Origin of the sequence: Peribacillus sp. ACCC06369 (assembly GCF_030348945.1) — a bacterium.
Classification (GTDB): domain Bacteria; phylum Bacillota; class Bacilli; order Bacillales; family DSM-1321; genus Peribacillus.
Genome location: NZ_JAUCEN010000002.1, coordinates 5,129,896 through 5,187,566, shown reverse-complemented (window position 1 = coordinate 5,187,566; position 57,671 = coordinate 5,129,896). Strand labels below are relative to the sequence as shown.

The window sequence follows — 57,671 nt, the reverse complement described above, 5'->3', positions numbered from 1 at the left end:
TTCATCAAGGCGGGTGAAGATCTGACTTTGAAAGTGGAGTCAGCAAAAATTGCCGTTTACAAAGGTTCTAAGAAAGCGGGAGCTTATGCTTCCTTCAAGATAATTCCTGTTAAACCAGATGCTTCATTGTCCATAAACGGCCGGCCGTATCCAGGCTCATTTTCATTTACAGTGGAGGGCGGTTACATTCGGCCAATCAATCATGTTTACATTGAAGATTATCTAAAGGGCGTTGTGCCGCGGGAGATGCCTGCACTATGGCATGCCGAAGCCTTAAAAGCACAGGCGATTGCAGCCCGGACTTATGCTCTTCGCCATCAATCCACATTAATTGATGATACGGTTTCTTACCAAGTATATGGCGGGGCGGACGGTCACTACCAAACTAATTCTGCCATTGATCAGACAACGGGTATGGTAATCAAACAAGATGATGAAATAATCGAAGCGTTCTTTTCCTCAAGTAATGGAGGCATGACCGAATCGAATTCAAATGTTTGGTCAAGTGGTAATCCTCTTTCATATTTAACTATAAAAGAAGATTCCTATGATTCAAAAACCAATTGGGAGATAACGCTGGACAAGCAGCAAATCGACCTGTCAAAAAAAGATTTATCGAATCCGGATGAATGGTGGACAAGTGTACAGGAAAAAGATAAAGCGGTGGTACCTAGGCTCAAGGTTTGGCTGAATAATAATGGATATGCGAATAAAGATATTAAAATAACGGAGATTCCCGTTTTAACATTTACCGATAAAAAAACGGGAGGCCGGGTTACGAAGGGCTCCATCCAACTGAAATTCTATGTAAGGGATCTTGTTGATGACAGGGGGAGCCTTTTGGAGCAAAAGATTAACCTTACCAATGTAGCGGCTTCCAAAATCAGGGGCATGGTGGGACAAGGTGTGATGAAAAGCTATCTGGTTGACCATTCATCTTCCGATCCTTCCAGAATTGCTATTGAAGGGTCAGGATACGGACATGGGGTCGGGCTAAGTCAGTTTGGAGCGAAAAACAGGGCGGAAGCAGGTCAATCGTATCAAGTGATTTTGGCATTTTATTATCCTAACACTAATATAGAAAAGGAATATGGAAAAGTAGGGGCTGGAGCTAAAACGGATCTTGACGTGAAGGCGGCACCGAATTCAATAAACATGAAAGCGAAGACGGATCATGAAAAGGATGAAGTTGGAATCACTTATTCCCTTAAAGAAGATGCTGTAGTTTCACTCACGATTAAAGATAGTAAAGGGAAAGCCCTAACTACCCCAGTTCGTGACCAAACAATGAAAAAAGGTACCCATTCAGTAATCTGGAACACGAAAGAGGTAAGTAACGGTACATATGGAGCGGAAATATCAACAATGGACCGAAGCGGTAATGAAGGTTCGGCAAGAATGGTGATTAAGATTAGTAAGGATACGTCGGCACCGAAAATCACCGATGTCAATACATCGGGTAATTACAGTACCGAGAAAGCGAACATAACGTATACAATAAATGAAAACTCTAAAGTGAAAGTGGAAATCAAGAACAGTAAGGGCAAAGCGGTTGGCACCCTTTCCGAAAGGCAGGTCATTAAAGGCAGGCAATCGGCAAGCTGGGATTTCAAAAATATGACCAACGGGATTTTCACGGTGACAATCACCGCTAAGGATGGGAGTGACAATAAGAAAAGCGTTTCAACGAAAATCCCCATTAGGAAGACGACGGGAATCGTGACAGCAAACGCATTATCTATTAAAGAAGATAGAAATGATTCTTCTGAAACGGTTGGGAAACTATACAGGGATCAAACCGTAACGATCCTAGCTCAACAAGATGAGTGGTATAAAGTGAAAAAGGGAAGCCAGATTGGGTATCTTGTAAAGAAACATGTGAAAAAATGAATAATTAAGACGTCATTTATTGGCGTCTTTTTTTGTTCTTTTATAAATGGTTAAGGTTCTTCATCAAACTCACGAGTAAAAGGCGCAAACTCGCGAGTAAACGCCCCAAACTCACGAGTAAAAAGCGCAAATTCACGAGTAAAAAGCGCAAACTCACGAGTAAACAGCACGAATTCACGAGTAAACGCCCTAAACTCACGAGTAAACGCACAAAACTTCAGGAATATCGCACAATTTCGTGAGTAATTGCCCCAAACTTCGGAGAAATCCCCCAAACTTGAGTTAACGCACCTCATAAGAGTAAATTCATCACACTTATAAGGAAACAGCACGAATTCACGAGTAAAAAGCGCAAACTCACGAGTAAGCGCCCCAAACTCACGAGTAAACGCCCCAAACTCACGAGTAAAAAGCCCAAACTCACGAGTAAACGCCTCAAATTCACGAGTAAAAAGCGCAAATTCACGAGTAAACGCCCCAAACTTCAGGAATATCGCACAATTTCGTGAGTAATTGCCCCAAACTTCGGAGAAATCCCCCGAAAATTGAGTTAACGCACCTCCAAAGAGTAAATTCATCACACTTATAAGGAAACAGCACGAATTCACGAGTAAAAAGCGCAAACTCACGAGTAAACAGCACGAATTCACGAGTAAAAAGCGCAAACTCACGAGTAAACGCCCCAAACTCACGAGTAAACGCACAAAACTTCAGGAATATCGCACAATTTCGTGAGTAATTGCCCCAAACTTCGGCTAAATCCCCCAAACTTGAGTTAACGCACCTCCTAAGAGTAAATTCATCACACTTATAAGGAAACAGCACGAATTCACGAGTAAAAAGCGCAAACTCACGAGTAAGCGCCCCAAACTCACGAGTAAACTCCCCAAACTCACGAGTAAAAAGCGCAAACTCACGAGTAAACGCACAAAACTTCAGGAATATCGCACAATTTCGTGAGTAATTGCCCCAAACTTCGGCTAAATCCCCCGAAAATTGAGTTAACGCACCTCCTAAGAGTAAATTCATCACACTTATAAGGAAACAGCACGAATTCACGAGTAAAAAGCGCAAACTCGCGAGTAAACAGCACGAATTCACGAGTAAACGCCCTAAACTCACGAGTAAACGCACAAAACTTCAGGAATATCGCACAATTTCGCGAGTAATTGCCCCAAACTCACGAGTAAACGCCCTAAACTCACGAGTAAACGCACAAAACTTCAGGAATATCGCACAATTTCGTGAGTAATTGCCCCAAACTTCGGCTAAATCCCCCAAACTTGAGTTAACGCACCTCATAAGAGTAAATTCATCACACTTATAAGGAAACAGCACGAATTCACGAGTAAAAGGCGCAAACTCGCGAGTAAACGTCCCAAACTCACGAGTAAACAGCCCAAATTCACGAGTAAACGCCGCAAATTCACGAGTAAACGCACAAAACTTCAGGAATATCGCACAATTTCGCGAGTAATTGCCCCAAACTTCGGCTAAATCCACCGAAACTTGAGTTAACGCACCTCATAAGAGTAAATTCATCACACTTATAAGGAAACAGCACGAATTCGCGAGTAAAAAGCGCAAACTCACTAGTAAACGCCCCAAATTCACGAGTAAACGCCCTAAACTCACGAGTAAATCCAAAAAACTTCAGGAATATCGCACAATTTCGTGAGTAATTGCCCCAAACTTCGGAGAAATCCCCCAAACTTGAGTTAACGCACCTCAATAGAAATGAATACAGAAAAAATCCAGTTTAATGAGACAGGAGAATCATCTTAAAAGAAGAATGAATCAATTCATTCTTCTTTTGTTTTATGCTGACCGGGTGTGAACGGAACACCGGCGGCTTTTGTGATGATTTTCGAAACATCCGTATTTTCAATGACCCCATCAAAGGCTTCACTGCCTGGGCCCGAAGCAAAAACGGGTATCATATTGGCGGTGTGCCCTCCTGTGGAACTGGCAGCCCTTATGCTTCGATCAGCTACACCTGCCTTATGATGCTTGGCGATGGTGCTTCCGATTTCCCAATCAATTTGATGCTGTGGATAGACAAGCGTTCTATTCTTTCTAACGTTAGCGATGAATTGATGAACTTCCTGATCCGTAAGGGATATATGTGCATACTTCTTGAATGTGGAAACGACACTTTCTGGATTGATTTCGTTATTTTTATTGAATGTAAGCTGTTTGGACATATATTCAGAAGAAACCCTGATTTTTTTCAATGCAGGGATATCCATGGTCTCAGATGCGGAGGTCCCCATTGTTTCGTGGTCTGCAAGCACAACAATCAAAGTATCATTTCTATTTTTTGCCCAATTCACAACCTCTTTGACGGTCTGGTCAAACTCGATCGTTTCCTTCCATATTCCAGTGATATCGGCCGCATGCTCCATGTGGTCAATACGAGCACCTTCAGCCATCAGGAAGAATCCTTTATCACCCTGAGATAAAATATCAATCGCTTTGGATGTCATTTCGGGTAGAGATGGCTCTTGTGAATGTAATACTTCTTTATCCAGCTTAAAATTCATATAGGTAGGGTGAAATAACCCTAATAGTTTTTCCGTTTTATTAATGGAACTAAGCTCTTCTTTAGTGGTCGTAATCCCATAGCCTGCTTTTTTAAATTTAGTGATTAAATCCTCGCCATTTTGCTTATCTGCCCCGAAATAGCTGGCACCTCCGCCGAGAATGACGTCAATCCGGTTCTCAAAGAGCTGCCTCGCGATATTTGCGCCGCCTGTCCACCGGTTAGACACACTTGCGCCAAAGGCAGCAGGAGTGGCATCGACTACCATATTGGTTGAAATGATCCCGACTTTTTTTCCATTCGCCTGAAATGCATCCAATACACTATCTACCTCGGAACCATTGACATCAACACCGATCGATTCATTGTTGGTTTTTATTCCAGTGGCAATCGCGGACCCTCCTGCTGCCGAGTCAGTGACGTAATTATTGGCGGAATACGTGCGCATCAGGGCAATGTGCTCCAGTTTTTCCAAATGCAAAACGCCTGTCTTTCCGTATTCCAATTGTCGGGCAATTTCTATTGCACCTAACCCCATGCCGTCGCCAATCAGCAATATGACATTCTTGGGGGTGTTTTTGATCTCTGCTTGAATAGGAGAGGTCATGCAAATAATGCAGATAAGAACGAGTAATCCAAAGTGATGAGGCTGTGTAAGTTTAAGAATGAATCTTGTGGATGTCTTATTCATCTGGAATCCTCCATTGGGTGAAAGTCTTCCTATTATTTGTTTAAATCGATAAAAAAACCCCTTCCTGATATTCAGGAAGGAGCGTTAATTTTCTATGTGAATTTCATCCAGACTGGACTAGGATGACTGTAGCTTTTATAACTTTTACAATATCGGAATAAAAGAAGGAAGGGTGAAAAAAAACCTTCTATATAATTTCAATATAGAGGTAATAATTTATAAACAGTAAATATATAACTGATATAATTTCACTAGAGTTCAATTGAAATAATAGGAGAGAAAACCCTATGCTATCCAGTATGAAAAAGTTCTTCAAAGAAAGCTCTAAAGACTTAAAGAGAATTTATAAGTTGGTAGAAGATGTGAATCGACTAGAGGGTAAGTATGAAAGATATTCAGATCAAGAATTATGCGGAATGAAGGATAGATTTAAAAACTTATTGGATGCTGGTAAAAATATATCGGATATACAAACCGAAGCTTTTGCGGTAGTAAGGGAGGCTTCTAAACGAGTGTTGAACCTTAGGCACCATGATGTCCAGCTTGCAGGTGGCTTTGTCCTGAGTGAAGGGGGCATTGCACAAATGAATACGGGAGAGGGGAAGACACTTGTCGCTACCTTGCCTAGCTATTTACATGCACTGTGCGGGAATGGTGTCCATATTATTACGGCCAATGAATATTTGGCCAGACGTGATAAAGAGTTAATGGGAAAAATTCATGAATTTCTAGGGTTGACGGTCGGTTTGAACATTTCCCAAATGGGGCCTACTGCAAAACGTGAAGCTTATAAAGCAGATATCACGTATGGAACGGCAACAGAGTTCGGTTTTGATTATTTGCGTGACAATATGGTTTTCCGAAGGGAAGAGAAGGTTCAAAGAGGACACCGATTTGCCATTGTCGATGAGATTGACAGCATCTTGATTGATGAAGCGAGGACACCATTAATCATTGCGGGCAAGGCAAGCGACGGAACCGAGCTTCACCAGATCACTGCACAAATCATGAAGTCATATATAGAAAATGATGATTACGAGATTTTCACTGAGTCAAAGGCGGCCTTTTTCACGGATCAAGGGGCTTCCAAGATTGAAGAGGCTTTTGGTATCGACAATCTGTATGATCTGGATCATCAAGAGTTATTACATAATGTCACACAGGCGCTTAAAGCCCACGCGATCATGAAATTGGATGTGGACTACATTGTCATGGATGGAAGGATTTCATTAATCGATAAATTCACAGGCAGGGTGATGGAAGGGCGAAGCTTCAGTGATGGGCTTCATCAAGCAATTGAGGCAAAAGAGGGCTTGGAGATTTCCGAAGAGAATGAAACACAGGCGTTGATAACCATCCAAAATTACTTTCGTTTATATCATTCAATGTCTGGGATGACAGGCAGTGCCGTGCAATCAAAGTCGGAATTCCGGGAAACATATCAGCTCCCCGTCATTGAAATTCCAACTAATAAGCCTATTATTCGAGTGGATGAGATTGATTTGATCTATAAGGATGAAATCAGCAAAATCAACAAAATCGTCACGGAAGTAAAACGGATTCATGAAGAAGGCAGACCTATTCTGATCGGGACGACCTCCATTGAGCAATCTGAAAAAATTTCGGTTCATTTAGATAAGGGGAAAATTAAGCATCAAATCCTTAATGCGAAGACGGAAGAGGATGAAGCGGAAATCATCGCCAATGCCGGGCAAAAAAATCAAGTCATGCTGGCTACGAACATGGCTGGGAGAGGAACGGATATAGTGCTGGATGATGCTGTCAAGGAATTGGGCGGCCTTCATATCATCGGTACGGAGCGACACGAGAGCAGTCGGATTGACATGCAGCTAAGGGGACGTTCCGGCCGGCAGGGTGATCCAGGTTCAACACAATTCATCATTTCCTTGGAAGATGATTTGTTTGATTACTATGATGAAGAAGAGATCGAACGGTATATAAATAAAATCAAAACGGACGAAAATGGATTGGTGGTGGGCCCTGCACCCGATAAATTCATGAAAAGGGTGCAGGAAACGATAGAGCAGATGCATCAATCAAGTCGTTACCATTTATTGAAGTTAGAACATGCATTAAATGAGCAAAGAAAAATCATCTATGCGATGAGAGATAGGATTCTTGATTGGGATTCTGGACGGATGTCGGTCATATTACTAGAATATATCGAAAAATACGTTCGTCGACTCATAGAGAAACATTACCCTGAACATCTAGCAGAACCTGATTCCTCCGCCTTTATTGATGAGCTTTCCCCTGTTTTCCTGTCTTTGGATTGGCAGGCAAGTGATTTGAAGGATTTGGAAGGTCATTTAGTTGAAGCAAAAGCATTGGATGCTTTAGGTGAATTGGAATCGATGCTAGTAATTTTTCAAGACGATGCAGAATGGGGAAACCAGTTACGTGCTTTCATGCTGCAGCATATTGATACAAATTGGATGAATCATTTGGACGAAATGAATAGTATGAAGGAAGGCGTTGGTTTAAGCGGATATGGTCAACAGGACCCATATATGTTGTTTGAAAAAGTGGCACTTAGCCAATTCAACCTTCTCTTAAGTATAATCGAGTCGGAGATAAGCATCCGTTTTATGGAATATATGAATAGCAATCAGGAAGATGAAGCTGCTTTGGAGAGTGAAGAATGATGAGTTTATTTGGAAAAAGGGATATAAGGGTTAATGAAAAGAAAAACCATTTAACTATAGATGAACGTGAGGTACTCAATCAGGACGCTGTTCATACTGCCCTGATGTTTCACAAGGAATGGGAAATTTCCAAGCAAGAGGAATATGTATATAGATTCCACCATCAAAGGCTGGCTGCATTAAAACCGAATCAAATTTCAATATCCGGCGTTAAGCTGAATAGGGTGGAGGATGATGTAATCATAGTTGCTTTTCTCCGAAATTCATTGGAGAAAGCAGTCCAGTTTGATATCGTGGATTTATTGATAGTGGATGGGAACGGAAAATTATTGGCAAAAAAGGCATTCGATCTATCAAACCTGGGGGAGATACCGGCACTTTCAAGCATGCCATGGCGTTTCTTATTCGAAGAAGGGGATATGTTGGCAGAATCGATTCCTGATGAAGATTGGAAGATTGCTTTTGAATGGAAGAGATAGTAGGAAAAACACTCACATGAATTGGCGGCAACCGGAATGAAAAGGAATGATTAAGTATGTTGAAAAGCCCTCATCTATACCAGTTTGTCGACAAAATAGGGTGCGGAATGGTCTCACCCGAATCCCTTTCACGATTTTATCGAGGGAAGTATTACCCGAATTATAAAAACGAGAAGGGGTTATGCTCCTTGATTTTTTCCTGGTTTATATGGGTGAAACCCTCACTAGATTGAAGAAATTTGTGACACTCCTCACGAAGCAATTTCTGAAAACAACTGAAGTTTATTAAATAACAAACTTGCTTTTCTCAAGTTTGTCTACAGTCTGAGCCCTCATCTATAGATGAAGGCTCTTGTTTATGAGGGAAGGCATTAAGACTGGTTTGGCAACTGCCAAATATTAATGCTGTTTTCTGTCTGCAATTTCTCATAAATGGTAACGCTAAGTAATATTTATAAGTAATCTTCCGTAATCAGGCTTAACGATGGCCTGGAAATAATGAAGAGGAAAGTGGCTGGAGCATGAAGTATAACCTAAATCAGCGATTGAAGGAGAGGCTATTTGAGATTTTGTCCATTTCAATCGTGGCCATACTTTTCATTTATACGAATGATAGGATGGGTAATGATCTTTCTGTCGGGATTATTACGATAATCATCGGTGTTGCCGGTTTTATTGTTTATCTGAAGGAATGGATACCGAATTGGATCCTAAAGGGCATCATTTTTTCTGTCTTCCTTCTTTCGATCATGGTCTTTTTCCTTGGGGACATCTGGTTTTATCGCTATTACTCGACACCTATAACTTCCTATATGTGGATGCAAAAAAGCAATCTGAATGGGCTTGGTGAAAGTATATTCAGTATGATGGAAATGAAAGATTCAATCTTTCTTCTGGTAGGCATTCCAATTGCAGAATCATTCGTGAAGAAAAAATACCCCCTCAAGCATATGGCACTTGTACCGGCCGTGATTTTCCTGATGATAGCAGGGCTTAAGCCGGTAAAGAATATTTTTATCGACAAGGTGGATATAACCCGGCGTTATGAGGCGAATACCTTCTTGCGAAACTGGGGCCCGATCGGTCATCACTTATTGGACACGTATGCCTACTTTACTGACTCGGGAGGGCATGGAATGTCTTCGAAAGAAAAGAAGGCCGTTTCTGATTACTTTAATAAAAAGAAAATAAAGGATCATGCCTTTTCAGGTTCATTGGAGGGGAAGAATCTCATTATCATCCAAGTGGAATCTTTACAGGCGTTTCCGCTATTTCAAAGTAGTGCCGGACAGGAGGTCACACCATTCATGAATGAATTGGCGAAGGAGGGTTTGTACTTCCCGCATGTATATCCACAGACCGTATTTGGAAATTCATCTGATGGAGAGCTGATCGTGAATACCGGTTTATTTCCTTTAAAGCAAGGCGCGACCTTTTTTCGGTTCCCTTATAATGATTTCCCGGGTCTTGCTAAAGAATTAAAGAAGTCGGATTATCAAAGTTATGCTTTCCACGGGGATGAAGAAGACTTTTGGAATAGGCAGCATGCATATCCCTCACTAGGGTTTGATGACTATTTTTCCATAGAGGACATGAAGCAAGATGAGATGATTTCGATGGGCTTGGGAGACCGCAGTTTCTTCAATCAAAGCTATGATTTATTAAAAGATAAACAAAATCCCTATTATGCTTTTTTCGTTACATTGACCAGCCATGTACCTTTTTCGCTACCGAAGGAACAGATAACATTGAAGCCTGAAGTTGGAAAAGAGGGCAGTTATCTATCTAAATATTTTGAAGCAATTCATTATACGGATTCAGCCATCGGGGATTTCGTAAAGAAATTGAAGGATGACGGGAAATTGAAAGACAGCGTGATTGTCATTTACGGAGATCATGATGGGCTATTTTTAAAAGATAAACACGAGGTTGAAGCGTATTACGGTAGTAAAATTAGCGATGAGCAGTGGATTGAAAAATATATGCCCATTCCCGTGATCATTTATCAGGAGGATATGAAAGGAAGAACGATTGATAAGGTAGCGGGCCAAATCGATATTTTACCAACTCTATATGATCTGTTCAATATTAAGAGTTCTTCATACTTTGGAGAGAGCATGCTTAATGACGAAAAAGGTGATGCTTTGATATTAAAAGGGGATTATGGTTCTCAAATGAAAATTAATGAAGAGGGCAAGGTCGAAGGATTTTCATCAGAAGACCAAAAGGAGATTGATCTGAGTGACCAAGTGATACGTTCCGATTATTTTAAAAAAACGAAGGATTGACCAAAAGGTAAAAAAAGAGGATGGCTATTAAAGCCATCCTCCCCCCATTATAATCCCAGATGTGTTTTCACACGGTTTTGGGCTTCAAGTTTTGTATCTTCCGGAACGATGTTGTACCAAACGCCATCTACCTTTTGATTGTCACCTTCAAGAGTATATTGTTCAATATTTTTTAGGGATGATTTATAGTTATTTTGGATACTCAACATTTCATTGAAACTTAAATTGGTCTCAACGTTTTTACCTAGTGCTTCGAATATATCGTCATAATTGGTAAGTGTTGAGAGACTTGACCCTTTTTTCATGACAGCTTGGATAACCTGACGTTGCCGCATTTGCCGTCCATAATCTCCGCGGGGATCTTCCTTGCGGATTCGGGAATAAATCAATGCCTCTTTACCATTTAAGTCGATTGTGCCTTTATTAAAATTAAACCCTTTATAGGCAAGGTCCATATCATTATCAACTGTGATGCCACCGACAGCATTCACAATATCCTGAAAGCCTTCCATATTCATTTTGACGTAATAATCAATCGGAATATCCATATAGTTTTCCACTGTGTTTATCGACATGGAAACTCCGCCATATGCATAGGCATGGTTCATTTTATCATTTATGCCTTTACCGATGATTTCTGTACGCGTATCTCTGGGTAAACTCAATAATTCAATGGATTCTTTTTTAGGATTAACCGTCATGACAATCATCGTATCTGATCGACCTGAGTCATTTTTCCTTTCATCCACGCCAAGAATGAGTAATGAAAATGGATCTTTGCTTTTGAACTTGATGTCATCTACACGCTTATCCGTTTTGTGCTCTGTACCCTGCATAGTTTGAATCGCTCCGGCTAACGATTGATAAACTGAAGCTCCATAAGTACCTGCGCCAATGATAAGGATAAGAAGGGTGAAGCCGATTATTTTAAACGTTTTACGTTTCTTTTTCTTTTTTTTATGTTCGGATCTCATCTAATATTCCCCCTTGAACCATCCCATAAAATGGAAGGTGCGAAAAAATACCTAGTTGGTATGTTTTTAACTATACCTTTTTTTTGTCAAAAATAGAATAGTTTCTTTTTGTACTTAGAGTGCATATTTACCTGTATTAACAGTAAAAAAACGAAGGATTCTCAGATACTGAATTCCTTCGCTATCCTATCAATCGAATTTTTTAATTATATAACCATGAATAAAAAGAAGGTGTGACTCTCTACATAAGATTGCCAGACTTTAAGATAAAGTCTGGCATGTAAATCCTATAAACTTCTATATCCTATGATTCTACTTTTGAAATAAGAGTTTGAAGTAGAACTGATTGTTACTCCCTTACTTGATGAGGCATGAATGAACTGTCCGCCACCCAAGTAAATTCCCATATGGCTTACCACTGATTTGTTGGAACCCGTTGCAAAGAAGATAAGGTCGCCACTTTTCGGTGAAGTAACCCTTTTACCCATATCATAATATGTGGAAGATGAAAGCCTGGAAACTTCATATCCAGCCTTTTTGAACGTATAGTAAATAAATCCACTGCAATCGAAACCTGATGGAGAGGCGCCCGCCCACGAATATGGTGTTCCAATTAATTTCTTTGCTTCAGAAACGAGCTTGGTTACTTTGTTCCCGGAACTTGGAGCTTCCACTTTTCCATCATCATGTTTACCTGGAGAGGCTGTACTTGCCGATTTACCTAATTTTAGTTTTTGGCCCACTCTGATTAGATCAGACTCTAACGAGTTGATTGATTTAAGCTGGGCTACAGTCAAGTTGGTTTTTCTGGAGATCTTGGAAAGTGTGTCCCCTTTTACCACAATGTATGTAGACGAATTGGCTGGGGTCTGAGTAACATTGGATGGCTTGGAGCTGCTTGGTAGATCAATGGTGGTGGTAGTGGTTGATTTAGATACGATAAGTTTAGCACCCGCATAAATTCTATCGGATTTTAAATTATTCAATTTCATCAATTCAGCAAGTGTAAGGTTATGCTTGTTTGCTATCCTGGTTAAGGTATCACCTGAAACAATGGTATATGTAGTATTCTTTGTTTTTTTCAAGGAGACTGAAGAAGCATTTGATGTCGTTTTGGAGTTGGAAATAATTAATTTTTGGTTAATACTCAAAAAGTCTGTTTTTAAGTTATTAAGCTGTTTTAAGTCTTTTACCGTCGTATTATGCTTCTGGGCGATTTTACTTAAGTTATCACCGCTTTTGACTGTATATGTACTGGCAAGGGCAGGAGAAACAAAAGTCGAAGATAAAATGGCTAATGTCGAAAATGCGACTACACTTTTTTTCACGGTTTTCCACCTCGAATATGTCTTTTTCCCTATTCTAACAAATCAAAAGGGTTAAAACATATTACATTTTTGTTACAAGGGGAAAATAGTAGTATTTTACTGGTTTATATTGGTTTGATTTGAGTAATGTAATCTACAATATTTTCTATATTGTGAGTCTTTTTTCACAATTTGGATTCGTGTGATTAATTTGTCATTCCCTGTAAAAATGGTCCTGTTTTTATAATGTACATTTCCATCTTCATCTAGGTAATTCCTTCTTTTAATGATGGGTTATTGGTTTTCGAATAACAATTTCTATCAGAAATAATGCGTTATTTTGTTAGTATTTCACTAATCGTGGACTAAAATCTTCCCGCACTAACTTTACTAAGTTTTTTTAACTGGACTGAGTTTTTGAATATCAAAGATCACAGTGGCTTGTTGATTGTTGTAGGGAATAAAAGTTGGTGTGAAGGTTCGTTTTTGGGGTCGCTCATGTGAATTCATGGGCTAAAGCCATACCAGTTTTAATCGTGGTTTTTTCTTTCCTCTTGATTGGAGATTGGTAGTGAAGTTTGTTCCCATGTTATAATTTTCTGTAGTAATCTTTGCATAAAAAATCGACTTTTCGTATTTGTTGGTAACTTCATTTACTAAAAAGGGCGATTTTTTTGTGCATTAATTTCATGAAAAAAGGGGATTGTTCCTTAAAGTCATTTTCCTGACTTTTGGGGGATCCCCATCATTCATGTTCCCCTTTTTTACTCTTTCGGTAGCACCTACGTTAAAAAAGTTATCCATCTAAATGAGGCAGAAAAGTCGGTTAAGGGTGAAAGAAATCAAACTCTTTAGATGTTTTTCTGTTCCCTCTCTGATATTATTTGGATTGCTAGGTCTAATGTTCTGCTTTTTTAGTATCAAAGGGGCATAATAAAGTTAGGATGGCAACGGGCATTAAATTTAAGTGAATTCGAACAGTTGGTGACCTATTCCTAAACTTTACTTAAGAAATTACTTTAATCATCAAACTTAGTAACATTAAAGTATAAAGCTCTTAGCAAATTCAGACAATGATTCTATAGTTATTAATTCAGGAGGTTTTAAAATGGAAAGTCGCGCGACGATGTTTTGCTTATTAAACTCATTGGACGTTAATCGGGGTGGAATGACAAAGGCCGCACTTCTGCAAGCTAACTTATTTGCAGAATTAGGTTATGAAACCTACATCCTTACCTTTAACTTCAATCCCCGATATAACACGATCATTCAACAACTAATTAAACAGGGTAAGATCGACAAGCGTATCAAACTTTTGAATATGTTTGAATCGTTAAGCCTTACAAACAGAAGTACGTTACAGCAGAAGGAAATTGAAACCATTAAACGGATTGAAGAGTTTAATGCAGTATTGGACAAACGTGCCGGTTTTAATGCATATAGAGCATATGAGAATGGATTATATACAACTTATATAAATTATGATAAAGAAAACAAAGTAAGTTTCCTTGATTACTTTAATGAACAACGTTATCGTACAAAACGTGAGGAGTATGATGAATACGGTTATCTTAGGAAAGTCGCCTACATGGATTTCGAATTGAATAAGCCAAGGCAAATGATCTATTTTGATGACAAAGGACAAGCTTACTTGTCCGTATGGTCCAACCCTAAGAATGGAAAAGCGAACCGCGTAAACCACTTCAATTCAAATGGTGCGCTACTATCCGTTCATACGAATGAGTTGGATCTAAAAACCAAATGGGTGGAGAGCATCATAAAAGACTATGATTACCCTGTTTTAGTTTGTGATGCCAGAACATCCGATCCGGTCATGATGAATATCAAGCTGGAAAAAGCAATTAAGATATGGAGACTCCATAGTAATCATGTTAAACCGCCATATAATGTAGACGGTGAAATTGGTGTAAAAATCGCTCCTACTTTGGAAGCCATCGATGAACTGGATGTAGCTTTGCTATTAACGGAATCACAAAAGGTTGATTTGGAGGAACGCTTTGGCAAAAAAGATAATATTCGAGTGATTCCTCATTATATGAAAGATTTCGCCGAATCCGGCTGGTTCAGTTCTTTTAAGAAAGCTGATAACTTAGCTGTCATCATTAGTCGATTCTCCACTTTGAAAAGAATCGACCATTCAATAAAAGCCTTCAAAAAAGTAGTCAATCGTATACCAAAAGCCAAATTGGAGATATGGGGCTTAGGTGATGAAGAACCGAATTTAAGAAAACTGATTAAGGAACTAGACTTACAAAATCATGTCTTCCTTAAAGGATATACGAATGATCCGGGTAAGCTTTATCAAAAGGCCTTGTTCTCTGTAGTAACAAGTAAAAGTGAAGGCTTCTCATTGGGCATTCTGGAAAGCATGTCAAATGGTTCGCCCATGATTAGTTATGATATAAACTACGGCCCACGGGATCTCATTATTAATGAGGAAACTGGATTTATAATAGAGAATGGCAATATCGATCAACTCTCCGAGAAGATGATTTGGATGTTTGAAAACAAAAAAGCTGCTTTGAATATGGGTAAGAATGCGGTTAAGGATATGAAAGAACGATTCAATAAGCAGCAATATATAGATAAATGGGTGGACACTATCGAAACAGCGGTAAAAAATAAAAAAGCTAAGCTTGGAGTTTATGCAAATAAATGACTAAATAGACCTGTCTTATAAGTTCCTAAAATAAAACAGGTGAAGAAAAACATTTCGTTTTTCTTCACCTGTTTTTCTATTTTTATAATTCTTCATTGAGAGTAGCTGGAGGAAGCCAGCTATCTTCAGTAGATTATGGCGCGGTTGCTACGATGTTAAACTCCGTTTAGAGACTTCGTTAAGCCCAGAAAAGAAAAGCGACGAACACCACAAAAAGGGGGTCGCCCCTATTTATTTTCCTGACTTTTGGAATAGCCCCGGTTTTATTTAAAAAGGAAATCAACTAAATTTCTACTCGAATTTCCTGTAGAGTATTGATTCCATTTTTGGTTAAAGGGAGCGATTTTCATGAATGGGTGATCGGCGGCGCGGATTTTCCTTAAGAGCTCTTCTGTGGTAGATACTACCGATCCGGGCATGGAAGAGGAGTAATCCTCCCAGAATCCCCGTTCCTGCACATAATTTTCTAAGTCATATGCAAAGAATATCATTGGTCTTTCCAGAAAAGAGAATTCAAATGGAATCGAAGAGTAATCCGTTATCAAAAGATCCGTACTGATCAGCAGTTGATTTACGTGAAATTCACTATTGACAGGATAAACGAACCCTGGGAATTTATGTCGTAAATCATGCTCTGCTTTTACGGCAGGATGCAGTTTAAGTAGTAACGCATAATTTTCACCCTGAAGTTCCTTGTAGAGCAATTCCAAATTGAGTGCTATCTCTCCATTGTTCAAGCCGTCATTACGGAATGTAGGGGCATATAACATGATTTTCTTATGCTCAAGTTCTGGATACTTGGCTAGCAATGCACTGCGTGCAGTTTTTTTGGCTTCATCATTGAAAAAGAAATCGGTCCGAGGTATCCCGGTCCTTAGGATATGGGATGTCGGTAGTTGAAAGCTTTCTTGAAAAATTTCCGCCATTCTCTCTGAACCTGCCGTAACATAATCAAATTTTTTATATACCTCTAAAAATCTTTTCCTTGCACCGGCAGAACGGTTTTGAATGGAAGGGTCTTTTGCCCCGAATTGCTTAACGGCACCTGCCGCATGCCAGACTTGTACACATGTCACTTGCTTTTTGAATGAAATGGCTGAAAGAAAGCCAAAATAATTATCAATGATAATCCATTTTGATGTAGCGAGATGATAAATGGATCGGAACATGGCAATGATATTTTTAGATTCAAACGGAAGGACGATGGTTTTCCCATCGTCCTTCACTTCTATATGACTGCTCGGTTTCATTAAAAACACTTTTTGAACAGAAATGTCCTGCTTGTCCATTTCATCTGCGATATATTGGCAATTGTCCCCGAATGATGTGACAAAGGTCGTTTTGCCATGTAAAGGGAAAAGTTTAAAGATAGAGAATAAAATTTTGAAACAAAAAAGATAAATCCCTATCGCGAATTCTTTAGCCATTAGTAACTTGTAAAAGGTCATCTTTAATTTGGGAAGTCGAAATGCCGATTGTTCTTGGAAGGTAGACCACTTCACAAACTTCAGATAATTCATCGAATTGGCCTTTCCAGTCATCTCCCATTACAAAGATATCTACACCTTCACGAATGATGTCTTCCCTTTTTTGTTCCCATTTGTCTTCAGGTATAACTTCATCCACATAGCGGATCGATTCAAGAATCATTTTTCTATTTTCAAAGCTATGGTAAGCCTTTTTATCTTTTAAAGCATTAAATTCATCCGTGGAAATGGCAACGATAAGGTAATCCCCTAAATCTTTAGCGCGTTTTAATAGATTAATATGCCCCCAATGAAGCAAATCAAAGGTTCCATAAGTGATTACTTTCTTCATTTTTATTCCTCCTGTAGAAAATGTATTTATATATTTAATCTTGATGGTCGCAAAAAGAATACATAGTCATATAACTACTTCATGATAAAGTAGAAGTCTTTTTAATTATAACAAATAAGATTTACAATTGAACCACAAAAATTTTACAATCTTGTTTAAATTGTAATGTGATTCACAATTTTGGATCCTATTCTATAATTTAATTGATCCTTAATCAAGAATATATAAATATATTAAAATGGTTATAATCAGATTTTAAGTATAACACATAGCTAAATTCTTAAAAGGATAAGGATATTTCATTTATGTTAAAAAGTGATAGGTAAATAGACCAGATTCGATTTTTTTGCTAGACTTGTTTAGGTTTCTTATATTAAAAAAATTCTTAACTTGATTATTGGGGAATTCGAGAAAAAAATGGCTTCATTATTATAAAATAAATGATATTTGGTAAAAGTAAGTTTGAAATTAGATGTTTGTAATCCTATAATATTCTTATTTGAAGCATATGATATGCATGCTGCCGAGAGGGGAGTTTCTTCAAAATGGAGAACTATATTTTTAAGAATAGAAAAACGATGAATGTTCGTCTCATTGATGAAGTATATTATATAGAAATAGCTATAAAAAAGAGTTTTCTTGAGGGAATAGAAGATCACTCTTTTATATTAACGAATAGATACAACATTGATGATATAATCCGTTTAGATTTTCACGTAAAAGATCAAACGGATGATTATTTTTTATTCGAAGTTAAGATGCCTTATCAAGCGATGCAAGATCGCCTTGTTGATGGTGAAATGTGGGATTTGCATATCCTTCGGCAGATGGAAGGTGCACCTGTAACAACACGGATCAAAAGTAATAATCGCCAGTTGAACTTCTTTTCGATGCTGAATGAAGATCGCAAGAAAATGTTTTATCCTTTCGCGACCAAAAAAGGAAACCTTTCCTTTTATGCAAACGATTATAAGATGTTTTCCTTTTTTGAGGATATTGAGCTTCGAAAGGATGGGACTCTTCATTTCAATGGTCATTTTAATTACCCACCATTATTCCAATTTGATGATTTGAAATTTGAAAAAGTTGAATTGCTCGTCAGGAATAATTTAAATGAAGAAGAAGTCATCATACCGTTAACTGGTATTGACCGTATAGACCTCGCGGAAAAATTCCCTGGAGTTAAGCTTCATGAAAATATCGGTTTTCAAGGTGAGGTCGACCTCAGATCTGAAATCAATGGTGAACAACCTAAATATTTCATGTTCTATACAGTTCTTCACTATCAAAAGAATGGCGAAATGGAAGAGTTAAGAAGCGTTCGCATGAAATGCAGTAATCTAAAGAATATGCCTGCAAACCGAATTGTTAAAGTGCAGGCTAAAAAAATACAAATTAAAATAAAAGCAACAAAATTCTCGAAGTACCTTTCTTTATCTACATCTAAATATAACTTTAAAACACAGGTCCTCAAAAAGGCAAAAAATAACTGGGTGAAAATTCGAAGAAGTAAGCGGCTTAAAAAATGGTATAAATCAGCTTTTGCGGTAGTGAGCTTGCTTATTCCAGCCAATAAAAAATTGGCAGTATTCGAAAGCTATCATGGCAAGCAGTATAGCGACAGTCCTAGGGCAATATATGAGTACATGAAAGAAAATAATCCAGAATATAAATTGGTATGGAGCGTCGACCGCGCTTCAGTTAAGTATTTTGCACAAAAAGACGTCGAGTATGTCAGACGTTTTTCCATACGATGGTTGTGGATCATGACAAGGGCGAAATATTGGGTTAACAATGTACGGTTCCCGCTGTGGATTCCAAAGCCTAAACACACGATATATATACAAACATGGCATGGAACGCCCCTTAAGCGACTTGCGATGGATATGGATGCAGTGCATATGCCTGGGACCAATACGGAAAAATATAAAGCGAACTTCTTAAGGGAATCGAGTAATTGGGATTATTTAGTTTCGCCAAATGCATATTCCACAAAGATTTTTCAAAGGGCGTTCCAGTTCGACAGGAAGATGATTGAGTCAGGTTATCCCCGTAATGATTTCCTGCATAACTCGAATAATGAAGAAACGATAAATAATCTCAAAAGAAAATTCAATCTACCTCTCGATAAGAAACTTATTTTGTATGCCCCAACCTGGAGGGATAATCAATTTTTCAGGAAAGGGAAGTATAAGTTTAATTTGGAACTCGATTTAGTGAAGATGCAGGAAGAGCTTGGCGATTCCTATATTGTCATCATGCGTATGCATTATTTAGTGGCCCAAAATATGGATCTTTCCCAATTTGAAGGCTTCGCCTATGATTTCTCACATTTAGAGGACATTCGTGAGCTATATTTGATATCTGATTTACTAGTGACGGATTATTCTTCCGTATTCTTCGATTATGCGAACTTAAGAAGACCTATGATTTTCTTTACGTATGATATAGAAGATTATCGTGATAACTTAAGGGGATTTTATTTTGATTTTGAAGAAAAGGCACCTGGTCTTTTAACCAAAACCACGGAAGAACTTATTGAAGAGGTTAAAAATATCGAAAGAAGCAATTTCAAATTAAGTGAACGATTCGAAGAGTTTTATCAAAAGTTTTGCTATTTAGAATGCGGGCAATCTTCTAAACGAGTTGTTGATGAAGTGTTTGCTAAGGGCAATACTACTGTTTAGAATGGGCATTCAAATCCTGAAAATGCCGGCTGTTTAACAGTCGGTTCTTTTATTGAAAGGGGAGGCTTATGGCTTCAATAGTGACAAAAGTAAAAGCTATGCTTACAAGCGCCTATAAAATGGCTTTTGCAATGGCAGGAAAATTATTGCCAGTGGACCAAAAGCTTGTTATATTTGAGAGTTTTTTAGGAAAGCAGTATAGCTGTAATCCACGAGCTATTTATGAATACTTGCAGAGTCACCATCCTGAATATAAAATGTACTGGAGCGTAGATAAAAGGTACAGAGCTCATTTCGAAGAGGCTGGCATTCCTTATCTCGACCGTTTTTCATTTAGTTGGCTGCTTAAAATGACTAGAGCCCGTTATTGGGTAACGAACAGCAGGCTCCCGCTTTGGATTCCGAAGCCGAAGCACACAATCTATTTGCAAACGTGGCATGGGACGCCATTAAAGAAACTTGCGGCGGACATGAATGAAGTTCACATGCCTGGAACAACGACGGATAAATATAAAGAAAATTTCCATGCCGAATCAAGTAAATGGGATTATTTAATTTCCCCGAACGCTTATTCAAGTGAAATTTTTGCCAGGGCCTTCAATGTCGATGCTTCTAAAATTCTGGAAACCGGTTATCCGCGTAATGATATACTTTACAATGGGAATAATCGTGATACAATCGACTCATTGAAACAGAAGTTGGGTATACCAATAGAGAAAAGGATCATCCTTTATGCACCAACTTGGAGGGATGATGAGTTTTATAGCAAGGGAAAATATAAGTTTGAAATAAAACTGGATCTGGATCGAATGAAACAGGAATTGGGGGAGGAGTATGTCATTTTACTCCGTCTTCATTATTTGATTTCTGAGAACTTGGATTTATCGGCATATCAAGGATTCGCCTACAATTTATCCAGTTACGAAGATATTAGTCATTTGTATCTTATTTCGGATTTATTAATAACGGACTATTCATCCGTATTCTTTGATTACGCAAATTTACAGCGTCCGATGCTTTTCTATGTATATGATATTGAAAAATACAGGGACAAGCTTCGCGGGTTTTACTTTGATTTTGAAAAGAATGCACCTGGTTTGTTAGTAAAAACATCTGATGCGGTCATTGATAGTATCAAGACGATGAAATATGAAAATACCAATGAAATCAATCATTTTCACGATCGGTTTTGTGCACTCGAGGATGGCCAGGCTTCACGCCGTGTCGTAGAAAAAGTGTTTTTAGGAAGGTCTGTGTAATTTATGAGCTCAGCTTTGACCGTTTTAAAAGAACAAATCAATAGTTTTTATTTGGTAAGGCGTTTATCTGTTTATGAGGTGAAAAGTGCCAACAGCAATAACTATCTGGGAATCCTATGGGAAATCATCAATCCGATGATACAGATTGCGATTTATTGGTTTGTATTCGGATTTATAATCTTAAATCGCGGTGATAATTTCCTTCCATGGCTTATGGCAGGGATCGTTGTCTGGTTTTTTGTGAATCCTGCCATAACCCAAACGTCTAAATCCGTCTATTCCCGACTGAATATGGTATCCAAGATGAGTTTTCCGATGAGTGTCATTCCTTCGTATGTCATCTTTGCTAAGTTGTATCAGCATCTCATGCTGCTGGGAGTCATTATCATATTATTGAGTTTTACTGGATACCTCCCAACAGTTTATATCATACAGCTGCCGTATTATGTTGTTGCGACGGTTGTGCTGTTATTTTCATTTGGCTTAATCTCTTCAACATTATCAACCATTATTCGTGACGTTCACAATATAATCGTGTCCTTAATGAAAGTCTTGTTTTATTTAACACCAATCCTTTGGGTATTGGATGCTAAGGAGCACCCTATCATAGTCAATATCATGAAGCTGAATCCACTATATTATATTGTCGATGGGTATCGAGCTTCATTGTTGGGGGAATCATGGTATCTGATAGAGCATTGGGAATATACGCTTTATTTCTGGGCAGTCGTTATCATCTTGTTTTTGATAGGTTCCTCGCTGCATGTCAGGTTTAGAGATCGCTTTGTTGACTTTAAGTAAACTGGAAGTGAGAAAAGTTGGAAAAATCGGTAATAGTCAAAGATATTACGAAAAAATATAAATTATATAATAAAAACTCGGAAAAATTATTGGATCTCCTTTTGCCTAAAAGCTATGGGGAAGAGTATTTTGCTCTGCGGAATGTAAGTTTTGAAGCGGAAAAGGGCGATGTAATAGGATTTGTCGGGGTCAACGGATCCGGAAAATCCACATTGTCCAATATTATTGCAGGCATTATCCCGCCTACGGACGGAAATGTCCAAACTAACGGGAAAACGGCTTTGATTGCCGTGTCATCTGGCCTGAATAATCAGTTGACGGGCAGAGAAAACATCGAGCTGAAAATGTTGATGCTTGGATTCGATAAAAATAAAATCAAGGAACTTGAGCCTGAGATCATCGAGTTTTCAGAGTTGGGCAAGTTCATTGACCAACCGGTGAAATCCTACTCAAGCGGTATGAAGTCAAGGCTTGGTTTTTCCATTTCTGTGCATATTGATCCAGATATCCTGATTATTGATGAGGCCTTATCAGTCGGGGATAAAAACTTTGCTGAAAAGTGTTTGGAGAAAATGAACGAATTTAAGGAAAAAGGCAAAACGATGTTCTTTGTCAGCCATTCAATCGGTCAGATGAAGAAATTTTGCCAAAAGGCTTTATGGCTTGAATATGGAGAGTTAAAAGCATACGGCGCCATGAACGAAGTAATGCCGCAATATGAAGCATTCTTAAAAGAATATAACGCTATGTCTAAACAAGAACAGAAAAAGTATCGTGAAGAACAAATGAAAAGGCGTAGTTCTGCACTGGTATGAAAGTGAAAAGCAGACCCGAAGCTTCGGGTCTGCTTTTTTTAGTTAAGCACTTCACCGTACGTTTTCTCAAACCGCTCGGCAGCTGTAATATGGGAGTATTCGCTTTCCATTTTATATCTTGCTTTCGAAGCTAACATTGCTGCATATGTAGGGTCATTAAGCAGAATGGAGATGGCTTGTGCAAGTGCTTCTGTATTTTTTTCCTCAACTAACAGACCGTCTTCACCATCAATGAGAATCTCCTTTAAACCTCCGATTGCACTTGCAATGACGGGTGAGCGGCAACTCATCGCTTCTAATGCAGATATGGATGTAGCTTCTTCCACACCGTGGGAATGAACGCTTGGGATGAGTACGATATCCGATGCTTCATAGAGGTTATGCATTTTCTCGAAAGGCACTGAACCCAAGAAAAGTACGGAATCGGATATTTTGAGCCTTGCTGCCGTTTCCTCAAGCCGGGTTCGCTGTTCTCCTGTACCTGCATAGACCAATATCGTTTCATGATGATTTTCCAGTACCTCCGGCAAAGCAAGGAGCGGATAGATGACACCGTTCTTTTCAGTCATTCTTCTAGGAACGAAAAGCATCTTTTTATGTAGGGGGATTTGAAAATCCTGGCGAGTTTGCTCCCGCTTTGCCATTTCCGGTTTGAAAGCAGACACATCAATGAAGTTCTTAATCGTGTCCGCCTCTATATGTGCTAAATGATTTATATAGTCTTTGATCCTTTGATCGACCGTCACAACTTTTGCAGCAGACCGATAGGCTTTTCTTTCAAGCTCCCGAATGAATAAATCTTCTTCACTATCCGGAAGGAGAGCGCCCCTGCTGACTGCCTCGAATGAATAATATCCATGGACAGTTTGCACCGTTGGTATCCCGGATTCAATGGAGGCAAGCGTTGCGAAAATATCTTGAGCATTAATGACATCATAGTTCTTTTTCAAGGCTTTAATAGATGAAGCCAATAATTTTTGGCGTTGTCTGTCATTGAAAAGCTGGCCGCTCCCCTGTTTTACTTTATTTAATAAAAATCCCGGAGCCTGGGCGAGCATCTTCCTCTTGAAAGGTGGCAATTGAGAGAAAGATAATATGTCCACATCATGGCCCCGCGACATTAAACCCTTTTTTAACGTAGTGATATGACTCGATAGCCCTCCTTCATGAGGGTAGTTGAAAATCGTTGTGATTAAAATGTTCATAAAGGCACTCCTTCTTCTAATGTATTACTTTGGTGATCTAATCCTTTTCATTGTCTGTAGGCTGCTTACTTTAAAAAGTAAGGATAGTGCGATATATAATCCGAATACGAGAAGCGAGATGATCACTAATTCCATAATGATGGGTAACGTTAGGGTAAGCGGATGGATCCAGAGAGCAAGTCCGTAAATGATGCTTCCGATGATGATCTGCTTGCTGCCTTCCTGAAAAACATCCGTGAAAGCGGCTTTGTCCGCCCTTTTTGACTTTAGCCATAGGAAGCCGAATAGGTAAAGTGATTGCAGGAGCATGGAAATGCCCGAGGCTAAGGCAATTCCACCGACTCCAAGATGACGTGATAGGATCCAACTGAGCAGGACATTAAGCAATACGGCAATCAGGCAGGAATACATGGCCACTTTTGTTTTTTTTAAGGCGTAGAAGGCGTTCATCAAATAATCCCTTAGTGCAAAGAACGGGAGGCAAGCTGAATAAAAGATAAATGCCGCATAGGTCGTTTCGGTAGCTGAAGCATCGAAAGCCCCGCGTTGGAAAGCCAGAGTGATTAAGCTGTTTCCGCTGATTAACATGACGATCATGAAAGGAATGGCTAGAAATAAAAGCGACTTCAGCCCCTTTAAGGTCAAATTAAGGAAAGATTGATAGCCTATAAGTGCCCGCTCGACGATTGAAGGATACAATACGGTGATCAGCGGCGTGAGGACAATGCTCAATGGCAGCCACAGCAGCCGATTCGCATAGTTCAGTGCTGATACGCTTCCGGTTTCAAGCGAGGTGGCAATAATCCGATCGACGACACTATTCAATTGAATCGCCAAAGCGGCGATGATGATTGGGTAAAAGGTGTACAGTGTTTGGGCGATCTGCCGTTTATGAGGCAGGAACGTGACGATTGGCCGGATTCCGTATCTCTTTAATGATGGGTATTGAATAAGGAACTGGCAGGCTGCACCGAACACAAACCCCCAAGCTAACCCTTCAACCCCAAAGGGAGCAGCGAGCAATACGGTGGCTGCTATAATGACCGTGTTTTGTGCAGTTGAAGTTAGTGCTGGCAGAATAAAACGCTTATTCGCATTCAGGACACCCGTCGCCATGTATGAAAGCGTGAAAAATAGTAAACTTGGCAGCATGATCCGGGTCAGGGACTCCGTTAGTGCAAGCTCTGAATCAGAGAAACCGGGGGCTACCAATATGACGAGCGGTTTTATGAAAATCATGCAGGCAATGGTCATGATGCCGGCTACCAGCATGAAAAAGGAACCTAAAACACTGATGAATTCATCAGCTTTCAAAGGGTTATCTGCCTTCTTTTCCAAGTATATGGGGATGACGCCGGCCTGAAGACCGCTGCCGAGAGCCGTAAATAGAATGGTTGGTATGAGGCTTGCCACGAAAAAGACATCCGCCATTGAGGATGCCCCGAAATAGGCGGCTATGATCGATTCCCGCCCGAATCCGAGGACTTTTCCAACGGCTGCAATAATGGTGACGAGCCCGACCGATTTAATTACATGTGAAAGAGTAGGCATATTTTCAATCCTTTAAAATGATGTCCTTTTGTATACAGAAGCCCAAACAACTATAAAAAAATAGTGTAAAGGTTTTATCTTCGAGAATATTGTAAAAAAGTCCTGCTAATAAAGCTGCCAACATCAGGCAGATGGTGAACACTGTCAAAGTGCCATTTCCCGATTTAATGATTTTACGGTAGGTAAAAAGGATGAATGCTAGAACCGCGAGAAAACCAAGCACCCCAGTTTGTACGAGAATCTGGATATATTGATTATCGGAATACATCCTTTCACCAATTTGGTATTCCTGATAGATTGGTGAGGAAAAGGTAAGCGTGGCAGAATCTCCGAAGGTTGCCATCCCTGTACCGATTATGGGATGATCTTTGAAAATTTCAATTCCCTTGATTAGGACATATAACCGGCCCCATTCCGTACTCTGGTGTAAAGTCTTATCAGAGAACATTTCAGAAAATCGATTGGAGAGGGCATGTTCATGTTCGGAAGTGGGTGTGCTGCCAATTACCATATTTTCCATGGGAACAGATGCGGATACCTCCACTTTACTTGAAGCGAATAAAACTGGGTAATAAATCAGAAGCAGGCCGAGAACTAATGCTCCTGAAGCATATTTGAGAAATGGTTTATTTCTAGTCCAAATGATGAAGACAAGTGCCGCGAATCCGAATGCAATCATCGTTCCCCGTGAATAGGTAAGCAGTAACGTACCAGAAAGTATGATGGACGCTAGAAAGACGATGGATTTATATTTTTTCAGCGACTGGTAAAGAAAGAAACTAAGGAATAACTGGATGCTTAAGAATAAGGCAAATACATTAGGGTTGGCAGGTGCACCATAAATCCTCATCCGGTTTGTTGGAGAAAGATTCCACATTTCCCATGCGTGGGGAAGCAGGATCGTACGCGAAAAGATTTTCTCCAATATACCATGCAGGCAAAGAAGGATTGTAAATATTAGGATTACCTTCAAAAAGCGAAAGATATCCTTTCTTTCTAGATTTAATTCACCGATAATGTAAAGAAGCAAGAATGTAACAAGCAAAGCCCGGAGTTCAAATACGATAGGGAGGATTCCCACTCCGTTAATGAGTGCAGCTACGGCACCAACTAAACAAAACAACCAAAATGGCAAGGTGAAATGATAGTTCGAAAAATGCCATTCGTTCTTCTTGAATCTTTCAATAAGCAAAGAAACGAATAAGGTGAGGATGATCAGGTCACCTGTATAGGTTAAGCCGCTATTCAGTTCCATCAATAAGGGACGGGCAGGGAAGTAAATGAATAGAATTAATAACAGGTTTTTTTTATTTATACCGATAAAAAAGAGCATCAACGCCGTTGCCATGTAACCGGCGATAGGGTGAGGCACTGCTAATGGGACAAGCAGGCACATGACTAGAATGGGTAATGATTGTTTGTCTAAAAAATTCAATTGATTAACCACCTTTGAATCGAAAAATCACGTTCTATTATGTGTATGAAAAAATTTCTTGAATAATACCCCACCCTTTAGATGTATAGTACATATGAAAGGCTGAAGTTAAATGACAGAAAAGTTTGTTGAGATACTATCCATACCATTCATTGATAGCAATATGGATGAATTCGTGAATGGAATGATCTATCCAAGATTAATGAATCAGGAAAAAACGTTTGTCGTTACGGCAAACCCAGAAATAGTGGAGTATGCAAATGAACATCAGGATTATAAGGACATCATAAAATCGGCTGATTACATCACTCCGGATGGCATTGGTATTATTATGGCCTCTAAATGGCTAAATCAACCTTTGCAAGAACGGATTACAGGATTCGACTTGATGAATGAATTATTTAGGGTCGCTGATGAAAAAGCGCTTAAGGTATACCTGCTTGGAGCGGAAGAACATGTTATTGAAGCAGCTGCCCGTAAAGCAAAAGAGCTATACCCGGGTCTCGAGTTGGTGGGATACAACCATGGTTACATTGATATTAAGGACGATGGGCTTGCTAAGTCGATAGCGGAACTTGAACCTGACATCATTTTGACTGCATTAGGGTTTCCTAGGCAGGAAAAATGGGTTTCCAGACACTATTCGATATTTAATAAAGGGTTGTTCATGGGAGTTGGGGGGAGCTTTGATGTTCTTGCGGGAAAGGTGAACCGCGCTCCGGTTTTCTGGCAGAAGATGCGTCTTGAATGGTTGTACCGATTGATCCAGCAACCTTCACGGTGGAAACGGATGCTTGCACTGCCAAGATTCGTATTCAAGGTTAGACGGTTAAGGAAAACGGTGCAGCGTTCCTGAACTTAAGGAGTGGACTGGATGAGAATCTTGCATTTAAACGCTGGTAATGAAACTGGCGGCGGTATGTTTCATATTATGTCCTTACTGAACCAATTGAATAAAGAGGAGTGCTTGCTTGGTTTATTTGAAGATGGTGAATTTTACCGGAGGGCCAGGTCCTCTGGGATACAAACTGAACTTTTCAAGCAACATTCGAAATATGACCTTTCAATTTTGAAACCTTTACGGGACTTTATCCGTCTAAATAATATAGACATCATCCATACCCATGGTCCGCGGGCGAATATATATGGTGCTTTATTAAAGCGCCTCATTAAACGTCCTTGGCTTCTTACTGTTCACAGTTCACCTCAACATGATTTTTTAGGCCAGGGTGTAAAAGGAAAATTGTTTACGGGCCTACATGTAAGGTCATTTCAATATGCCGATCATATACTGGCAGTTTCCGATCGCTTTAAGCAGGACTTGATTGACCAGGGAATCCATTCGTCCAAAATTACAAAGATCCTAAATGGAATTGACTTTGAAAAGGAATTGCCTTTCCCCTTTCAAAGGGATGCTTTCGGGTTTGGGGCAGATGATTTCATCATCATCATGCCTGCAAGGCTTGAACCGGTGAAAGGTCATGAATTTGCCTTAGCGGCATTAAGTGAAGTGGTATCAGAATTCCCCCATGTAAAGCTGTTGCTTGCTGGGGATGGGAGCAGGAGAACTGTTCTGGAAAATATGGTCTCGGAAAAGGGATTATCCGATCACGTGCACTTTTTAGGGTATCGTGAAGATTTGGAAAGAATCTACCCATTGGGGGACGTCACATTATTGACTTCCTTAAGCGAAAGCTTTCCATTGGTACTACTTGAAGGAGCAAGATCCGGTCTGCCGGCAATCACTAGTGATGTTGGCGGTGTAAAGCAATTGATTCCTGATGGGAGCAAGGGCTGGATTACGGATATCGGCAATGTCGATCAGCTGAAATTGGCCATCTGCAACGCTTTAGAATCAAAAAAATCCGGAAACCTGACAAAGATAGGGTTGGATTTACAAAAATTTGCAAAAAACAACTTTTCTATAGAGATTTTAGCCAATAACGTATATAATGTTTATTTGAGGATGAAAAATTAAAATAAGCATTTATATATAGGTTTTCTTATAGATCGTTACGGGTATTAGATTTTTAGTTGAAATGAGGTGGTTCTTGATGTTAATAGGGGCCTTGTTGGTAGCCTTTTTATTATCCATTTTTTTGACTCCTTTTGTCGGAAAACTGGCCTTTAAATTAGGAGCTACCGATAAACCGAATGAGCGAAAAGTGCATAGTAAAATTATGCCGCGCATGGGCGGTTTAGCTATATTTTTGAGTTTTTTCATTACCTTCTTACTTTTTACAAATGATTTTTGGGGACAATTGCCGCTCCTGGTGGGAGCACTTGTCATCATTCTAATCGGGATGGCTGATGATATATATGAATTAAGAGCTGCACCCAAATTCCTGGGCCAGGTTTTGGCTGCCCTCATTATCGTATTATGGGGCGGTCTTGAAGTGGAATTCATCAATTTGCCGTTCTTTACCGATACACTTGAATTTGGTGTTTTAAGTATACCGATCACCATTTTGTGGATTGTCGGCATCATTAATGCAATTAACCTTATAGATGGACTGGATGGTCTCGCAGGTGGTGTCTCAACGATCGCATTAGTGACAATTGCAACAATGGCCCTTATTAAACATGATCTGTTTGTTGCTATGGTCGCATTGATCGTGATTGGAAGCACTCTGGGCTTTTTGAAATTTAACTTTCATCCGGCAAAGATTTTCATGGGAGATACAGGTGCCTTATTTTTAGGTTACATCATTGCCGTCCTGTCCCTGCTAGGATTTAAAAACGTTACGATGATTTCCTTGATCGTACCGATCATCATCTTGGGTGTGCCCATTTCGGATACATTTTTCGCGATTATCCGCAGGGTCGTCAATAAACAGCCAATCTCGGCTGCTGATAAATCCCATTTACATCACTGCTTGATAAACTTGGGATTCACTCATAAGCAGACTGTCTTGCTCATTTACGCTTTAGCTGCCTGCTTCGGCTTAGCGGCAATAATCTTTTCATTTGCAACGATGTGGGGAGCTTTGTTCCTTGTAACTGGACTCCTGTTGATCATAGAGATTTTTGTGGAGAAAATTGGTTTGGTCAATTCAAACTATCAGCCGTTGCTGAAGATGCTCAACTTTAAAAACAAGCCATGACCGCTTTGCAAATAGATTACTAGATTAGAAAGGCCTCCATCCGTTACTTTAAAACGGATGGAGGCTTTTTTTGACATGAGAGAATTGAAGAGGAAGCAAGAAAAAGTGAAACCCCCACTTCATGACTGAGTGGGGGTTTCACTTTATTCTTGTATTTGTGATTGAACGGATTCAGTTTGATTGCCTTCATTCGGTCCCAGGTTCAAGTGGGATTGAAGCAACAGCTTAGTGTTGGCTACTGATGTTTCGTTGAGCTGATAATAATAGGTTCCGCCAATGGTAGAATCCTGACCTTCAAGTTTGATTGTTTCAAGATTGAGACCTTTATCGGTAGTTACATATTTTATGAAACCTCTCATTTGTGAGAATTGAAGGTTCGTTGTCATATTGTCACCGACAGCTTCCATTACGCCTGTATATTTAGTTAGTGATCCAGCAGAGGTTGCTTTGGCAATGATGGCTTTTAGGACTTCTTGCTGACGCTCACCACGTTGGATATCACTGTCCTTTTTACGTGTCCGTGCAAACGCTAATGCTTCTTCACCATTAACTGTCTGTAATCCTTTTTCAAGATGGATGGCATTCCTCTTGTCCTTTGAATCCATTTCATTCAATTCATATGGTACGTCGACTTCGATTCCGTCCAATGAATCCACGACATCGATGAAAGCATTAAAGTTCATGCGGACATAATAATCGACAGGGATATCGAATAACTCCTCAACGGTGTCCATCGTTGCTTTTGCTCCACCGGCAGCATGCGCCGCGTTGATTTTCGTGGTTACGCCTTTGGCTGGCACGTACACATATGAATCACGGGGAATGCTTAATAGTTTTATAGATTTTTGATCTTTATTGAAAGTAGCCAAGATTAAAGCATCCGAGCGTGAGTTTCCTTTAAAGTCACGTTCCTTACTATCATCGATCCCTATGAAAAGAATGGAGAAATTATCTTCGAGCGGGTCGATCGCTGCACTCCGCTTTGCAGATGCTTCCACAGGGTCATAAGAATCATTGAATACATTCTGGGCTTTCATATACAGGGTTGCAGCATACGTAGAAGCCCCCAGACCAAGTACCAGCAGCGGAACAAGCAATAACCAAAGTCTCTTTCGCCTTTTTTTCTTTGTTTTTTTAATTTTATAGACACGCCTAGTATTAGACATCTTTTCTTCTCCTTTTAAATAACGAACATCAGACATAAATCGCTATTTTTCGAATCCTGCAGTTTATATTTCGTCAATTAATCCTAATTTTACAATGATTTAATAATTTCGTAAAATAAATATTTCTTTTCAATTATATTACAGCATAAAAAAGGAAAAATATGCAGGAAGAAATCAGGTGAATTCCTGTTCCAAATATAGCATTTCGTCCTCAGTGATTTGGCCTTGACCATTTGTCAGCTCTGTAATCCAGGCGGTATATGCCTCTTTTTGTGTTTCCCCGACATATACAAGGATATTGACCTGATCGAGGTACTGAATTTCCTTTATTTGATAAATGGAAGATCGCAATTCGTTTTCCAATTTTCCAAGCCAGGTATAGTCGACGGTTGTCGAAATGACCCGCATTAATTTTCTAATGACTACACCGGTGGTATTTATTCCTTCTGAAGTCGCTTTGCTGTAAGCGCGAATGAGACCGCCAGCACCAAGTTTGATGCCGCCAAAATACCGTGTGACCACAACCGCCGTGTCTTTCAGTTCTTTTTTCTTAAGAACTTCAAGGATAGGGACGCCTGCTGTACCGCTCGGTTCTCCATCGTCGAGAGCTTTTTGGATTTGATTTTGTTCCCCGATCATATAGGCAGAACAATTATGTGTAGCATCTTTATGCTTTTTCTTGATCTCCTGGATAAAGGCCTGTGCGGCTTCTTCGGTTTCGACTCGGGCGATGTGGGAAATAAAACGGGATTTTTCAATGATGATTTCGTGTTCGCCGCGACCTGCCACCGTTAAATATTGAGTGAGCATTACTATTCCACCTTCGTACTTCCTATTAGTTGATTTATTATAAGGCTTTGCGGAAAAAGTGGCAATGACGATCCATTTTCATACTGGCATGTGTAAAGAAACTTTAATATAAGAAAAATTTGTACGTGTTATAATTAATTCTATTGCCTGTTATTGTTATTAGCTGGTCACATATGCTTAAAAGAATAACATTCTAGGAAAAACATGCGTCCTGTACCATAATCCTGGCTTGTCCTTAACGTGTCCTCTCATTTCAAGGATTTTGCCATTTAATAAATGCATCTGTTTCATATGATAATCAATGGAGCGGAATATCCCATTTGTTTGAAAAGGATAATTTGTATTAGGATAATAGAAATTGCTTTCTGCCTTTAATTAGGTAGACTATTACGCTATTCATAGCCGGGAAAATGAGATGTATAGTAAATATGTACATTTTGTGGAAATCCGAAAAGGAAATTAACGTATTTTTATTCTTTTTTTGGTACAATATGTTCATGAAGGTTACTTCACAAAAGTTTCCTGAAATTTAACCATTCATGAAAAAGGAAAAGAACTTTTTTCCATATACATAGTCTTTAAGACAATAAATTGTTTAAGTCTTTTGATTTAAGTGGAGGGATCTTAATGTCCATAAAAAAGGTTGATGCTAAAGCATTGGACAAGATCTTAGAAACAATGGTGAGCACTGTCAGTGAAAGTAAGGGTGAGGTCTTTGATATCGGCGAACAATGCCGAAAGGATTTTGAGTCACTGACAAAAGAGCTTGATGATGTGAAAATTAGGGTTGCCATTGTGATAACCGATAGCGATGCACTGGATTCAAAAGCCAGGTTTGCTCGAAAAAGGCTTTCCGAAGTCAGTATGCACTTCAACCATTTTTCTGAAGAACAGGTGCGCGATGCTTATGAAAGGGCACATAAGCTGCAAGTCGATTTACAAATAAACCGGCAATTGGAGAAAGAGCTCCGTAATCGCCGGGATGAACTTGAGTTAAGGTTAAGGGGTTTACAGCAGACGATCGATAAAGCGGTGCATCTCGTTTCGCAAATATCGGTGGTACAGAATTATTTGACGCAGGATCTTAAATTTGTGGGGGAAGCCCTTCAAGAAGCGAAACGCAAACAGGACTTCGGTTTGAAAATTATCGAAGCCCAGGAGCAGGAACGTAAAAAGCTCTCGCGGGAAATTCATGATGGTCCGGCGCAAATGCTGGCAAACGTCATGATGCGTTCAGATTTGATAGAACGAGTACAACGTGAGAGAGGTCCTGATGAAGCGCTAGTGGAGATCCGTAGTTTAAAGGTCATGGTAAGGAATGCTTTATATGAAGTGCGCAGAATCATCTATGATCTTCGCCCTATGGCACTTGATGATTTAGGCCTAGTTCCTACCCTCAGAAAGTATTTGCAAACGACCGAAGACTATAATAAGGGCGTGCATTTGAATTTCGTCAACCTTGGACAGGTCAAAAGGCTTCCTTCCGATATGGAGGTCGCTTTATTCAGGCTAGTTCAAGAGGCTGTACAAAATTCTTTGAAGCATGCGGAGCCAAAACAGGTTCAAGTTAAACTGTCCATTTCCAAAGAGATGGTGACCGTTGTCGTCAAAGATGATGGAAAAGGGTTTGACTCTTCAATCCAAAAAGAAGGTTCATTTGGATTGGTAGGCATGAGGGAAAGAGTCGAGTTGCTTGAAGGTGAAATGACGATCGATTCACAACCAGGGGCAGGCACTTTGGTGTTTATACAGATTCCCTATCATTTATAAATATAGAGAATAGACATTTTAAATAGAAACTAGGAGGAAGAAGCCGTTGAAGACTAGTATCATCATTATCGATGACCATCAGCTTTTCCGTGAAGGCGTAAAGCGCATATTAGATTTTGAATCATCCTTTGATGTTGTTGCCGAGGGCGATGACGGAAGCGAAGCTATGGATCTCGTTGAAACACATAAACCTGATGTTGTCATCATGGATATCAACATGCCGACTATGAATGGGGTCGAAGCGACAAAAATGCTCGTGAACCGTTACCCTGAAACAAAAGTCATCATCCTTTCCATTCATGATGATGAAAATTACGTGCAGCATGCATTGAAAACAGGAGCACAAGGTTACCTGTTGAAAGAAATGGACGCAGATGCGTTGATTGATGCCGTTCGTGTAGTCGCTGAAGGCGGCTCATACCTTCATCCGAAGGTTACCCATAATTTAGTTAAAGAATATCGCCGCTTAGCAGCTGAAGAGGGTGCTGATCGTGATTCCATTCACACAATAGAAATCAGGAGGCCGCTTCACCTATTGACTCGACGTGAATGTGAAGTACTTCAACTTTTAGCGGACGGAAAAAGCAACCGTGCCATCGGCGAAACTCTATATATCAGTGAAAAAACAGTCAAGAACCATGTGAGTAACATTCTTCAGAAGATGAATGTGAATGACCGTACACAAGCGGTCGTCCTAGCTATTAAAAATGGCTGGGTAGAAGTGAAGTAATGAAAGCTTTCGATAAGTCCGGCTCTTCAGTTTCCGCAATGCGTACTGAAGGGTCGGACTTTTTTGTCGGTCTCGATTTAAAATTGGGATTTTACATATTTATGGTAATGAATAAAGCTATTTAATGCAAATAAAGGCATTGTCAGATAGTATGGTGAATAAGATACAGAGTAAATTTTTATAAGGATGGTACTATTTATGAAAACCTCAGTCGTAACAGATAGCACTGCATATATACCCAAGGAAATTCGTGAACGTCTACATATACATATGATGCCGCTTAATGTCATTTTTTCCAATGAAGCTTACCGGGAAGAAGTGGACATTACTGCGGATGAGTTTTATGAGGAAGTAAAGAGGCAGGAGAAATTACCGACCACTTCACAGCCTCCAATCGGACAGTTTGTCGAGAAATTCGAGGAGCTGCAAAAAGAATATGATGATGTTATTTCGATTCATTTATCGAGCGGAATCAGTGGTACGTATCAAGGAGCGGTATCGGCAGGTGAAATGGTCGAGGGGATTAGGGTACATGCCTTTGATTCGGAAATCAGCTGCATGGTCCAGGGGTTTTACGTGATTGAGGCGGCTAAGATGGCACTCGATGGTAAAGGTGCAGGAGAGATCATCGCCAGGCTCGAAGAAATGAAACCATCCGTCAAGGCATACTTCATGGCAGACGATCTATCCCATCTACAGCGCGGTGGACGCTTAAGCAGTGCCCAAGCATTGATTGGCAGTCTGCTTCAAGTGAAGCCGGTCCTCCATTTTGTTGATAAAGTCATTGTTCCTTTTGAAAAAATCCGTACAAGAAAAAAAGCGATGAAACGGATTGCTGATTTACTTGGAGATGACGCGGCAGGCGGCGAGAAGTATAAAGCCGTCATTATTCATGCAAAGCGAGAAAGTGAAGCTGAAAGTTGGAAAACCGAACTTGAAGTTCGGTTCCCTAATGTCGAGTTCGACATTAGCTATTTCGGTCCAGTAATCGGAACGCATCTGGGCGAAGGCTCGATGGGGATGGGCTGGTATAAAATATAAGCTGGTACGCCTTTCCCTTGAAAAAGGGGAAGGCGTTTTTATATGAGCAAAAAGGGATCTGAGAGTAAAAAGCGAATGATATGGTGGAGTGTATTTTATTAAGAAAGAAGGTTGCAGCTTGGAAAATATGATCATTCCCCCTCCTTTTTCCCCGGAACTACAGAACCATCTCATGGGAAGGCACCTTTTGGCCTTCGAAATCCCCTTCTCTCAAGAACTAATCGCAGGACATCTCAAGAATGGGTATGTATCGGAAACTTGCGGAGTGCAATCCGAGAGTGGCCTGTTTAATTGTGTTCGCTGCGGTAACAAAGATCAAGCTTCGTTTTATACGTTCCCATGTAAGATGTGCAATCGGGATTGCACTTACTGCCGCTCCTGCATCATGATGGGACGGGTCAGTGAATGTGCAAAGTTATATAAATGGACCGGTCCGGGTGTTCAGTTTGAGGTTCCGGACAATGTGATGAGTTGGGAAGGCACTTTATCTGCAGGTCAGCAAAATGCCTCTGACTGTGTCGTTGAGGCCATACACGGAAAAAGTGAATTCCTGGTATGGGCAGTATGTGGCGCCGGTAAGACGGAGGTCCTATTTGCAGCAATTGGGGCAGCCTTGCATTCCGGGAAACGGATCTGTTTGGCAACACCGCGGACCGATGTCGTTCTCGAACTCTCACCGAGGTTAAAAAAAGCCTTTCCTGCCATTGAGGTCACGACCCTCCATGGAGGCAGTGCAGATCGACATGGATTTTCGCCACTAACTGTTTCCACTACACATCAGCTTTTCCGTTTTATTGAAGCCTTTGATGTCATCATCGTCGATGAAGTCGATGCGTTTCCCTACTCAATTGATGATTCGCTCCACTATGCGGTTAATAAATCGAAAAAGTTTTCTGCCGCAACCATCTACTTGACCGCCACACCTACGAAACGGATGCAGCGGCTATATCGAAGCGGAAAATTGAAAGCCGTTATAATCCCAGCCCGTTACCATCGTCAGCCCATCCCTGTCCCTGAAATGAAATGGAGCGGCAACTGGCAAAAACTATTTCTTCAAAAAAAGATTCCTCCCGTAATCAACGGATGGGTAACTGAACGCCTTAGGCAGAATATCCCCTTCCTATTATTTTTTCCAAGTATTCAAGTGATGGAGCAAGTCATTCCTCTGTTTCAAAGGCTGTCCCCTGAATTAACGATTGTCCACTCACAGCACCCTGATCGAAGGGAAAGAGTACTGGCATTAAGAAATGGAATGGTTCCAGGGTTATTGACCACGACCATATTGGAACGGGGCGTGACAATTGAACGGTTGGAAGTAGCCGTGATTGGTGCTGAACATGAAGTGTTTTCAGAAAGCGCCCTCGTTCAGATTGCAGGCCGGGTAGGGAGGAGCTTTGCTAACCCAGCCGGGACGATCACCTTTTTCCATTACGGGAAAAGTAAGGCGATGGTCAAGACGGTTCATCATATACAAATGATGAATGAAGATGCCAAGAAAAGGGGGCTGCTGGATGAGTAGATGTCTTGTTTGTGATGAAGGAATGAAGGAGGCATTGACTTGGAGGAGCCTATTGGTAAGGGCCGAGGCAAAGGCAATCTGTGAAAGGTGTGAGGGGAAACTTAATAGGATAACCGGAGAAACATGTAAAATGTGCTCAAGGGAGCTGGACGGTAATTACAGCACAGGTGACCTCTGTCTGGATTGTTCAAGATGGGAAAGGGATAGGGAATGGGGAGGCTATTTGTCGAAGAACATATCGCTATTTCATTATAATGAATACCTAAAAGATATTATTGCCAAATATAAGTACCGAGGGGATTATGCATTAGCTGAGGTTTTCGTCCCTTTTATGAAAGACAGGTTAAAGGACATGGTGTTTGACCTGGTAACGGCCATCCCTCTTAGTGATGAACGGCTTAGGGAACGGGGATTCAATCAGGGACAGGCATTAGCAGACCTTCTTGGACTTCAAACCGTTGAGACCTTAACGAGAATCCATTCGGAAAAACAATCAAAAAAATCACGTCAAGATAGACTGTCATTACCGCAGGTATTTCGGGTCATACACCCCAATTTGCTGGAGCATAAATCAATTTTGATCATCGATGACATTTACACGACAGGCACAACTCTCAGGCAAGCAGCCAAGTCATTGAAAACAGCTGGGGCCAAAGAAGTATCATCCATCACCCTTGCTAGGTGAAACAGCTCATTTTAAACAACATCCTAAAGTATCGCCGGTATTATTCGATATATAAAGTACTGAAGAATAATCGTTGTGATGGTGAAGGAGGGCCCCTAATGGAAATATTCAACTGTCCAAACTGTAATTCGTTAATCGTTATGACGAAATTCCGTGATGTATGCGATGCCTGCTATAAAGAAGAAGAAGCCCAATATGATAAAGTGTATGCATATATTCGCAAGAAAATAAATAGAACGGCGTCCATGATGCAAGTGGTTAAGGACACTGGCGTTGAAGAGACTTTAATCATTAAATTCGTGAAAACAGGAAAGCTAAGGATTTCGCAGTTTCCCAATCTGGGAATTCCTTGTGAAAAGTGCGGTACTCACATCAAGAGCGGAAGGTTATGCGGAGAATGCAGCGATTCACTGCGTACGGATTTGGAGACATTTGAAAATGAGGAAAAGCGCCTAACTGGAATTCAAGGAAATGATAAAAAAAATACGTACTACATGAAGGAAGATCAATAAGGATAAATCATGGCAACATGATGCTTGATTTGTTAAAATATTCGATATTGAGAACAAGAATCGACAATGGTTGTCGAAGGAAAGATTAAAGAAACAATTAAAGAAATCCATTCCTTGTCGATAATAACGATAGGGAGATTAACACAGTCCAGAGCCATTTTCATGGTCTGTTAAGGAAACGTACTATTATGGAATCTAAAAAATGGACCGAAGGAGAGGATCTGGAATATGAAAATCAATAACGTCGGTATGACAGGTGTTAACCCTTATAATCTTCAAGCCAATAAAACGGGGAATATCAAAGAATCCAAGGTCAAATCCTCGGATAAAGTCGAAATTTCTTCAGCGGCAAAAGAAATGCAGCAATCATCTCCGATTCCTGCTGCAAGACAAGCAAAAGTGGACGAATTGAAAATCCAAGTTGAAAACGGAAATTATAAATTGAATGCACAGGCAACGGCTAAGGGTCTCATCGATTTTTACCGGAAATGAATTTTCATTGAAAATGCTTGAATGAAGTGGACGGAAGCATTTTCCGTCCTTCATTTATGAGTAGAGGAGGAGGCAAAATGTCTGCACGGAACATCATCGAATCGCTTGAAAAATTGATCAAGCTCCATAAAAGCTTCAATCAATTAGCGATAAGAAAAACGGTCATTTTGAAAGCAAGTGATACCGAGGCAATTAATGCCCTGCTGATTCAGGAACAAAAGCATATTAAAGCAATCAGTCAAACGGATAAGGAAAGGGAAGGGGCAGTCGAGGAATTTCTTACAGCAAATGGATCGGTGGGACAGGCGGCCTCCATCCATGCAATAACGGAAATGACAGGACCGGCAGAAACGGAAATCCTTGAACGGCTTAAAGCGGAATTGAGTGATGAAGTGGCTAAGCTGAAGGAGCGGAACTATTTAAATCAGCAATTGATCTATCAGTCCCTTCAATTCATCAATGTCTCTTTGGATATGCTGAGGCCGCAAAATCAGAACCTGAATTACGGGGATTCGGTTAAAATACCGGTAAAAAGCGCCATGGGAATGTTTGATACCAAAGCATAAGAAACAGAAAAAAGATGGAGGTTCGAGTAAATGATTTCAACCTTTATGGGTCTTGAGACGGCTAAGCGCGGATTATCCACCTCTCAAGGGGCCTTGTACACAACAGGAAATAACGTGGCCAATGCCAATACATTAGGTTATTCAAGGCAGCGGGTCAACCTGGTCCAGACGTCTGGCTTTCCTACTGTCGGGTTGAACAGCCCGCGCGTAGCTGGGCAGATCGGGACAGGGGTAGCGGCAGAAACGGTTCAGCGGATACGGGACAGTTTCCTGGACGCGCAATACAGGACACAAAGTAATAAAATCGGTTATTACGGGGCCATAAGCGAGTCCTTGACCAAAATGGAAGGGGTCATGAATGAACCAACCGACAGCGGATTGGCTGCCATGATGGAGAAGTTCTGGAATTCGCTGCAAGGGTTGACGGCCAATACGGAAAACTCCGGGGCGCGTGAAGTAGTTGCCTCAATAGGCGTCATGGTCGCGGATACCCTAAACTACTACTACAACTCGCTAACGAGCGTTCAAACGGATATCGGTAATCAGATATACGTCAAAGCGAACGATATCAATAGGCTCATTAGCAGTATTGATCAGCTTAATCAACAGATCAGTAAAGTGGAGCCGCATGGTTATATCCCCAATGACCTTTATGATAAACGTGATGTACTCGTAGACAATCTCTCTCAACTTGTCAGCATTAAAGTGAATAACGTCATTCCGACGGATTATGGCAGAGCCAGCGATGTGGCAACTGGGCTGTATAACATCGAATTGATGCAAGAAGACGGTTCCTCCTATAAGCCGCCCATCAATCTGGTAAGTGTTAACCAAACCGGGATGGTGGGGATTTCGAAAGTTGAAGTTAGCCATGATAAGACGACAGGTATGGTGGACGGAGTGAAATTTGGTTCGAAATCATTGACGGATTACAAATTCACTGGAGAACTATCCGGTTTGATCAACAGCTTCGGTTATAAAAAGGCTGATGGCACGATCGGGGGAGCTTATCCTGATATGCTGAAAAAGCTCGATAATATGACGACAGCTTTTGTGAATGAGTTTAATGCCATCCATAAACAAGGATATGCGTTAAGTGATGGCAGCACTTCGACATTGAACTTCTTTGAACTCGAACCAGGTAAGAGTGCCGCCCAAAGCATCAAGGTGAATCGTGAGATCGTAAAGGACCCGACAAAAATTGCCGCAGGCGGTAAAAGTGGAGGGGCATCCGGGGATAATGAAAATGCAAAACTCCTGGCTGACCTCAAGAAGAAGGCGTTTAGTGAGTACTCGACTAAAGACCAAAATTCAAAGGAATTGACAGGAAGCTTCGACACCTATTATTCCGGTATCATCGGGAAGCTTGGCGTGGATTCCCAAAGCGCCCAAAAGAACCTTTCCAACTCTGTCGTGCTTGCTGAATCCGTTAATCAAAATAGGGAGTCCGTCAGTTCCGTATCCCTTGATGAAGAAATGACGGACATGATCAAATTCCAGCAGGCATACAACGCTTCTGCACGAATGATGACGATGATGGATGAAATGCTCGATAAAATCATAAACGGAATGGGTACAGTAGGCCGATAGGAGTGAACGGAAATGCGGGTAACGCAATCGATGCTAACCAATAATATGTTAAGCAATTTAAGCAGCAGTTATGAAAAGATGGCCAAGCTGCAAGAACAGGTTTCCTCTCAAAAGAAATTCTCCAAACCATCGGATAACCCTGTTGCGGCCATGATGGGAATGGGGTACCGGACAAATCTCAATCAAATTGGGCAATATCAAAGTAACATTGCCGAGGCGGCCAATTGGATCGACAGCACGGATGATGCCATTACTGATGCGGTTTCCGCCATGCAGCGAATTCGAGAGTTAACGGTTCAAGGCAGCAATGGTACGTATGAAGGGGAACAGCTGAAAAATGTTTCAGAGGAAATTAAGCAATTAAAAGAACATCTCATAACTCTTGGCGACACACAGATAGCCGGGAAGTATATTTTCAACGGCCAGGATACGAATGTGAGACCGTCATCCGTTAAAGACGCGGATGGGAATACGGTATATGGCGCAGGGGGCATAAACCTTGAAGTGTTTTCCGGGATTTCCCTTAAAATCAATACGGACGGTTCCAAGATATTTGGTGATGCACTTGCCACTGGCGGAAGCATCGACCAGACAATCGATGCACTGGAAAACGGCGGCGACGTGAGTGGCGCGCTCGAAGGGCTTGATGCAACGATAAATACGTTCTTAGGCATGCAGGCACAGGTTGGCGCAAGGCAGAATCGGATTGAGCTGATGACGGACCGTCTCAAACAGCAGGAGGTTTTTGCCACTGAAATCCTTTCGAAAAATGAGGATGTCGATATCGAAAAAGCGATCATGGATTTGACGACCCAGGAAAGTGTCCATAGTGCTGCATTAAGTATCGGAGCAAAAATCATGCAACCGAGTTTATTGGATTTTCTTCGCTAAGCTATTCTTAAATGGATAGCTTTTTTCTATAAGGAGTGTTGATGATGCAGATTCCACAAATTAGATTGCAATCCACCTCAATGAAGATTGGATTGAATATAGAGCAGCCTGTACAGAAAATCGAACAGAAGGCAGCGGTCCAGTCAATCGAACAACCGCAAGCAATCCTGGAAATTCAAACGACCCCAGGCAAGCTGACGATCGATCAGTCACAAGCCAGGGAAGATATGGATTTGAAAAGCCTCTCCAAGCGAGTGGAAGAATTTGCGCAGCAGGGATATCAAGAATGGATGGCGGGTATGGCAAGACGTGCCCAGCAGGGGACGGAGCTGAGGCATATTGAAAAAGGCGGTAATGCACTCGCTGATCAGGCCAGGCAAAACAGCAAAGGGCCCGAGAAGCAATTCAATCTCGGATGGATTCCCTCTCATTTCAGCGTGAAGCTTGACTACCAGCCGGCCCAAGTGAAGCTTGAAGCAACCGCTCAAAAACCGATCATTGATGCTCAAATCCATAAGGTGAACCATGCGTACACACCAGGCAGTGTGAATGTGGAAATTCTACAAAAAAATGCGCTGGATATAGATTTCATTAATTTATTTCCGGATGAGATAGGGAAGTGAAAACATAGATGATCATACAGACAAAATTTCATGGCGAAATGGAAATTGCAGAAGAAAAGATTTATAGATTTGAAAGCGGGATACCAGGGTTTTTAGAAGAAAAGCAGTTTTGCTTGCTAACTTTGGATGACACGCCCTTTTTCGTCCTGCAATCCTTAGAAACAAAAGAGGTTTCCTTCATTGTGACGAATCCTTTTGAAGTGTACCGCGATTACGAAGTGAAGCTTACGGATGAGGTATTATCTTCTTTGCAAATAGAAACGGAACTGGAAGTCCTGACTTTCGTTATATTAACGATCCAGGACCCTTTCAATGATACGACGGCGAATCTCCAGGCACCCATCATCATAAATAGCTCTAAAAAAATGGGAAAGCAATTTATCATGAGCGGCAGTGAGTACCGTACAAAGCACAGACTGATTGGACCTCTAGAAGAACAGGGGGGAGAATGATGCTCGTATTGACCAGAAAACTAAATGAATCGATCATGATTGGCGATGATATCGAAATTACGATTCTGTCCGTTGAGGGAGAACAGATCAAACTGGGTATCAATGCCCCTAAAAACGTCGATATCCATAGGAAAGAAATCTACCTATCGATCCAGCAGGAAAATAGCGAAGCCTCCAAAACTGAAACCAATCTACTGAAAAATATAAATGAATTTTTCAACAAAAAGTATTAATATCCGCTAAATATGTTTCCAAGCAGGTCGATATAAAATACAACGAAGGGCAGTGAAATAGGCGGCCGACTTATACACTTCCCATCGTAAACAACCACATGGATGTGGGAACTTAAAACTCAAGGAGGAAACATAAATGATCATCAATCACAATATCTCAGCTCTAAACACGCACCGTCAATTATCAAGTGCAACCAATGCACAATCTAAATCTATGGAAAAATTATCTTCTGGTCTTCGTATTAACTCAGCAGCAGATGACGCAGCAGGTCTTGCAATTTCGGAAAAAATGCGTGGGCAGATTCGCGGTTTGGATCAAGCTACTCGTAACTCTCAAGATGGTATTTCACTTATCCAAACTGCAGAAGGCGCTTTAAACGAAACTCATGATATTCTTCAACGCATGCGTGAATTAGCTGTTCAATCTGGCAATGATACAAACGTTGAAGCTGATCGTCAATCAGTACAAGATGAATTTGATCAATTAGCAAAAGAAATCACTCGAATTTCTTCGACTACAGAATTCAATACTCAAAAACTACTTGATGGAAGTGGCGATTTCACTTTCCAAATCGGTGCTAACAAAGATCAAAGCTTAACAGTAACTATCGATGCAATGGACGCAACTAAACTTGGAGTTGCTACTGGGACAGATGAAGCTAGTACTGTTGGACTTGATATTAAAACTCAAACTGGCGCTAATGATGCGATTGCATTAATTAATACAGCAATCGAAACAGTTTCAACACAACGTTCTAAATTAGGGGCTACTCAAAATCGTTTAGAACATACTATTAATAACTTAAGCACTTCGTCAGAAAATTTAACTGCTTCTGAATCTCGTATTCGTGATGTGGATATGGCAAAAGAAATGATGACTCAAACTAAGAATTCTATTTTGTCTCAAGCTTCTCAAGCAATGTTAGCTCAAGCAAATCAGCAACCGCAGGGTGTTCTTCAATTACTGCGTTAATTTTTATTCGTTATTCAATAAGACTCCAGATTGTTTCTGGGGTCTTTTTTGTATTATAAGAGTAATAGAAACAGATATGAATATGGTAGAATCCCTTTTCATAGGGAATGTAAAGATGTTCATGAACATCTTTAGTCGCAAACAAATCCTAGAGGGACTAAATATAAGACTGTAATTACCGATATAAAAAGTAAAGATATCATATTGGAGGCTATTTAGATGTTGGATAATTTGTCCATGAATATTCTTTCCTCACAACTTAGAATAGCCATCTCAGAGGGAATCAGTTCATATTATCAGCGGGAAATGAATACGCTTGCCTATTCAGAGCAAAGTGCGGAATCTACTGATGAGCCTACAAAGTAAAAGGTTCAGGAAGTGGTGGATAGTTTGAACACTTTCCTGGATCCAACACATACGGCTGTTCGTTTTGAGTATCATGAGAAGCTGAATGAGTATTATGTCAAGGTTGTGGATGACGTAACGGATGAGACGATTCGGGAGATCCCTCCTAAGAAGTTGCTGGATTTCTACGCGGCAATGACGGAGTTTGTCGGGATCATGGTGGATGAAAACATATAGGCGGTGAACAATTTTGGTACGAATCAGTGGTTTAGCAAGTGGAATGGACATTGATGAACTAGTTAAGAGCATGATGCAGGCAGAACGGGTGCCATTGGATAAATTAACACAGAAAAAGCAGTCTTCCGAGTGGCAGCGGGATGATTACCGCTCGATGAATACATCTTTATCAGAATTGGATACTCTCATTCGTGATGGAATCGGGAAGCAGTCATCCTTCATTAAAAAGAAGGTGTCGGTATCGAATCCAGATGCAATATCCGTGAAAAATGTGAACTCGGCCAGTGATTTTACTGGCAATATAAAGGTGATCGGGCTTGCCAAATCAGCAAGCATGACCAGTACGGAGAAATCAGCTGTTACTGACTCCAAAAAGAAACTATCGGAATTGGGCTTCAAGACACCTCAAGAAATTACGATACTGGCCATCAATAAAGATGGCGGTTTTGATACGGAAGTAAAAGATGGAGTAACAGTGGAAAAACCGTATACGCTTACCCTTAATGCGGACGACACGTTAGAGAGTGTCATCAATAAAATCAATGCTAACTCGGGAGTGACTTTATTTTTTGATGAAAATTCCCAGCAGTTTTCCATCACTGCTAAAAATACCGGCGATGTTAAAGACCGCCCTGAAATTGAATTGGGGGGCACCGGAGATTTTTTCAATATGTTAAAAATGAGCAGTAACAATGAGGGGGCTGGCGGCTCAATAGGGGAAAATGCATCCATTGTTTATAATGGCCTGGAAATTTCCCGACCTTCGAATACGTTTCAGGTTAATGGAGCGGAAATAACGGTAAAGCAGAAAACGACGGATACCGTTACATTCTCATCAACAGCTGATGTTGATGCCATCTTGGACACGATCACTCAGTTTGTGAATAAATATAATGAAATCATTAAAAAGGTTCAGGATAAAACGGGTGAAGCGAAATATCGCTCCTTTACCCCACTAACAACCGAGCAAAAGAAGGCAATGACGGAAGATGAAGTGAAGCTGTGGGAGGAAAAAGCGAAGAGCGGAACGTTAAAAAGCGATTCGACATTAAAAAGTCTTTTAACTACGATGAGATCATCTCTGTACACCTCGGTCGATGGGATCACAGAAAAAAACAGTCTTAGCAGTTTGGGAATTACCACAACAAAGAATTACCTCGAGGGCGGTAAATTAACGATTGATGAGGACAAGCTCCGGGCAGCCATTAGTGAGGATCCCAATGCGATTTATGATATGTTCATGGCCAATGGATCGGAAAAGATCAACAAAGGCCTCGCCCGCCGATTAAGGGATGATATACAATCATCCATGAAGGTGATAACTGAAAAAGCAGGGAAGGCCGGCTATGTTAATAACTCGTTTACCATTGGGAAATTGGTTAACGGATTGGATACCCGAATTTCAACATTTGAAGCAAAGTTAACGAAATTGGAATCACGTTACTACAGCCAGTTCACGGCTATGGAAAAAGCGATTCAAAAGGCAAACAGCCAAAGTGCATCGTTAGCTTCTTATTTTAGTTAAGGTAAGTCGGAAAGGAAGTTAAATATGGCGATAAATAATCCATATCAATCGTACCAACAAAATTCAGTCAATACAGCATCTCCTGGCGAGCTTACATTAATGCTGTATAATGGCTGTTTGAAGTTCATCGTGCTTGGGAAAAAAGCCATTGAAGCTGGTAATATTGAAGCGAGGAATACGAACATCATCAAGGCGCAAAACATTATCCACGAATTGATGGTGACGTTGAATATGGATGTGGAAGTATCCAAAGAAATGATGAGTCTGTATGATTTCATGAATCGCCGTCTGATAGATGCGAATTTGAAAAATGATGTTGCTGCCTTGGAAGAGGTGGAGGGACTTGTTACTGAATTCCGGAATACTTGGAAGGAAGTTATTCAGATGAACCGGAAAAAACAATTTACGCAAAGCGGTCAAGTGTAATGCTGATTCAAACCTTTCATGATTTGACTGCTGAATTACTTGGTGTTCTGGAAGACCGGACGATTGCAGAACGTGATGATAAAATAGAAAGGGTCACACAGCTGATTGATCAGCGAGATGAACTTCTTTCAGAAGTCAAACCGCCTTTTACTGGTGAAGAGCAACAGCTAGGCCGTGCAACCATATTGCTTAACCAAAAGGTCGATCACTTGCTGAAGCTCCAAAAGCAGGAAATACAGCGGGATATCCAGGAAATAAATAAGAAGAAAAAATCATCTAATAAATACACGAACCCGTATGAGAGTCTATCAGTAGATGGCATGTTCTACGATAAAAGAAATTGATTACCCAACCGTTTGGATCCCAAACGGTTTTTATGTTAAATATTTTTAAATTTTCTGTAAATAATATGGTCTTAATTTTTTCTTTATGGCATTACATTTGTTATAATGGAGTTAGGGCAGACATCAACCCTTTCCAAACCTTCCGACAATTGTTTCATAATTTTTCGACATATTTCATGATGTGTTTCCAAAAGGAACCGGAGGGGTATTGTAGAATCTAACTGTATAGTCTTAATTTAAGGAGGACTCACTTTATGAATTACAACGTACGCGGTGAAAACATTGAGGTAACTCCAGCAATTCGAGAATACGTCGAAAAGAAAATTGGCAAGTTAGAACGATATTTTAACAATACACCAGATGCAAATGTGTTAGTGAATTTGAAAGTGAACAATAATACATCAAAGGTCGAAGTGACGATTCCTATGCAGAATTTGGTTCTTCGCGCTGAAGAGGAAAATGCGGATATGTATGCTGCCATTGACTTGATCAATGATAAGCTTGAACGCCAAATTCGTAAACATAAAACGAAGGTCAATCGTAAATACCGGAACAACATATCAACGACGCCCGAGGCATTCGCCTTCAATACGGAAGTTGACGAAGTGGTGGATGAATTCGAAGACGATAACGATATTGAAGTGGTCCGCAATAAGCGCTTTGATTTAAAGCCGATGGACAGTGAAGAAGCGATTTTACAAATGAATATGCTTGGTCACAGTTTCTTCGTTTATACGAATGCGGATACCAACACAACGAACGTGGTGTACCGTCGTAAAGATGGACGCTACGGATTAATTGAACCTAGTTAATTATGAATCTAAGATCAAAAGCACAGCCTCTGGGTTGTGCTTTTTTAATGCATTTTGGTAGATTACCAACATATTCGTTGGCAGTTGATAACATTTTTTATATTTATATGAATTGGAAAGTATAAAAGTTTTGTTCTTTAAAAAATAGAAAGTAATTTGAGTTTCATTTTAAAGAACGAAATTCGTTCTTTAATGAGATAAAATAATTATTTGTACCTATAAAATCACCACTATCTTTTGGGCTATACTAAATTTGTTAGTTCTTTAAAAAGAACGGTTAGTTTATTATGAAAAACAATTGGCTAAAGGTGCAGAGGGGTTTTTTGTATCGGAAGAATTGCCATACATGCCATAGGGCTTCTTTTAGCAGTGCGGAATATGGAAAGTGGCTTTGTCCGACCTGCGGCAAGGACTTAACTGTGCAAAAAGCACGGACGCACTTACAATAGAGAGAATTGATACGCCCCATCGATTGATTAAGAAGAGAAATATTTACTATTATATAAAAAAGCGAAATTGACTATTGCATATGATAAAAAATGAATTGGGTTTTTAATTTTCATAATATTGTAATATTTTGTCGGATGAAAGTTTTTGCATTTTGGTAGATTACCGACATAAAATAGCAATATATGGAGTGGGTATCCGTTATAATATGATTATAAGTAATGTATTTGGTAATAAGTACCACGGCAAAGGCAAACTTATTGAAAGATGAGGGCGCAAAGGCACAGGTCTAAGGTCCTTAAGACTATGATGGCTGGTCTGCCTGAAATACAAAGAGTATTTTAGGAGGTAGAAGAGGTGGCTAATGTGGAAATGGATCCAGAATGGGTGAAGTTGATTTCAGAAGCAAGGAGCTTGGGTTTCAAAAAAGAGGAAATTATAGCTTTTTTTGAACGGAAAAGCCTTGAGGTTACATTAGAGGAAAACGATGGAAGATAAGTACCTAAAAGATGAGAACATCCCTATAAACAGTGATTCAACCCATTAGCTGTTTATAGGGTTTATTCTTCCATTCTAGCGAGTCTTGCTTATTCAAGCTGTATTCTTCAGGATTATGTAGGTAGACTAGTACACTTCTATTCTTCTTTATCTTTTCTCCATTTATTAAACTCGATGAATTCCCTGAATTGTTGTTTTGAAACACCGGAATTCATAGCCTCTTCAACAATTTTCATCCAATCAGTGTCCAAGATTTCCTTATTCGGTGCATCGTAAAGTAGGGCATCGACAGGAATGTTGAGTACGGTGGAGATTTTTTCAAGAAATTGAATGGAAGGATTCGTTTGTAAGTTCCGCTCGAGGGAACTTAAGTAAGACTTTGCCACGCCTGCTTTATCGGCGAGTTCGGTCATCGACATTTTCTTTTCTTCTCGCAGTTTTTTTACACGTTCACCAATCATCAATACCACCTCGAAACATGTTCTATTTATCTTCTGCTAATAAGTTTCAGTAGCCCACCTTATCATTCAAAACATGAAGCCTGTATGGTTGGATTACCTTGACATGCTATCGCTAGGGATGACACAGCATCTAGTGATGGAAGGTTATGGGAAATTCTCTTTTGCATTTGGAAATAGAGGGGAGTCTGCTATATATTTTATATACTTCCTTCTATTTTAACAGTTTTACTCCTCATTTATCCATTGTTTTTCACAAGAATTGAATTCGGGTCGATAGGAACGGTAGTGACATGAAGTTGTACCTCTAGGATAGAAGTGGTAAAATTAAGCGTGGATTAGTCATAATAGAAGGTGTGTTTCTTCTTAATTTATATGAATTTTGTCATTGAACGATCATTACCATAATAGAGGAGCGTTATTGAATGCTTAATATATTAAATAAAGTTTTTGATCCGAATAAGCGAGAAATCAAACGTTTGGAAAAAATCGCTGATCAGGTCGAAGCGCTGGCCGATGAGACGGCTGCGTTATCGGATGAACAGTTGCGTGCCAAAACTGGTGAGTTTAAAGAGCGTTATCAAAATGGGGAAACCGTGGATGATTTGCTCGTTGAGGCTTTTGCGGTTGCGCGTGAAGGGGCAAAACGTGCTTTAGGGTTATATCCTTACCGTGTTCAAATCATGGGTGGGGCATCCCTTCATGACGGAAATATCTCCGAGATGAAAACAGGGGAAGGTAAAACATTAACATCCACCATGCCGGTTTATTTAAACGCGCTTACTGGTAAAGGTGTACATGTCGTTACTGTCAATGAATACTTGGCACACCGTGATGCCACCGAAATGGGGATATTGTATGATTTCCTTGGTTTGACCGTCGGATTGAATTTGAACAGTCATTCTAAAGAAGAAAAACAAGAGGCGTACAATGCCGACATTACGTATAGCACGAATAATGAGTTAGGTTTTGATTACCTGCGTGACAATATGGTGTTATATAAAGAGCAAATGGTACAGCGTCCACTGCACTTTGCTGTCATTGATGAAGTCGATTCGATTTTGATCGATGAAGCGAGAACGCCTTTGATCATTTCCGGTTCCGCACAAAAATCGGCCCAGCTTTATATCCAAGCCAATGCGTTTGTGAGAACGTTACAAAAAGATACGGACTACACGTATGATGAAAAGACAAAAGGCGTTCAGCTGACCGAAGATGGGATGAACCGAGCTGAAAAAGCGTTTAATATCGATAATTTGTTCGATATTAGTCACGTTACATTGAATCATCATATCAATCAGGCGTTGAAGGCGCATGTTTCCATGCATTTGGATGTGGATTATGTAGTCCAGGATGGCGAGATTGTCATCGTTGACCAATTCACTGGCCGTTTGATGAAGGGCCGCCGTTATAGTGAAGGTCTCCACCAGGCGATCGAAGCGAAAGAAGGCCTTGAGATTCAAAATGAAAGCATGACTCTTGCGACGATTACATTCCAGAACTATTTCAGGATGTACGAAAAGCTTTCCGGTATGACTGGTACAGCCAAAACGGAAGAAGAGGAATTCCGCAATATCTATAATATGAATGTCATTGCGATCCCGACAAACAGGAATATCGTCAGGGATGACCGGGCAGATCTTATATACGCGTCAACAGATGGGAAATTCAAGGCTGTTGTGGAAGACATCGCCGAACGATATACAAAGGGTCAGCCAGTGCTTGTCGGTACGGTTGCCATCGAAACATCGGAAGTCATTTCTGCCTATTTATCCAAAAAAGGAATCCCTCACGATGTTTTGAATGCAAAGAACCATGAACGTGAAGCGGAAATCATTGCGAATGCAGGTAATCAAGGCTCAATCACGATCGCTACGAACATGGCAGGACGCGGTACGGATATCAAGCTTGGTGAAGGTGTCAAGGAGCTTGGTGGCCTTGCTGTAATCGGTACGGAACGTCATGAAAGCAGGCGTATAGATAACCAGTTGCGTGGTCGGTCCGGCCGTCAAGGGGACCCAGGGGTCACTCAATTCTATTTATCAATGGAAGATGAATTGATGCGCCGCTTCGGTTCCGATAACATGAAAAGCATGATGGCACGCCTTGGAATGGATGATTCCCAGCCAATTCAAAGTAAAATGGTGACGAGGGCCGTTGAATCCGCACAGAAACGAGTCGAAGGCAATAACTTCGATTCACGTAAGCAATTACTGCAATATGATGATGTTCTCCGTCAACAACGTGAAATCATCTATAAGCAGCGTTTCGATGTAATGGAAAGTGAGAACTTACGTGAAATCGTCGAAACGATGATTACGGCATCCATCCAGCGCAATGTTGTCGCGTTTGCACCAATGGGCGATGAGGAAGGCTGGAATTTACAAGGCCTTGTCGATTACCTGAATGGTAACCTATTCAATGAAGGTTCCATCACTGTAGATGATCTAGAAGGAAAAAATGAAGCGGAATTGGTTGAATTCATTTTAGCGAAAGTGAAAGAAAACTATGACCAAAAAGAAGAAGAGCTATCTGAAGAACAAATGCGTGAATTCGAAAAAGTAATCGTTCTTCGTGCAGTCGATAGTAAGTGGATGGACCATATTGATGCAATGGAGCAATTGCGCCAAGGGATCCACCTTCGTGCTTATGGCCAGATCGATCCACTTCGTGAATATCAATCAGAAGGATTTGCGATGTTTGAAGCCATGATTGCTTCTATGGAAGATGAAGTCGCAAAATACATCATGAAGGCTGAAATCCGCAACAATCTAGAGCGGAAGGAAGTCATAAAAGGACAAGCGGTCAATCCGAAGGAAGAAGACGGGGGAAAAGTGAAAAAAGCCCATGCCCGTAAAAAGGAAGACGTTGGCCGAAACGCGTTATGTCCTTGCGGCAGCGGTAAAAAATATAAGAATTGCCATGGCAATTTAGGCTGAAATTAGGTGTATAATGATTATGAGACGGTTAAGTGTAAGGCTTGCCGCCTCTTTTCATGTTTAGTTTGCATAAAGCAATATATTTGCATATAGTTTGAAGAGGTTTATTTGTAATGAAGTGAATCCCTCTACAGGGATTTTTTTAACATACTAATGAGGTGAAGAGAAATGGAATTAGCAGAAATAAGAAATGAACTTGAACGGACAGCGCAACGATTAACGGACTTTAGGGGGTCTCTTTGACTTAGATGAAAAAGAGGCACGAATCGCAGAGCTTGAAAATGAGATGACACATCCCGATTTTTGGAATGATCAGCAAAAAGCACAGACTGTCATCAATGAAACGAATGCTCTGAAAGAACAAGTCAATCAATTGTCCGATCTGAATGAATCATATGAAAATCTGGATTTGACATATGAACTAGTGAAAGAGGAGAATGATGAAGAACTTTTGGCAGAGCTGGAAGAAGAAATCACGATCCTTTCACAAAAGATGAATGACTTTGAACTTCAACTTTTACTAAGTGAAGAATATGACTCGAAAAATGCCATTCTTGAACTGCATCCAGGTGCAGGCGGAACGGAGTCCCAGGATTGGGGTTCCATGCTGCTTCGTATGTATACAAGATGGGGTGAAAAAAGAGGCTTTAAAGTGGAAACCCTTGATTACCTTCCAGGTGATGAAGCTGGTATCAAGAGTGTCACTTTACTTTTCAAAGGCCATAACGCCTATGGTTATTTGAAAGCGGAAAAAGGAGTGCACCGTCTTGTCCGTATTTCTCCTTTCGATTCCTCAGGACGACGCCATACTTCATTCGTTTCATGTGAAGTCATGCCGGAATTCGATGAGACGATTAATATTGAAATACGCACGGAAGATTTGAAAATCGATACGTACCGTGCAAGTGGTGCAGGTGGACAGCATATCAATACAACTGACTCGGCAGTCCGGATCACACATTTACCTACTAATACCGTGGTAACGTGCCAAAATGAGAGATCTCAAATCAAAAACAAGGCCCAAGCGATGAATATGCTGAAAGCCAAATTGTATCAACGTGAAATTGAACAGCAACAAGCGGATTTGGATGAAATCCGTGGTGAGCAAAAGGAAATTGGCTGGGGAAGTCAAATTCGTTCTTACGTTTTCCACCCGTATTCCATGGTTAAAGATCACCGTACTAGTGCGGAGACCGGAAACTTGGGAGCTGTCATGGATGGAGATATCGATATGTTCATTGATGCGTATTTACGTTCAAAATTATAAGATGCGCAAGTCGGACCGGATTCCCGGTCCGGCTTTTTTTGTGATTTCTTATGCATGGGGCTCCCTGAATGATGTCTTCTGGCTGACATTAACAGGATATGAAAAGGGATGCTATGCTTCGTTCGGCCAATACTAGATAATAACGATGGTTTGAGGAGACAATATGGAATGAGGAAAAGATACCGGGAGCCGAAGCACCCTTTTCTGCAAAAGTTAATGGAGTATGGATTGGTGATTGTCGGTTCGGCCATAATTGCCATTGGTTTTAATGTATTCCTGTTGCCTAACCAGATTGCATCTGGCGGTGTCAGCGGGATTAGCACTATTCTGGATTCAACTCTCGGTTGGGAGCCGGCCTATGTACTGTGGGGGTTTAATATCCCTTTGTTCATTGCGGGGCTTATCATCCTGGGAAGACATTTCGGAGCCAAAAGCCTGATTGGAACCTTGTTCTTGCCTTTAGTGGTATTTCTGACAAAGGATTGGGATGCATGGACGAATGATGCATTGCTTGGTTCGATTTGCGGAGGGATTATGGTCGGACTTGGGCTGGGGATTGTCTTTCGCGGGAAGGGTTCTACAGGGGGGACCGATTTAGCGGCACAGATTTTCCATAAGTATACCCACCTGTCATTAGGGACTTGTGTGGCTGTCATTGATGGAATCATCGTTTTAAGTGCTGCCATTGTTTTTGATATTGAAAAAGGGCTTTATGCATTAATAGGATTATATGTGACAAGTAAGACGATAGACCTCGTCCAGGTTGGGTTGAACCGTTCAAAGATGTCACTGATAATCACGAATAAAGAAATGGAAGTAAGGGATGCTATCATACATGAGCTGGACCGGGGAGTAACAGGGATATCCGGGTATGGCGGCTATACGGATGATACTCGTCCTATTTTAATGTGCGTAATAGATCAGTCGGAATTCACCAAATTGAAACAATTGGTGAAACTCGTTGACCCTAAAGCGTTTGTAATTGTAATGGACGCATCTGAGGTACTTGGAGAGGGTTTTAAACTGGATTGAAATTGGTATAATGTTCTTGTGCTGGTATAAATCAGAGGGGGTAAATTCAATGAAAATGAAATGGTTAGCCTTAGTTTTGGGTACTTCTTTGGCGTTGGCTGCATGCGGTGGGAACGATGATGCTGCAGATAAAGAGCCTGCAAGTGAAAATAATGAAACGACAACGGCGGGTGCTGGTGATGCCGCGAAAATTTACGAAAACAAATGTTCAAGTTGTCATGCAGTGAATCTTGAAGGCGGCGTAGGACCGAATTTAACGAAGGTCGGTTCGAAGCTATCAAAAGCAGACATCGAAAAAGTCATCGAGAATGGCCAAGGTGGTATGCCAAAAGGTATACTTCAGGGCAAGGAAGCGAGCATGGTCGCAGAATGGCTTGCTGGACATAGGTAATATTAACGAAACGTTCTGTTGTCAGCAGGACGTTTTTTTAGCCTCCTTTAAAACCTCGAAACAACTCACATTCAATCCCTTATCAAGCAATTAAACCCTTGAAATATTACATATGATGTTGATATATGTCTAACTGAAATGAAACTGTAATATTTTTTAAGCTTAATTTGACAAAATATGATGTTATAATGTTTCTGTGCTCAAGTAAGAGAAATTCCTGTCAGATTTAATTGAAAATTGTCGAAAAAGCTGTAGTACATAATGATAATACAAGCAAATTAGGTGGTTTTAGAATGATAGAAATGATAGATGTGAAAAAGACATATCCAAATGGCGTAATTGCCATTAATGGAATCAACGTGAAAATAAAGCCAGGCGAGTTCGTTTATGTAGTGGGTCCCAGTGGTGCCGGAAAATCGACTTTCATCAAAATGATGTATAGGGAAGAAAAGCCTACAAGCGGTAATATTTTGGTCAATGGCCTTAGCCTTCCAAGTATCCGCAATTCGAAAGTTCCTCTATTCCGCCGTAATATCGGTATGGTATTCCAAGATTTTAAACTCCTTCAAACATTCACTGCTTATGAAAATGTAGCATTTGCCATGGAAGTTATCGAAAAGGAACCAGAAGAAATCAAAAAGAGAGTCATGGAAGTTCTTGATCTGGTTGGCATTAAACATAAAGCTAGAATGCTGCCTTCCGAATTATCTGGTGGGGAACAGCAAAGGGTTGCGATAGCCCGTTCGATCGTAAATGATCCCAAGGTGGTCATTGCCGACGAGCCTACAGGGAATCTTGATCCTGAAACATCATGGGAAATCATGAACATATTTGAAGAAATTAATAAACGCGGAACAACACTTGTCATGGCCACTCATAATAGGGACATCGTCAACAATATCAAACGACGTGTCATTGCCATTGAAAGTGGAAAAATAGTTCGCGATGAACATCGAGGTGATTACGGATATGAAATTTAGAACATTGCTCCGTCACTTCCGTGAAAGTTTTAAAAATATTGGCCGTAATGGATGGATGACGTTTGCTTCAGTCAGTGCAGTAACGGTCACTCTAACATTGGTTGGCGTCTTTTTAGTGCTCATGATGAATTTAAATCATATCGCGGGAAATGTGGAGAAAGATGTCGAAGTTCGTGCACATATTGATAATGCAGCGAATGATGACGATATAAAAGCTATCGGAAAGAAAATTACGGAGATGAACGGCATTGAATCAGTGGTCTTCTCTCCAAAAGATGAAGAGCTTACGAATTTAATAGATGATTTAGGTGATAATGGTGATGCTTTTAAACCATTTGAACAGGACAACCCATTAAGGGACGTTTATATCATCAAAACGAAATCACCGCAAGATGTCATCAAGGTGGCAAAGGAAATTGAAGGCTTTGAGTATATCCAAAGTGTTAAATATGGACAAGGCTACGTCGAGAAACTGTTCAGCTTCGTGAATATTGCGAGAAATATAGGAATCGTTCTTATTGTTGGTTTACTATTTACTGCGATGTTCCTGATTTCTAATACGATTAAAATTACCATTGTAGCCAGAAGAAAAGAAATTGAGATCATGAGATTGGTAGGAGCAACGAATACATTCATCCGTTGGCCATTCTTCTTGGAGGGACTCTGGTTGGGAATCCTCGGTTCCATCGTTCCCATAGGTCTGATAGCTGTACTCTACTACAATCTTTATAAATATGCAGCACCACAGATTACGTTCAAATTCATAGATTTTCTGCCTGCGAATCCGTTTATTTATCAAGTTTCGGCCATCCTCATTGTAATTGGCGCCGTTATCGGGATATGGGGTAGCTTGATGTCCGTCAGGAAGTTCTTGAAAGTATAAAAATGTAACTTTACACTTGAATGCCAAAAGAAGCCGGATACAAATAGAGAGACGTTACAAGGCACTGGATGTAACGGGATTGAAAGGGGAAATGAAACGTTGAAAAAAAATATCATTGCTATGAATGCCTCCATCATGATTGGGTTGGGAAGCATTTTAGCGGCACCATCGGTTTATGCAGAGTCGATTTCGGATTTAGAAAAACAGAAAGAATCCATTCAGGAAAAACGCTCTGGTGTTGAATCGAATATTTCAGACACGGAGAAGAAAATCGATAACCTGCAGGATAAGCAAATGACAGCAGAAGAACAAATAGCGGCCATTGAAGCGAAAATTGCAGAGTCAACAAAAAAAATCGATGCTAAAAATGCTGAAATTACACAAACGAAAAAAGAAATCGAGGCATTGAAAGAAGAGATTAAAGTATTAAAAGAGCGGATAGCCAAACGTAATGAAGTATTGAAGGAAAGGGCACTTTCTTTCCAGGAGACTGGTGGGGACGTGAACTACCTTGAAGTATTATTCGGATCATCCAGTTTTGGAGATTTAGTTGACCGTGTTGGAGCTGTAGCGACAATTGCAGAAGCCGACCGTGATATTTTAAAGCAGCATGAGCTGGATAAAAAGGAACTGGAAGAAAAACAAAATGCCGTTGAAGCGAAGCTTGCCAGTTTAGAAGTGGCAAAAGCTGAACTTTTGGAAATTCAAAAGCAACAAAAACAGCAGAAGCAAGAAAAGGATGCATTGGTTAAGAAATTAAAGCAACAAACTGAAAAGCATGAACATGAGAAGATGGGCCTAGAGGAAGAAAAAGAGAATCTTGCTGCTCAAGAAAAAGCTAT

At 40.4% G+C, this 57,671-nt stretch carries 53 protein-coding genes, 2 pseudogenes and 1 riboswitch (2 of these 56 only partly in view); of the genes and pseudogenes, 40 read left to right on the top strand and 15 right to left on the bottom strand.

All coding sequences use genetic code 11. The features are described 5' to 3' along the window. A protein-coding gene (locus QUF78_RS26355; RefSeq protein ID WP_289327017.1) for a SpoIID/LytB domain-containing protein crosses the window boundary here: on the top strand, positions 1 to 1,890 show its 3' portion. Its footprint begins 183 nt before the window's first position; the window shows 1,890 of its 2,073 coding nt (coding positions 184-2,073); its start codon lies off the left edge, out of view; the stop codon is at positions 1,888 to 1,890. Positions 1,891 to 1,930: 40 nt separating this feature from the next. Here QUF78_RS26355 and QUF78_RS26350 read toward each other — a convergent pair whose 3' ends face one another. From QUF78_RS26350 to QUF78_RS26330, 5 genes are all read right to left on the bottom strand, one after another. Beyond that, positions 1,931 to 2,089, bottom strand: coding sequence for a hypothetical protein (locus tag QUF78_RS26350; protein WP_289327016.1), 159 nt, complete (start codon positions 2,087 to 2,089; stop codon positions 1,931 to 1,933). A gap of 93 nt (positions 2,090 to 2,182) precedes the next feature. Then, complete coding sequence (locus QUF78_RS26345; RefSeq protein ID WP_289327015.1) at positions 2,183 to 2,356, bottom strand: hypothetical protein; 174 nt, start codon at positions 2,354 to 2,356, stop codon at positions 2,183 to 2,185. Then, a complete protein-coding gene (locus QUF78_RS26340) occupies positions 2,353 to 3,012 on the bottom strand; it encodes a hypothetical protein (RefSeq protein ID WP_289327014.1) in 660 nt (219 codons plus the stop codon). Before QUF78_RS26340 ends, QUF78_RS26345 begins: the two co-directional genes overlap by 4 nt. A gap of 176 nt (positions 3,013 to 3,188) precedes the next feature. Then, positions 3,189 to 3,320: a hypothetical protein gene (locus tag QUF78_RS26335; protein WP_289327013.1), complete on the bottom strand. Its 132-nt coding sequence runs from the start codon at positions 3,318 to 3,320 to the stop codon at positions 3,189 to 3,191. 372 nt (positions 3,321 to 3,692) lie between these two features. Continuing rightward, positions 3,693 to 5,123, bottom strand: coding sequence for an alkaline phosphatase (locus QUF78_RS26330; protein ID WP_289327012.1), 1,431 nt, complete (start codon positions 5,121 to 5,123; stop codon positions 3,693 to 3,695). A gap of 287 nt (positions 5,124 to 5,410) precedes the next feature. Between QUF78_RS26330 and secA (QUF78_RS26325) the strand changes: the two genes are divergently transcribed. The 3 genes from secA (QUF78_RS26325) (at position 5,411) to QUF78_RS26315 (ending at position 10,556) form a co-directional block, all read left to right on the top strand. Beyond that, complete coding sequence (gene secA / locus QUF78_RS26325) at positions 5,411 to 7,789, top strand: preprotein translocase subunit SecA (protein ID WP_289327011.1); 2,379 nt, start codon at positions 5,411 to 5,413, stop codon at positions 7,787 to 7,789. After that, positions 7,786 to 8,268, top strand: coding sequence for an SLAP domain-containing protein (locus QUF78_RS26320; protein WP_289327010.1), 483 nt, complete (start codon positions 7,786 to 7,788; stop codon positions 8,266 to 8,268). Before secA (QUF78_RS26325) ends, QUF78_RS26320 begins: the two co-directional genes overlap by 4 nt. 521 nt (positions 8,269 to 8,789) lie before the next feature. Beyond that, positions 8,790 to 10,556, top strand: coding sequence for an LTA synthase family protein (locus tag QUF78_RS26315; RefSeq protein WP_289327009.1), 1,767 nt, complete (start codon positions 8,790 to 8,792; stop codon positions 10,554 to 10,556). A 47-nt stretch (positions 10,557 to 10,603) separates the two neighbouring features. Here QUF78_RS26315 and QUF78_RS26310 read toward each other — a convergent pair whose 3' ends face one another. Both QUF78_RS26310 and QUF78_RS26305 read right to left on the bottom strand, forming a co-directional pair. Beyond that, positions 10,604 to 11,530, bottom strand: coding sequence for an LCP family glycopolymer transferase (locus QUF78_RS26310; RefSeq protein WP_289327008.1), 927 nt, complete (start codon positions 11,528 to 11,530; stop codon positions 10,604 to 10,606). A gap of 287 nt (positions 11,531 to 11,817) precedes the next feature. Further along, on the bottom strand, positions 11,818 to 12,858 hold the full coding sequence (locus QUF78_RS26305; RefSeq protein WP_289327007.1) for a C40 family peptidase: 1,041 nt from the start codon (positions 12,856 to 12,858) through the stop codon (positions 11,818 to 11,820). Between the two features lie 1,087 nt (positions 12,859 to 13,945). Between QUF78_RS26305 and QUF78_RS26300 the strand changes: the two genes are divergently transcribed. Further along, complete coding sequence (locus QUF78_RS26300; RefSeq protein ID WP_289327006.1) at positions 13,946 to 15,517, top strand: glycosyltransferase; 1,572 nt, start codon at positions 13,946 to 13,948, stop codon at positions 15,515 to 15,517. Positions 15,518 to 15,780: 263 nt separating this feature from the next. Here QUF78_RS26300 and QUF78_RS26295 read toward each other — a convergent pair whose 3' ends face one another. Continuing rightward, complete coding sequence (locus QUF78_RS26295; protein WP_289327005.1) at positions 15,781 to 16,944, bottom strand: CDP-glycerol glycerophosphotransferase family protein; 1,164 nt, start codon at positions 16,942 to 16,944, stop codon at positions 15,781 to 15,783. Further along, positions 16,937 to 17,335 carry a glycerol-3-phosphate cytidylyltransferase gene (gene tagD, locus QUF78_RS26290; protein WP_289327004.1) on the bottom strand — a complete coding sequence of 133 codons (399 nt, stop codon included), beginning with the start codon at positions 17,333 to 17,335 and terminating at the stop codon, positions 16,937 to 16,939. The genes QUF78_RS26295 and tagD overlap by 8 nt, the downstream gene beginning before the upstream one ends. A gap of 545 nt (positions 17,336 to 17,880) precedes the next feature. Between tagD and QUF78_RS26285 the strand changes: the two genes are divergently transcribed. From QUF78_RS26285 to tagH, 4 genes and pseudogenes are all read left to right on the top strand, one after another. Beyond that, a complete protein-coding gene (locus tag QUF78_RS26285; RefSeq protein ID WP_289327003.1) occupies positions 17,881 to 20,022 on the top strand; it encodes a CDP-glycerol glycerophosphotransferase family protein in 2,142 nt (713 codons plus the stop codon). 86 nt (positions 20,023 to 20,108) lie between these two features. Continuing rightward, positions 20,109 to 21,281, top strand: a pseudogene (locus tag QUF78_RS26280) (CDP-glycerol glycerophosphotransferase family protein); the annotation flags it as partial. A 3-nt stretch (positions 21,282 to 21,284) separates the two neighbouring features. Then, positions 21,285 to 22,082, top strand: coding sequence for an ABC transporter permease (locus QUF78_RS26275; protein ID WP_289327002.1), 798 nt, complete (start codon positions 21,285 to 21,287; stop codon positions 22,080 to 22,082). 17 nt (positions 22,083 to 22,099) lie between these two features. After that, positions 22,100 to 22,897: a teichoic acids export ABC transporter ATP-binding subunit TagH gene (tagH, locus tag QUF78_RS26270; protein ID WP_289327001.1), complete on the top strand. Its 798-nt coding sequence runs from the start codon at positions 22,100 to 22,102 to the stop codon at positions 22,895 to 22,897. A gap of 38 nt (positions 22,898 to 22,935) precedes the next feature. Here tagH and QUF78_RS26265 read toward each other — a convergent pair whose 3' ends face one another. Genes QUF78_RS26265 through QUF78_RS26255 form a run of 3 tightly spaced genes read right to left on the bottom strand, consistent with a single transcriptional unit; the run spans position 22,936 to position 27,088 of the window. Further along, positions 22,936 to 24,102: a glycosyltransferase family 4 protein gene (locus QUF78_RS26265; protein WP_289327000.1), complete on the bottom strand. Its 1,167-nt coding sequence runs from the start codon at positions 24,100 to 24,102 to the stop codon at positions 22,936 to 22,938. A 24-nt stretch (positions 24,103 to 24,126) separates the two neighbouring features. Beyond that, the gene (gene murJ, locus QUF78_RS26260) at positions 24,127 to 25,653 is read right to left on the bottom strand and encodes a murein biosynthesis integral membrane protein MurJ (protein ID WP_289326999.1); all 1,527 of its coding nucleotides are present in this window, start codon (positions 25,651 to 25,653) and stop codon (positions 24,127 to 24,129) included. A gap of 4 nt (positions 25,654 to 25,657) precedes the next feature. Beyond that, positions 25,658 to 27,088 carry an O-antigen ligase family protein gene (locus QUF78_RS26255; protein ID WP_289326998.1) on the bottom strand — a complete coding sequence of 477 codons (1,431 nt, stop codon included), beginning with the start codon at positions 27,086 to 27,088 and terminating at the stop codon, positions 25,658 to 25,660. A 112-nt stretch (positions 27,089 to 27,200) separates the two neighbouring features. Here QUF78_RS26255 and QUF78_RS26250 point away from each other — a divergent pair, with 112 nt between their 5' ends. The 3 genes from QUF78_RS26250 to QUF78_RS26240 all read left to right on the top strand — a co-directional run bounded on the left by QUF78_RS26250 (position 27,201) and on the right by QUF78_RS26240 (position 30,192). Continuing rightward, a complete protein-coding gene (locus QUF78_RS26250) occupies positions 27,201 to 27,944 on the top strand; it encodes a WecB/TagA/CpsF family glycosyltransferase (protein ID WP_289326997.1) in 744 nt (247 codons plus the stop codon). An 18-nt stretch (positions 27,945 to 27,962) separates the two neighbouring features. Further along, the gene (locus QUF78_RS26245; protein ID WP_289326996.1) at positions 27,963 to 29,066 is read left to right on the top strand and encodes a glycosyltransferase family 4 protein; all 1,104 of its coding nucleotides are present in this window, start codon (positions 27,963 to 27,965) and stop codon (positions 29,064 to 29,066) included. Positions 29,067 to 29,142: 76 nt separating this feature from the next. Continuing rightward, positions 29,143 to 30,192 carry a glycosyltransferase family 4 protein gene (locus QUF78_RS26240; protein WP_289326995.1) on the top strand — a complete coding sequence of 350 codons (1,050 nt, stop codon included), beginning with the start codon at positions 29,143 to 29,145 and terminating at the stop codon, positions 30,190 to 30,192. 143 nt (positions 30,193 to 30,335) lie between these two features. On the opposite strand, the gene QUF78_RS26235 is transcribed toward QUF78_RS26240, so the two are convergent. Next, complete coding sequence (locus QUF78_RS26235) at positions 30,336 to 31,358, bottom strand: LCP family protein (RefSeq protein WP_289326994.1); 1,023 nt, start codon at positions 31,356 to 31,358, stop codon at positions 30,336 to 30,338. 174 nt (positions 31,359 to 31,532) lie between these two features. Beyond that, positions 31,533 to 32,168 (bottom strand): YigZ family protein, encoded by a 636-nt coding sequence (locus QUF78_RS26230; protein ID WP_289326993.1) that lies wholly within the window; start codon positions 32,166 to 32,168, stop codon positions 31,533 to 31,535. Positions 32,169 to 32,795: 627 nt separating this feature from the next. Between QUF78_RS26230 and QUF78_RS26225 the strand changes: the two genes are divergently transcribed. The 21 genes and pseudogenes from QUF78_RS26225 to sinI all read left to right on the top strand — a co-directional run bounded on the left by QUF78_RS26225 (position 32,796) and on the right by sinI (position 48,879). Further along, the gene (locus tag QUF78_RS26225; protein WP_289314374.1) at positions 32,796 to 33,938 is read left to right on the top strand and encodes a sensor histidine kinase; all 1,143 of its coding nucleotides are present in this window, start codon (positions 32,796 to 32,798) and stop codon (positions 33,936 to 33,938) included. A 46-nt stretch (positions 33,939 to 33,984) separates the two neighbouring features. Continuing rightward, positions 33,985 to 34,668, top strand: a complete 684-nt coding sequence (locus QUF78_RS26220) for a response regulator (protein WP_283916290.1) — start codon at positions 33,985 to 33,987, stop codon at positions 34,666 to 34,668. A gap of 198 nt (positions 34,669 to 34,866) precedes the next feature. Then, positions 34,867 to 35,709, top strand: coding sequence for a DegV family protein (locus tag QUF78_RS26215; protein ID WP_289326992.1), 843 nt, complete (start codon positions 34,867 to 34,869; stop codon positions 35,707 to 35,709). Between the two features lie 187 nt (positions 35,710 to 35,896). Next, entirely contained in the window at positions 35,897 to 37,228 is a 1,332-nt protein-coding gene (locus tag QUF78_RS26210; RefSeq protein ID WP_289326991.1) for an ATP-dependent helicase ComFA, read from the top strand. After that, positions 37,221 to 37,913: a ComFC family protein gene (locus QUF78_RS26205; protein ID WP_289326990.1), complete on the top strand. Its 693-nt coding sequence runs from the start codon at positions 37,221 to 37,223 to the stop codon at positions 37,911 to 37,913. Before QUF78_RS26210 ends, QUF78_RS26205 begins: the two co-directional genes overlap by 8 nt. A gap of 98 nt (positions 37,914 to 38,011) precedes the next feature. Then, positions 38,012 to 38,425 (top strand): TIGR03826 family flagellar region protein, encoded by a 414-nt coding sequence (locus QUF78_RS26200; protein ID WP_289326989.1) that lies wholly within the window; start codon positions 38,012 to 38,014, stop codon positions 38,423 to 38,425. A gap of 228 nt (positions 38,426 to 38,653) precedes the next feature. Continuing rightward, positions 38,654 to 38,917 carry a flagellar biosynthesis anti-sigma factor FlgM gene (gene flgM / locus QUF78_RS26195; protein WP_289326988.1) on the top strand — a complete coding sequence of 88 codons (264 nt, stop codon included), beginning with the start codon at positions 38,654 to 38,656 and terminating at the stop codon, positions 38,915 to 38,917. A 77-nt stretch (positions 38,918 to 38,994) separates the two neighbouring features. Then, positions 38,995 to 39,483 (top strand): flagellar protein FlgN, encoded by a 489-nt coding sequence (locus QUF78_RS26190; protein WP_289326987.1) that lies wholly within the window; start codon positions 38,995 to 38,997, stop codon positions 39,481 to 39,483. Positions 39,484 to 39,513: 30 nt separating this feature from the next. Next, positions 39,514 to 41,073, top strand: coding sequence for a flagellar hook-associated protein FlgK (gene flgK / locus QUF78_RS26185; RefSeq protein WP_289326986.1), 1,560 nt, complete (start codon positions 39,514 to 39,516; stop codon positions 41,071 to 41,073). Positions 41,074 to 41,085: 12 nt separating this feature from the next. Then, complete coding sequence (gene flgL, locus QUF78_RS26180) at positions 41,086 to 41,964, top strand: flagellar hook-associated protein FlgL (protein WP_289326985.1); 879 nt, start codon at positions 41,086 to 41,088, stop codon at positions 41,962 to 41,964. Positions 41,965 to 42,008: 44 nt separating this feature from the next. Continuing rightward, positions 42,009 to 42,587: a DUF6470 family protein gene (locus tag QUF78_RS26175; protein ID WP_289326984.1), complete on the top strand. Its 579-nt coding sequence runs from the start codon at positions 42,009 to 42,011 to the stop codon at positions 42,585 to 42,587. Positions 42,588 to 42,595: 8 nt separating this feature from the next. Beyond that, complete coding sequence (fliW, locus tag QUF78_RS26170; RefSeq protein ID WP_289326983.1) at positions 42,596 to 43,039, top strand: flagellar assembly protein FliW; 444 nt, start codon at positions 42,596 to 42,598, stop codon at positions 43,037 to 43,039. Then, positions 43,039 to 43,272, top strand: coding sequence for a carbon storage regulator CsrA (gene csrA, locus QUF78_RS26165; RefSeq protein WP_289326982.1), 234 nt, complete (start codon positions 43,039 to 43,041; stop codon positions 43,270 to 43,272). The genes fliW and csrA overlap by 1 nt, the downstream gene beginning before the upstream one ends. 136 nt (positions 43,273 to 43,408) lie before the next feature. Then, positions 43,409 to 44,245, top strand: a complete 837-nt coding sequence (gene hag / locus QUF78_RS26160) for a flagellin Hag (RefSeq protein WP_289326981.1) — start codon at positions 43,409 to 43,411, stop codon at positions 44,243 to 44,245. A gap of 219 nt (positions 44,246 to 44,464) precedes the next feature. Beyond that, on the top strand, positions 44,465 to 44,611 hold the full coding sequence (locus QUF78_RS26155) for a hypothetical protein (RefSeq protein ID WP_289327423.1): 147 nt from the start codon (positions 44,465 to 44,467) through the stop codon (positions 44,609 to 44,611). A gap of 3 nt (positions 44,612 to 44,614) precedes the next feature. Beyond that, positions 44,615 to 44,827, top strand: a pseudogene (flaG, locus tag QUF78_RS26150) (flagellar protein FlaG); the annotation flags it as partial. Between the two features lie 13 nt (positions 44,828 to 44,840). Beyond that, positions 44,841 to 46,352 (top strand): flagellar hook-associated protein 2, encoded by a 1,512-nt coding sequence (locus QUF78_RS26145; RefSeq protein WP_289326980.1) that lies wholly within the window; start codon positions 44,841 to 44,843, stop codon positions 46,350 to 46,352. Between the two features lie 24 nt (positions 46,353 to 46,376). Then, a complete protein-coding gene (gene fliS / locus QUF78_RS26140) occupies positions 46,377 to 46,778 on the top strand; it encodes a flagellar export chaperone FliS (protein ID WP_289326979.1) in 402 nt (133 codons plus the stop codon). Further along, positions 46,778 to 47,122, top strand: coding sequence for a flagellar protein FliT (gene fliT, locus QUF78_RS26135; RefSeq protein ID WP_289326978.1), 345 nt, complete (start codon positions 46,778 to 46,780; stop codon positions 47,120 to 47,122). Before fliS ends, fliT begins: the two co-directional genes overlap by 1 nt. A gap of 254 nt (positions 47,123 to 47,376) precedes the next feature. Further along, positions 47,377 to 47,934: a ribosome hibernation-promoting factor, HPF/YfiA family gene (gene hpf / locus QUF78_RS26130; RefSeq protein WP_289326977.1), complete on the top strand. Its 558-nt coding sequence runs from the start codon at positions 47,377 to 47,379 to the stop codon at positions 47,932 to 47,934. A gap of 687 nt (positions 47,935 to 48,621) precedes the next feature. Further along, a riboswitch (cyclic di-GMP riboswitch) is annotated at positions 48,622 to 48,707 on the top strand. 31 nt (positions 48,708 to 48,738) lie between these two features. Beyond that, positions 48,739 to 48,879, top strand: coding sequence for a DNA-binding anti-repressor SinI (sinI, locus tag QUF78_RS26125; protein WP_289326976.1), 141 nt, complete (start codon positions 48,739 to 48,741; stop codon positions 48,877 to 48,879). Positions 48,880 to 49,016: 137 nt separating this feature from the next. Here the strand turns inward: sinI and QUF78_RS26120 are convergent, their stop codons facing one another. Then, the gene (locus QUF78_RS26120) at positions 49,017 to 49,340 is read right to left on the bottom strand and encodes a helix-turn-helix domain-containing protein (protein ID WP_289326975.1); all 324 of its coding nucleotides are present in this window, start codon (positions 49,338 to 49,340) and stop codon (positions 49,017 to 49,019) included. 422 nt (positions 49,341 to 49,762) lie between these two features. Between QUF78_RS26120 and secA (QUF78_RS26115) the strand changes: the two genes are divergently transcribed. The 7 genes from secA (QUF78_RS26115) to QUF78_RS26085 form a co-directional block, all read left to right on the top strand. After that, complete coding sequence (gene secA / locus QUF78_RS26115) at positions 49,763 to 52,276, top strand: preprotein translocase subunit SecA (protein ID WP_289326974.1); 2,514 nt, start codon at positions 49,763 to 49,765, stop codon at positions 52,274 to 52,276. 168 nt (positions 52,277 to 52,444) lie between these two features. Further along, positions 52,445 to 53,543, top strand: a protein-coding gene (prfB, locus tag QUF78_RS26110; RefSeq protein WP_289326973.1) for a peptide chain release factor 2 whose coding sequence is annotated in 2 segments (ribosomal slippage) — positions 52,445 to 52,507 and positions 52,509 to 53,543 — 1,098 coding nt in all. Because the reading frame shifts where the segments join, the coding sequence is not laid out codon by codon here. 216 nt (positions 53,544 to 53,759) lie between these two features. Further along, positions 53,760 to 54,575, top strand: a complete 816-nt coding sequence (locus QUF78_RS26105; RefSeq protein WP_430102226.1) for a YitT family protein — start codon at positions 53,760 to 53,762, stop codon at positions 54,573 to 54,575. Between the two features lie 49 nt (positions 54,576 to 54,624). Further along, entirely contained in the window at positions 54,625 to 54,966 is a 342-nt protein-coding gene (cccB, locus tag QUF78_RS26100; protein WP_289326971.1) for a cytochrome c551, read from the top strand. Between the two features lie 293 nt (positions 54,967 to 55,259). Then, on the top strand, positions 55,260 to 55,946 hold the full coding sequence (ftsE, locus tag QUF78_RS26095; RefSeq protein WP_061141190.1) for a cell division ATP-binding protein FtsE: 687 nt from the start codon (positions 55,260 to 55,262) through the stop codon (positions 55,944 to 55,946). After that, entirely contained in the window at positions 55,936 to 56,829 is an 894-nt protein-coding gene (gene ftsX, locus QUF78_RS26090) for a permease-like cell division protein FtsX (RefSeq protein WP_289326970.1), read from the top strand. Before ftsE ends, ftsX begins: the two co-directional genes overlap by 11 nt. A gap of 99 nt (positions 56,830 to 56,928) precedes the next feature. Next, positions 56,929 to 57,671: the 5' portion of a murein hydrolase activator EnvC family protein gene (locus QUF78_RS26085; protein WP_289326969.1), read on the top strand. Its footprint extends 649 nt past the window's final position; the window shows 743 of its 1,392 coding nt (coding positions 1-743); it begins with the start codon at positions 56,929 to 56,931; its stop codon lies beyond the right edge, outside the window.

Excerpts from the sequence above, each read along its gene's own strand:
- cccB (WP_289326971.1), top strand. The coding sequence starts at position 54,625 with ATGAAAATGAAATGGTTAGCCTTAGTTTTGGGTACTTCTTTGGCGTTG.
- fliW (WP_289326983.1), top strand. The coding sequence starts at position 42,596 with ATGATCATACAGACAAAATTTCATGGCGAAATGGAAATTGCAGAAGAA.
- tagD (WP_289327004.1), bottom strand. The coding sequence starts at position 17,335 with ATGAAGAAAGTAATCACTTATGGAACCTTTGATTTGCTTCATTGGGGG.
- fliS (WP_289326979.1), top strand. The coding sequence starts at position 46,377 with ATGGCGATAAATAATCCATATCAATCGTACCAACAAAATTCAGTCAAT.
- QUF78_RS26250 (WP_289326997.1), top strand. The coding sequence starts at position 27,201 with ATGACAGAAAAGTTTGTTGAGATACTATCCATACCATTCATTGATAGC.
- QUF78_RS26330 (WP_289327012.1), bottom strand. The coding sequence starts at position 5,123 with ATGAATAAGACATCCACAAGATTCATTCTTAAACTTACACAGCCTCAT.
- csrA (WP_289326982.1), top strand. The coding sequence starts at position 43,039 with ATGCTCGTATTGACCAGAAAACTAAATGAATCGATCATGATTGGCGAT.
- QUF78_RS26175 (WP_289326984.1), top strand. The coding sequence starts at position 42,009 with ATGCAGATTCCACAAATTAGATTGCAATCCACCTCAATGAAGATTGGA.
- QUF78_RS26275 (WP_289327002.1), top strand. The coding sequence starts at position 21,285 with ATGAGCTCAGCTTTGACCGTTTTAAAAGAACAAATCAATAGTTTTTAT.
- secA (WP_289326974.1), top strand. The coding sequence starts at position 49,763 with ATGCTTAATATATTAAATAAAGTTTTTGATCCGAATAAGCGAGAAATC.
- QUF78_RS26200 (WP_289326989.1), top strand. The coding sequence starts at position 38,012 with ATGGAAATATTCAACTGTCCAAACTGTAATTCGTTAATCGTTATGACG.
- secA (WP_289327011.1), top strand. The coding sequence starts at position 5,411 with ATGCTATCCAGTATGAAAAAGTTCTTCAAAGAAAGCTCTAAAGACTTA.
- QUF78_RS26215 (WP_289326992.1), top strand. The coding sequence starts at position 34,867 with ATGAAAACCTCAGTCGTAACAGATAGCACTGCATATATACCCAAGGAA.
- hpf (WP_289326977.1), top strand. The coding sequence starts at position 47,377 with ATGAATTACAACGTACGCGGTGAAAACATTGAGGTAACTCCAGCAATT.
- QUF78_RS26315 (WP_289327009.1), top strand. The coding sequence starts at position 8,790 with ATGAAGTATAACCTAAATCAGCGATTGAAGGAGAGGCTATTTGAGATT.
- QUF78_RS26205 (WP_289326990.1), top strand. The coding sequence starts at position 37,221 with ATGAGTAGATGTCTTGTTTGTGATGAAGGAATGAAGGAGGCATTGACT.
- flgM (WP_289326988.1), top strand. The coding sequence starts at position 38,654 with ATGAAAATCAATAACGTCGGTATGACAGGTGTTAACCCTTATAATCTT.
- QUF78_RS26245 (WP_289326996.1), top strand. The coding sequence starts at position 27,963 with ATGAGAATCTTGCATTTAAACGCTGGTAATGAAACTGGCGGCGGTATG.
- QUF78_RS26155 (WP_289327423.1), top strand. The coding sequence starts at position 44,465 with ATGTTGGATAATTTGTCCATGAATATTCTTTCCTCACAACTTAGAATA.
- QUF78_RS26285 (WP_289327003.1), top strand. The coding sequence starts at position 17,881 with ATGGAGAACTATATTTTTAAGAATAGAAAAACGATGAATGTTCGTCTC.
- murJ (WP_289326999.1), bottom strand. The coding sequence starts at position 25,653 with ATGCCTACTCTTTCACATGTAATTAAATCGGTCGGGCTCGTCACCATT.
- QUF78_RS26225 (WP_289314374.1), top strand. The coding sequence starts at position 32,796 with ATGTCCATAAAAAAGGTTGATGCTAAAGCATTGGACAAGATCTTAGAA.
- QUF78_RS26230 (WP_289326993.1), bottom strand. The coding sequence starts at position 32,168 with ATGCTCACTCAATATTTAACGGTGGCAGGTCGCGGCGAACACGAAATC.
- QUF78_RS26235 (WP_289326994.1), bottom strand. The coding sequence starts at position 31,358 with ATGTCTAATACTAGGCGTGTCTATAAAATTAAAAAAACAAAGAAAAAA.
- flgL (WP_289326985.1), top strand. The coding sequence starts at position 41,086 with ATGCGGGTAACGCAATCGATGCTAACCAATAATATGTTAAGCAATTTA.
- QUF78_RS26310 (WP_289327008.1), bottom strand. The coding sequence starts at position 11,530 with ATGAGATCCGAACATAAAAAAAAGAAAAAGAAACGTAAAACGTTTAAA.
- fliT (WP_289326978.1), top strand. The coding sequence starts at position 46,778 with ATGCTGATTCAAACCTTTCATGATTTGACTGCTGAATTACTTGGTGTT.
- QUF78_RS26190 (WP_289326987.1), top strand. The coding sequence starts at position 38,995 with ATGTCTGCACGGAACATCATCGAATCGCTTGAAAAATTGATCAAGCTC.
- flgK (WP_289326986.1), top strand. The coding sequence starts at position 39,514 with ATGATTTCAACCTTTATGGGTCTTGAGACGGCTAAGCGCGGATTATCC.
- QUF78_RS26295 (WP_289327005.1), bottom strand. The coding sequence starts at position 16,944 with ATGGCTAAAGAATTCGCGATAGGGATTTATCTTTTTTGTTTCAAAATT.
- QUF78_RS26120 (WP_289326975.1), bottom strand. The coding sequence starts at position 49,340 with ATGATTGGTGAACGTGTAAAAAAACTGCGAGAAGAAAAGAAAATGTCG.
- ftsE (WP_061141190.1), top strand. The coding sequence starts at position 55,260 with ATGATAGAAATGATAGATGTGAAAAAGACATATCCAAATGGCGTAATT.
- QUF78_RS26240 (WP_289326995.1), top strand. The coding sequence starts at position 29,143 with ATGTTAATAGGGGCCTTGTTGGTAGCCTTTTTATTATCCATTTTTTTG.
- ftsX (WP_289326970.1), top strand. The coding sequence starts at position 55,936 with ATGAAATTTAGAACATTGCTCCGTCACTTCCGTGAAAGTTTTAAAAAT.
- hag (WP_289326981.1), top strand. The coding sequence starts at position 43,409 with ATGATCATCAATCACAATATCTCAGCTCTAAACACGCACCGTCAATTA.
- QUF78_RS26300 (WP_289327006.1), top strand. The coding sequence starts at position 13,946 with ATGGAAAGTCGCGCGACGATGTTTTGCTTATTAAACTCATTGGACGTT.
- QUF78_RS26320 (WP_289327010.1), top strand. The coding sequence starts at position 7,786 with ATGATGAGTTTATTTGGAAAAAGGGATATAAGGGTTAATGAAAAGAAA.
- QUF78_RS26105 (WP_430102226.1), top strand. The coding sequence starts at position 53,760 with ATGGAGTATGGATTGGTGATTGTCGGTTCGGCCATAATTGCCATTGGT.
- QUF78_RS26265 (WP_289327000.1), bottom strand. The coding sequence starts at position 24,102 with ATGAACATTTTAATCACAACGATTTTCAACTACCCTCATGAAGGAGGG.